Raw genomic sequence first — 56001 nt, forward strand, 5'->3', positions numbered from 1 at the left:
GCCCAGCAGCTTGAGAAGCGTGTGGCCTTCCGCCGCACCATCCGCATGGCTGTGCAGCGCGCTCAGCGTGCCGGTGTTCTGGGTCTGAAGATCCAGGTGTCCGGTCGCCTGAACGGTGCTGAGATCGCTCGGACGGAATGGACCCGTGAGGGTCGGGTGCCCCTGCACACCCTGCGTGCCGACATCGACTACGCCACCAAGGTGGCCAGCACGACCTACGGCGTGCTCGGCATCAAGGTGTGGGTGTTCAAGGGCGAGGTGCTGAGCGAACAAGCTCAGCCCATGCCGGTGGGGGCCGCCCCCCGGCGCCGGGCCAGCCGTCGGCCCCAACAGTTCGAAGACCGCTCCAACGAGGGTTGAACAGGAGGCCTGAACCATGCTGAGTCCAAAACGCGTCAAATTCCGTAAGCAGCAGCGAGGCCGCATGCGCGGCGTCGCCACCCGGGGCAACACCATTGCCTTCGGACAGTTCGCGCTGCAGGCACAGGAATGTGGCTGGATCACCTCGCGCCAGATCGAGGCCAGCCGTCGTGCCATGACCCGCTACGTCAAGCGTGGCGGAAAAATCTGGATCCGGATCTTCCCCGACAAGCCGGTCACCATGCGCGCTGCCGAAACCCGGATGGGTTCCGGTAAGGGCAACCCAGAATTCTGGGTGGCGGTGATCAAGCCCGGCCGGATCCTGTTCGAGATGGGCGGTGACGAAATCACCCCCGAAATCGCCAAGGAAGCCATGCGCCTCGCGCAATACAAGCTTCCCGTGAAGACCAAGTTCATCCAGCTGGATGAGCAGGAGAAGTCAGCTGGTGCCAAGGCTCCGGCAGCTTCTGAAGCCGTCACCGTGGAGTCCTGACCATGGCCCGTCCTAACGCCGCCGATGTGCGCAGCCTGTCCGATTCGGACATCAACGAACAGATCGACGGCCTGCGCCGCGAACTGTTCCAACTCCGTTTCGAGCAGGCCACGCGCCAGCTCGCCAACACGCACCGTTTCAAAGAGGTCCGCATCAAGCTGGCCCAGCTGCTGACGGTGCAGTCGGAGCGCCAGCGCTCCACCGCCTCCTGATCCCCCACTCCGTAACCATGGCAGTCAAGGAAAGGATCGGCACCGTCGTCAGCGACAAGATGGAAAAAACGGTGGTGGTCGCGGTGGAAAGCCGCTTCCCACACCCCATCTATCAAAAGACGGTCAGCCGTACCACCCGTTACAAGGCTCACGACGAAGACAACACCTGTCGCGTCGGTGACCGCGTTCGCATCACTGAAACCCGTCCGATGAGCCGCCAGAAGCGGTGGGCCATCGCCGAGGTTCTCAGCCACAGCCCCAAGGCTGCAGCTGAAGAAGCCAACAAGGCTGAAGCTCAGGAGGTGAAGCAGTGATCCAGCAGGAGTCCTATCTCACCGTTGCCGACAACAGCGGCGCCAAGCGCATCCAGTGCATTCGCGTCCTCGGCACCAACCGTCGCTACGCCCACGTTGGCGACGTGATCGTTGCCGCCGTCAAGGATGCCGCCCCCAACATGGGTGTCAAAAAGTCCGACGTGGTGAAGGCCGTTGTGGTGCGCACCAAAGCCACCATGCGTCGTGAGACCGGAAACTCAATCCGGTTCGACGACAACGCCGCAGTCATCATCAACGACGACAAAAACCCGAAAGGCACTCGCGTCTTCGGACCGGTGGCCCGTGAGCTGCGTGAGCGCAGCTTCACCAAAATCGTGTCCCTCGCTCCGGAGGTGATCTGACCATGGCGACTGCAACCACCAAGGCGAAGGCCACCGAGCGCATCAAAATGCGCATCCGTAAGGGCGACACCGTTCAGGTAATCGCCGGCAAAGACAAGGGCAAGACCGGTGCCGTTCTGCGCACTCTGCCCAACGAGAACCGTGTCGTCGTGGAGGGCGTAAACATGCGCACCCGCCATGAAAAGCCCACCCAAGAGGGCGAGACCGGCCGCATCGTGACGGAGGAAGCTTCCCTGCATGCCTCCAACGTGATGCTGTATTCCACCGACAAAAAGGTGGCAAGCCGCGTTGAAATCGTCGTCGACAAGGACGGCACCAAGAAGCGCCGGCTCAAGAAAACCGGTGAAGTCCTCGACTGATCCCGACTTCTGACCACGCCCAGAAGCACCCCAACCCGTTATGTCACTCAAGAAGCGCTACCGGGAGACCATCCAGCCCAAGCTGCAGAAGGATCTCTCCCTCACCAACATCCACGAAGTCCCCAAGGTGCTGAAAGTCACCGTTAACCGGGGTCTCGGCGAAGCCGCCGCCAATGCCAAGTCCCTCGAGGCTTCGGTGAATGAGCTGGCGCAGATCACCGGCCAAAAGGTCGTTGTGACCCGTGCCAAAAAAGCCATCGCCGGCTTCAAGATTCGGCAGGGCATGCCGATCGGCTGTGCCGTCACCCTCCGTGGTGATCGGATGTATGCCTTCCTCGAGCGCCTGATCAACCTGGCGCTGCCCCGCATCCGCGACTTCCGCGGGGTCAGCCCCAAGAGTTTCGATGGCCGCGGCAATTACACCCTTGGGGTGCGCGAACAGATCATCTTCCCTGAGATCTCCTTCGACAAGATCGATGCGATCCGGGGCATGGACATCACCATCGTGACCACTGCCCGTTCGGACGAAGAGGGCCGGGCCCTCCTCCGCGAGATGGGAATGCCGTTCCAGAGCAACTGAGCCCTCCCCGTCGACACCTATGGCCAACCACGACCCCATTTCCGACATGCTCACCCGCATTCGCAATGCGAGTGAGAAACGTCACGAAACCACCAAGATCCCCGCTTCGCGGATGACCCGCAGCATCGCCAAGGTGCTGCAACAGGAGGGCTTCATCTCCGAGATCAGCGAGCAGGGTGAAGGCGTTCGCACCGAACTGGTGCTCGCCCTCAAGTACAGCGGCAAGCACAGGCTGCCCACTATCCGCTCCATGCAGCGGGTCAGCAAGCCCGGTCTCCGCATCTACAAAAACACTCGCGGCCTGCCCAAAGTCCTCGGAGGACTGGGCGTGGCGATCATCTCCACCTCCAAGGGTGTGATGAGCGACCGCGACGCCCGCCGTGAGGGCGTCGGTGGCGAAGTGCTCTGTTACGTCTACTGATCCGGAGCTGAACCATGTCACGAATCGGCAAAAACCCCGTTCCCGTCCCTGAAAAGGTCACCGTTTCCCTCGACGGGCTCACCGTCAAGGTGAAAGGGCCCAAAGGCGAACTGGAGCGCACCCTTCCTGATGGCGTCAGCGTCAGCCAGGACAACAACACCATCGTGGTCTCACCCACAAGCACCAAGCGCATCTCCCGTGAGCGCCACGGCCTGAGCCGCACCCTCGTCGCCAACATGATCGAGGGTGTCAACAACGGCTATAGCAAGGCCCTGGAGATCGTCGGTGTGGGCTCCCGTGCCCAGGTCAAAGGCAAAACCCTCGTGGTGAGTGCTGGCTACAGCCACCCCGTCGAGATGGAAGCGCCTGAGGGCATCACCTTCAAGGTGGAGAACAACACCAGGGTGATTGTCTCCGGAATCGATAAGGAGCTGGTGGGCAACGAAGCCGCCAAGGTCCGCGCCATCCGCCCCCCCGAGCCCTACAAGGGCAAGGGAATCAAGTACGAGGGCGAGCGCATCCTGCGCAAGGCAGGCAAGTCCGGCAAGAAATAAGCCTTGTCCTGACGTTCCTACCCTTCCCCCACCATGTCCCAACTGTCCCGCAAACAGCAGACGCAGAAACGCCACCGGCGTCTGCGTCGTCACATCACCGGAACCTCAGACCGTCCGCGGCTGGCCGTGTTCCGCTCCAACAACCACATCTACGCCCAGGTCATCGACGACGCGGCCCAGAGCACACTCTGCTCCGCCTCCACCGTTGACAAGGAACTGCGTGCCGGCCTCAAGGCTCCGGCTGGCAGCTGCGACGCCTCTGTCGCCGTCGGCGAACTGGTCGCCAAGCGCGCCATTGCCAAAGGCATCCAGCAGGTAGTGTTCGACCGCGGCGGAAATCTGTACCACGGCCGGATTAAAGCCCTTGCCGATGCCGCCCGGGAAGCGGGCCTTCAGTTCTGATTCCTGCTTAACCCATGACAGATTCCTCCCCCCAATCCAATCCCAACGCCGTACCGGGTGCGGCCGACGTTCCAGCGGCAGCCGAAGGGCAGCAGCAGCAACAGGAACAGCGCCGCGGCCGTGGCGACCGTGACGGTCGTCGTGGCGACCGGCGTGGTGGTCGTCGCGGCCAAGAGCGCGACTCCGAATGGCAAGAGCGCGTGGTTCAAATCCGCCGCGTCTCCAAAACCGTCAAAGGCGGTAAAAAGATGAGCTTCCGGGCCATCGTGGTTGTCGGCAACGAGAAGGGTCAGGTCGGCGTTGGCGTCGGCAAGGCCGGTGATGTGATCGGTGCTGTCCGCAAGGGCGTTGCCGATGGCAAGAAGCACCTCGTCAAGGTGCCGCTGACCCGTCACAACTCCATCCCGACCCTCTCCAATGGTCGGGATGGTGCTGCGAGCGTGCTCATCCGCCCGGCAGCCCCTGGTACCGGTGTGATCGCTGGCGGTTCCATCCGCACAGTGCTCGAACTTGCCGGCATCAAGAATGTCCTGGCCAAGCGCCTGGGCAGCAAGACCCCCCTGAACAATGCACGGGCTGCCATGGTGGCCCTGTCGCTTCTCCGCACCCACAAGGAGACGGCCAAGGAACGGGGAATCTCCCTCGAACAGATCTATTCCTGATTCGCGATGACTCTCCGACTCGATTCCCTCAAATCCAACAAAGGCGCTCGTCGCCGCAAACTGCGCAAGGGCCGCGGCATCGCCGCCGGCCAGGGCGCCAGTTGCGGCTTCGGTATGCGTGGCCAGAAATCCCGCTCGGGTCGCCCCACGCGCCCCGGCTTCGAGGGTGGCCAAATGCCTCTCTACCGCCGGGTGCCGAAGCTGAAGCACTTCCCCCTGGTCAATCCCAAGCACTTCACCGTGCTCAACGTCTCGGCGTTGAACGACCTGAAGGACGGCAGCACCGTCAACTTGGATTCCCTGGTCAAGGACGGCATCGTGACCAGCCCCAAGCATCCGCTGAAGATGCTCGGCAACGGCGAACTGAAAGCCAAAACGCTGACAGTGCAAGCCGCGGCGTTCACAGCCTCCGCCCGCACCAAGATCGAAGCCGCAGGTGGCACCTGCGAAATCCTCGACTAATCAAGGGCTCGCCCCCAAGTCAGCCCTAGGGTCTGAGCCGTCCGCTGGATTTCGATCCACGGGCGGCTTCTTGGCTTTTCGCCCAACTTCACTTTCTTCCGGACATGCTCGTCAGTCGGGGTCGCAACCCCAACGCCTCCGAAGTGATCGGCCAGCTGATCACCAACCCTGGCCTCCGCAGTCGTGTGCTCACCACACTTGGTCTGCTGTTGTTGGTGCGTCTTGGGATCTACATCCCGATGCCAGGAATCGATCGAGAAGCGTTCAAGCAGTTCATCGATCAGGGTGGACAGCTGATCGGTTTCCTCGACATTTTCACCGGCGGTGGCATCTCCACCCTGGGCATCTTTGCCCTTGGGATCCTGCCGTTCATCAATGCCTCGATCATTCTCCAGCTGCTGACCGCAGCGCTGCCGCAGCTGGAAGACCTCCAGAAGAATGAGGGCGAGGCCGGCCGACGCAAGATCGCCCAGATCACCCGCTATGTGGCGCTGGGATGGGGTCTCGTCCAGAGCGTGGTCTTCGCAATGATCCTGCGCCAATACGCCATAGAAGGCCTCAGCGAAGTGACCTTTGTGGTGCAGACGGCACTGGCCCTGGTCACCGGATCGATGGTGGTGATGTGGCTGAGTGAAGTGATCACGGAGCGGGGCATCGGCCAGGGAGCCTCACTGGTGATTTTTCTGAACATCGTCGCCACCCTGCCGCGCACCCTTGGCGCCACGATCGAAGCCGCTCAAACCGGTGACCGCGACACCGTGCTGGGCATCATTGTTCTTGTGCTGGTGTTCCTGGCCACGATCGTTGGAATCATCTTCGTGCAGGAGGGTGCTCGCCGTATCCCCATCGTCAGTGCCAAGCGCCAGGTGGGTGGAGCAGGCGTTCTCCCAACCCGTCAGAGCTATCTGCCGCTCAAGCTGAATGCCGGCGGTGTGATGCCGATCATCTTTGCCTCAGCCCTGATTTTCCTGCCGGTCACCATCGCCAACCTCACCAAGAGCGAGTGGTTGATCCGTGCTGCCAGTGCCCTGAATCCCGGAGCAGCGAACCCCTGGCCGTACGCGCTCACCTTTTTTGGGTTGATCCTGGGCTTCTCCTACTTCTACGCCTCACTCACGGTGAATCCCGCTGACATCGCCACCAACCTGAAACGGGGTGGTGTGGCGATTCCAGGCGTCCGCCCCGGCAGCGCCACGGCCAACTATCTCTCGGGAGTCCAGAACCGCCTCACCTTGCTGGGTGGTCTGTTCCTGGGCGCCGTCGCCATCATTCCTGCGGCCGTGGAACGCGCCACAAATGTGCAGACCTTCCAAGGTCTTGGCGCCACTTCACTGCTGATCCTGGTCGGTGTGGCCATCGACACGGCCAAGCAGGTTCAGACCTATGTGATCTCACAACGCTACGAAGGCCTCGTTCGCCAGTGAGCGCTGCTGGGCAGTGCACCTTCCGTTCACTTCACCTCATGATTACGCAACCATGAAAAATCGCTTGCTCTTTCTTGGCCCTCCCGGAGCCGGCAAAGGCACCCAGGCCGCCCGACTGTGCGATGCCATCAGCATGAAGCATCTATCCACGGGCGATCTGCTGCGCTCTGAAGTAGCAGCCGGCAGCGAACTAGGCAAAGAAGCTGAAGCGGTGATGAACCGCGGCGAACTGGTAAGCGACGCCCTCGTGCTGGCGATTGTGGAAAGCCAGATGAAGGCACTAACCACAGATGGCTGGCTGCTGGATGGGTTTCCCCGCACAGTGCCCCAAGCGGAAGCCCTCGAACCCCTGCTGGCCGAATTACAGCAACCCATTCAGGCCGTGGTTCTGCTGGAGCTGGATGACGCCGTTTTAATTGAACGGCTGCTGGCCCGCGGTCGCGCCGATGACAACGAAGCGGTGATCCGCAATCGCCTTGAGGTCTACCGCGAGAAAACGGCACCTCTGATTCGCTTTTACAGCGATAAAGGTCTCCTGGTTTCCGTCCCTGCCCAGGGCTCTGTCGAGGAGATCACCAAGCGGATCGAGTCAGTGCTTGGTTGACCCCGCATGGTAACGTTGCCGTTTGGAAATTTGGAGAGCCACGCCTCATGAAGGTGCGCAGCTCAGTGAAAAAAATGTGTGACAAGTGCCGGGTGATCCGTCGCCACGGCAAGGTCATGGTCATTTGCACTAACCCCAAGCACAAACAGCGTCAGGGCTGATCCCCAGCTGTTCTGAAACATTCCTCGCCTCCAGGACCTCGGAGGTATCTGTCCTTTTCAACTAAACGAACGTGGCACGGATCGCCGGCGTTGACATTCCCCGCGACAAGCGGATTGAAGTGTCCCTCACCTACATCTACGGAGTTGGTCTCACCCGCTCACAGGCCATCCTGGCCAAAACCGGCGTGAACCCCGACATCCGGGTGAAAGATTTAGAGGACGGAGATCTTCAGAAACTCCGCGGTGCTCTAGAGGAGTACACCGTCGAAGGAGATCTACGCCGACAGGAGGGCATGGCCCTCAAGCGCCTGCAGGACATCGGCTGCCTCCGTGGACGTCGCCACCGCATGAGCCTTCCGGTTCGTGGCCAACGCACCCGCACCAACGCCCGTACCCGCCGCGGTGCGCGGAAAACTGTGGCTGGCAAGAAGAAGTAAGTCCTCTACATCCTTATCCCTGACTGCATACGGCCATGGCTAAAACCGTCAAAAAATCCGGGCCCAAAAAGGCCAAGCGCAACGTTCCCAACGGTGTTGCTCACATCCAGAGCACCTTCAACAACACCATCGTGTCCATCACCGATACGGCTGGTGAGGTGATTTCCTGGTCGTCCGCAGGCGCCAGTGGCTTCAAGGGTGCTCGCAAAGGCACCCCCTTCGCCGCTCAAACTGCTGCAGAGGCAGCCGCACGTCGTGCCCTCGACCAAGGCATGCGTCAGATTGAAGTGCTTGTGAGAGGTCCTGGCTCAGGCCGTGAGACCGCCATCCGCGCCCTCCAAGTTGCTGGCCTCGAAATCACCCTGATTCGCGACGTCACCCCCCTGCCCCATAACGGTTGCCGCCGGCCCAAGCGCCGCCGCGTCTGAACCGAGCTGATTTCCACCGGTTTCTCCATTTACCCCGATTCAGATCGTGTTGCAGTACCAGATTGATCGCATTGAGCATCAGGTGGCCGAGGATCGCGCCCAGTCCGGCGTCTTCCTGATCGGTCCCCTCGAGCGTGGCCAGGCCACGACCCTGGGCAACGCGTTGCGTCGCGTGCTGATGGGTGGTCTCGAAGGCAGTGCCGTCACCGCCATCCGCATTGCCGGTGTCAATCACGAATACGCCACGGTTCCTGGGGTCCGTGAAGACGTTCTCGACATCCTGCTGAACTGCAAGGAACTCACAGTCAGCAGCCGTTCAGCCGAACTCGAGATCGGCCGTCTTGTGGTGGCTGGTCCCGCTGAAGTTAAGGCCGGAGATCTGCAGTTCTCCTCTCAGGTTCAAGTTGTGGATGCCGATCGTCCGATCGCCACCGTGGCCGATGGTCACAGCCTCGAGCTGGAAGTTCACGTTGAGCGTGGCGTCGGCTATCGCCCGGTGGATCGCTACAACGAAGAAACCAGTGCCATCGATCTGCTCCAGATCGATGCGGTGTTCATGCCTGTGACCCGGGTCAATTTCACCATTGACGAAACCGCCGTTGCCGAAGGCGGTTCGGCCCGCGAGCGCCTTCGGATGGAGATCATCACTGACGGCTCCATTACTCCCGACGACGCCCTGGCTCAGTCGGCCAATCAATTGATTGAGCTGTTCCAGCCACTGGCCACGGTCACTCTCGTGGAGGAAGTTCCTGCTGAACCCGAGCCCTCGGCGGAAGCACAGATTCCTCTAGAGGAATTGAACCTTTCGGTTCGGGCCTACAACTGCCTCAAGCGCGCTCAGGTCAACTCCGTGTCTGACCTGATGGGCTTCAGCTACGAGGATCTACTCGAGATCAAGAACTTCGGTTCCAAATCCGCTGATGAAGTGATCGAAGCCTTCGAGCGCATCGGCATCTCCATCCCCCAGAGCCGCACTTCTGCATAACCGCAGAACGGCCTGAACGTCCTTTTTCGTCTTCGTCACCGACAGAACCATGCGTCATCAATGCCGAGTTCCTCAGCTGGGACGTCCAGCTGACCAGCGCAAGGCAATGCTGCGCGCCCTGACCACCCAGCTGATTCGCGAAGGTCGGGTCACCACCACCAAGGCAAGGGCCAAGGCGCTTCGCGACGAAGCCGAGCGCATGATCACCCTGGCCAAGGACGGCAGCCTCGCCTCCCGTCGCCGGGCCATGGGCTACATCTACGACAAGCAGCTGGTGCATGCCTTGTTCGACAAGGCCCCCAACCGCTACAGCGATCGCAAGGGCGGCTATACCCGCATCACGCGTACCGTTCCCCGTCGTGGCGACAATGCCGAGATGGCCATCATTGAACTGGTCTGATCAGACCTCACGTCAGTGCTGACGTTTGAATACCGAACCCTCGTCTGCAGGTCCTGAGCCAGCGTCCCTTCAGCGGATCGCACTCAGCCTTCAGTACGAGGGTTCTTCATTTTGTGGCTGGCAGCGCCAACGCAACGGTCGCAGTGTTCAGGCCGTGCTAGAGGAAGCCATCGCCCAGCTCGATCCGCACCGGCCGGTACAGACCTTTGCCGCCGGTCGCACCGATGCCGGGGTTCATGCCGCCGGTCAGGTGGTGCACTTCGACTGCAGTGGCCCGATCCCGGCTCGCAAATGGGCACCGGCCTTGAACGGACGCCTGCCGAGCACCATTCGTGTGCGCGAATCCGTCGCCCGTCCCCTCGATTGGCATGCCTGTTACTCCGCCATCTACCGGCGGTACCGGTACACGATTCACAACGGCCGGCGTCCCAATCTGTTTCTCAGCCCTTGGAGCTGGCACCGCTACCAACACAGGCTGGATGCGTCCCGCATGCGGGACGCTTTGAACACCATGCGTGGTCTGCACGACTTCAGCGCCTTCATGAAGGCAGGCAGCCGTCGCGCCCATGCCAGAACCACCGTGCAGGAGGTGCTCGTAGAGCGCCAAGGTGATCTTCTGCGGGTTGAGATCCAGGCCAGTGGTTTTCTGTACGGCATGGTTCGCTTGCTGATGGCCCAGTTGGTGGCCGTTGGCGAGCACCGTCTCAGTGTTGCCGCCTTTGAACATCGCTGGCGGGAACGACGACGCCACGAGGTGAAGGAGGCAGCGCCAGCCACAGGCCTCTGCCTGCTTCGGGCTGGCTATGCGGAGCCCATCTTCACTAAAGCCGGCTGGTACGATTGTCAGCCGTGGTTTTTTCTGGCCGAGAGCGATCCTCCTCCGGATCCACCCTCAACGCCGGAATAAACGGGCCTCTACTTGGAATGCTGCCCAACTCACAGGAGCTGGAGGGCTGAAGAGTAAGCTCGATCTTTAGCCCCGTCAGGTCCAGCTCTGGACCGACCCCCTTTGCCCAGTTCCGCTGCATTAGGCGGGACATACCCGAACCGGCATGCCGGCGCGATGAACAAGACCTCTCTCCCCCCGATTGATTCGATCGACCGCCAGTGGTACGTGGTGGACGCTGAGAATCAAACCCTCGGCCGTTTGGCCACTGAAGTGGCAGCCGTGCTCCGCGGCAAGAACAACCCCAGCTTCACCCCCCATCTGGACACCGGTGATTTTGTCGTCGTTGTGAACGCCGAGAAGATCAAGGTCTCCGGACGTAAGCCCCAGCAGAAGCTGTACCGCCGTCACTCCGGTCGTCCCGGGGGAATGAAGGTGGAAACCTTCGAGGCTCTGCAGGAACGGATTCCCGAGCGGATCGTGGAGAAGGCCATTAAAGGCATGCTTCCCCACAACGCCCTGGGCCGCCAGATGTTCCGCAAGCTCAAGGTCTACAAGGGCACCGAGCATCCCCACGCCGCTCAGAAGCCCCAGCCTCTTCAGCTCAACCCCTCCGCATCCGCCAAATGAGCAACAATTCCGTCGTCTACTGGGGTACCGGTCGTCGCAAGACTTCTGTCGCCCGTGTTCGCCTCGTCCCCGGCAATGGAACGATCACCATCAACGGTCGTCCCGGTGACAACTATCTGAACTACAACCCCTCGTACATCGCAGCGGTGAAGGCTCCCCTGGAGACCCTCGGCCTTACCAGCGAGTACGACATCCTTGTCAACGTTCACGGTGGTGGACTCACCGGTCAGTCCGGCGCCATCAAGCAAGGTGCTGCCCGCGCCCTGTGTGAACTGTCTGCCGACAACCGCAAGCCGCTGAAGACGGAAGGTCACCTGAGCCGGGACCCCCGTGCCAAGGAACGCCGCAAGTACGGCCTCAAGAAAGCCCGTAAGGCTCCTCAGTTCTCCAAGCGCTGATTTTTTTTACCGATGCCAAAGCCCGACATTCATCCCACCTGGTATCCCGACGCCAAGGTGATCTGCAACGGCGAAGTGGTCATGACCACAGGCGCCACCCAGCCGGAGATCCACGTCGACGTCTGGAGCGGCAACCATCCCTTCTTCACTGGCACCCAAAAGATCCTCGACACCGAGGGGCGTGTGGACCGCTTCATGAAGAAGTACGGCATGGGCACCAAGAAAAAAGGTGCCGACTCCGCCAAGGCCGAGTCCAAAGCCTGAGGGTGAGAACGGGGCATGGACGCCTCGACCTTGTTCACACGGCTGGAAACAGCCACAGCCAGCTTCCGCAACCTCGAGCGGCAGCTGGCTGACCCTGATGTGGCCGCTGATCCGAAGCGGCTTGAATTGATCGCGCGGGAGCGATCAAGGCTTGAGCCTCTCGTGCTCGACTTCGAGGAACTCCAGAAGCTCGAATCCGAGCGAGACTCCGCACGTCAACTGCTCAAAGACAGTCGCGGTGACGCTGCGATGGAGGAACTCGCGCAGGATGAGTTAATCAGCCTCCAGGAACAGCATTCAACGCTGACGGAACGGCTCACCTTGGCGCTGCTGCCGAGAGATCCCCGCGATGAGCGCAGCGTGATGCTGGAAATTCGCGCCGGCGCAGGGGGCGACGAGGCCTGTCTCTGGGCCGGTGATCTGGCACGGATGTATGAGCGCTACAGCCAGAAAGTGGGCTGGGCCGTGCAATCCATCAGCTGCACCGAGGCCGACCTGGGAGGGTTTCGGGAGCTGATCCTTTCGGTGCGTGGCGACAGCGTCTACAGCCAACTGAAATTTGAAGCTGGAGTGCATCGGGTGCAACGCGTCCCGGCCACAGAATCCCAGGGTCGGGTCCACACCTCTACAGCCACGGTGGCCGTGATGCCGGAAGCCGATGCCGTGGAAGTTCAGCTCGATCCGAAGGATCTCGACATCAGCACCGCACGTTCAGGCGGTGCGGGGGGCCAGAACGTCAACAAGGTGGAAACAGCCGTGGACCTCCTCCACAAACCCACGGGCATCCGTGTGTTCTGCACCCAGGAACGCTCCCAGCTGCAGAACCGTGAACGGGCCCTGGAGATCCTGCGCGCCAAATTGTTGGAGCGGGAGCAGGCTGCTGCTGCGGAACGGGAAAGCAGCGACCGACGCGCCCAGGTGGGCAGTGGTGACCGCTCCGAAAAAATCCGCACCTACAACTACAAAGACAACCGAACCACCGATCACCGGCTGGGCCGAAACTTCACCCTGGAGCCTGTGCTGGAGGGCCAATTGGAGGACATGATCGGTGCCTGCATTGCCGAAGAGCAACGTCAGAAACTCGAAGCACTGAGCGATCAGGCCGAGACCTGATGGTCAAGCACCGATGACATATTTCGCCCATTCCTGATGATGCCCAGAATGGATCTGGCGCCGGGCCTCAAAACTGAGGCTGCTGGCTGGCCGCCGCGGGGCATGACGCAGAGGCATGGAGGCTTCCCTCGGAGTTCGATTGGCCTTTCGCACATTGCAGCTGAGGCAGGCCGTGGTCACGTTCTCCCAGGTGTCACCACCTCCCCGACTGCGGGGCATCACATGGTCGATTGACAACTGATTTTCACGACTGCCGCAGTACTGGCAGGTGTGGTTGTCCCGCTGGAAGAGGTTGCGACGCGTCAGGGGCAGCTGACGGAAGGGAACGCGGACGTACTGCCGCAGGCGAATCACCGTCGGCAGGTTGGTGCCCTGACGCAGTTGCCGACAGGGGTCGTGTTCCAGGCTCTCGGCCTTGCCCTTCAGCATCATCACCACAGCCCTTCTCCAGGTGGTGATATTGAGCGGCTCGTAGGACGCATTGAGAACGAGAACCTGGCCCATGCCAGCTCACTCAATAAGCTTCATGCTATCGGCGATGTGAAGCCGTCTCGGTAGCGCCGAGCACTGCCTGTGATTCCGGAGCTGAATCCACGTCAGCGCGCCTGGGTGGAAGTTTCACCTGCAGCGATTCGGGCCAACGCCAGGGCTCTCTGCCAGCACCTCGGCCCTCGCACCCAACTGATGGCGGTGGTGAAGGCCGATGGTTACGGCCACGGCGCCGAGACAGTGGCACGGGCTGCTCTAAAGGGAGGAGCCACCAGCCTTGGCGTGGCCACGCTGCAGGAGGGTCTTGAACTGAGGCGGGCCGGCCTGGAGGCACCGGTGCTGTTGCTCAGCAACCTCTGTGAACCAGACGACCTGCGCACCTGCCTGCACTGGCGGTTGATGCCCACCCTGAGCAGCCTCAGGGATGCCCAGCTCTGCAATGAGCTCGCTGCCGACAGCGGTCGATGTTTCGACGTGCAGCTGAAGATCGACACCGGCATGGCACGGCTGGGCTGCCCCCTCAGCGACGGCTATCAGACCGCAGCGGAGCTGCAGAGCTTGGGAAACCTCAATCTGGAGGGCATCTACAGCCATCTGGCCTGTGCTGATGAGCCGGACGATGCCTTGACCAGCCTCCAGCAGGATCGCTTCGTGAGCATGCTCTCGGCCCTGCCCCAAGTGGGCGGCAGCATCACCCGCCATCTAGCCAACTCCGCGGGGACCCTGCTCAACCGAGAGCTGCACCACGACCTCGTGCGCGTTGGGTTAGCCCTGTACGGCCATGCCCCCGCTGCACATCTGAGCAATGTCATTCCCTTGCAACCCGCGCTGGCGGTTCGCGCCCGGGTCAGCCTGATCCGCGAGGTGCCCGCAGGAACAGGAGTCAGCTACGGCCACCGCTTCATCACCCAGCGCCCCACTCGGCTGGCGGTAGTGGGCATCGGCTATGCCGATGGTGTTCTGCGGTCCCTCAGCGGGCACATTCATGCCCTGCATCGCAATCGCCAGCTGCCTCAGGTGGGATCCATCACCATGGACCAGCTCCTGCTGGATGCCACCGATGCAGGAGAACTGGAGGAAGGCGACATCGTCACCCTGCTGGGCCAGGACGGTGACCTGGAGTTAAGCCCGCAGAGCTGGAGCGACCACTGCGATTCAATTCCCTGGGAGATCCTCTGCGGTTTCAAACGACGCCTGCCCCGCGTTGAAGTCTGACCAACTGCCCAGCACTTGGTACTCTGGGTGCGCCGCTGGAGAGGTGGCTGAGTGGTTGAAAGCGGCTCCCTGCTAAGGAGTTACAGGAGGCAACTTCTGTCGAGGGTTCGAATCCCTCCCTCTCCGTTCCAAGTTCACTGACTCAATTCGCCGGCTCCTCGGAACTGGTGAACAGATTGAGTTGCCGTGCCAGCTCCGGCAAAAGGGATGCGTCCCTGGCGCGATCAGGCCCCGTAGTGAAGACCACCAGCAAGCTGGGTGGTTGCTGTGCGGAGGTCTGAAACCACGCTGCGTCATGACGGGCCTGACTCATCCAACCGGCCTTGCTCCAGAGGAGCGCATCCTCAGGTAGGCCCTCACCGAGAAACCCATCCACCTGGTTTTCAGGATCGGCACGACGCTGCTGCTGATCGAGCGAGCGCCGCAACAGACCCTGCAGCCGACGACAGGCCGGCGGTGAAACCACCGCACCGGTCATCACAGCCTCCAACATCCGGGCTGTCGCAGCGGTGGACAAGCCATTGCGGTTGCTGTTGTCGGCCCCGTAGAACCTTTTCTCCCGGCCATAGGGACCATCACCCCAGGTCTTCTGGCAGCAATTCACCGCCTCGAGTTCCGGCCAGGCCAAGGTCTGCAACCAACCATTGATCAAGCGACGCTGCTCCGTCCAAAGCTCCCAGCGTTCACCATGAAGTGCAGGGCCACTGGTGGTGCCTGTGAGCAAATCAACCACAAGCCCAGTGGCATCGTTGCTGGAATCGACGATCATGTCGCCCACCGCGCGCTGCAGTTCGTCGCTTTCAGGGATCAGATCACGTTGCAGCCACTGCTCAACGGCGACGGCATAGAACAGCTTCACCACGCTGGCCGGATAGAGGATCCGGTCTTGATTCCAGGAAGCACCACTGCCCTGACCAGCCTCCGGTGCAGCTTCGTCGTACCGCACCCAGGTGATCGCCAGACTATTGCGCAGCCCTGGGCGGCCGTCGGCATCGAGCCCATCTAGGGCCGCCTCAAGCCGAGCCGCCATCGCGGGATCGGGACGGTAGAACGCCATAGCGATTCGATTGGGCCATGGCGACGTTAGGCACCCTGCTGGCCCCAGACCTGATTCAGACAGGCTCCTGTTGGCAGCTGTGCGCTGACGTCAATGGCTATTCGAGATCTGACGGCGAGAGTCTGACCACCCAGGCCTGTTCTGGACGCCGCTTTCGCATCCTGGAGAGGCAGCGCACGAGGATCGCTGTTCAGCTGCTGGAGGATGGTTACCGCTGCTGGCTCGCACTCGAGGCAGTTCTGGGGCGAGCTGAGCAATGCGCACCCTGGCGACCGTCGCCGCTGAGCGCAGCGGACATTGAACGACGTCTACCCGGCGTGCTCGCCTGGAGCGAAACCGCCCAGAAACGTCCCAACGTCTATCTCTGGGGGGGAACCACTGAACCAGACATGGATTGTTCCGGTCTAATGCAGATGGCCTTCGCCAGCCAGGGCATTTGGATTCCGCGAGATGCCTATCAGCAGGAGCGGTTCTGCCAACCGGTTGCCGCTCTCCCCGACGATCACAGCCTGCTGCTCCCAGGAGATCTGCTGTTTTTTGGCACACGCAGGCGTTGCACCCATGTGGGGCTCCATCTCGGCGATGGCCGCTACCGCCATAGCTCAGGCAAGGACCATGGGCGCAATGGAATCGGCATTGACAACCTCCACAGCAGCGATCAACACCCGGTGGCTTGCCACTACAGGGCTGAATTCCGCGGCGCAGGTCGTGTGGTGCGTTGCCATGACGGATCGCATCTCTCCTGACGTTGTCAGACGGATCAACCGGGCCCCTGCTTAAGTTGAGCGACTCGCAGCGCGACCGGCATGAGTGCACCCCTGAATCTCTCGGTGGTGGTGCCGCTGTACAACGAAGAGGAAAGCCTGCCCCACCTGGTTGAGCAGCTCCTTTCAGCACTGCGTCCAACCGACGAGACATTTGAGCTGGTCCTGGTCGACGACGGGTCCAGCGACCGCACCGCCAATGTGCTGGCCGAGATCAGCGCAGAGGTGCCCGAAGTGGTGGCCGTGCTGCTGCGCAAGAACTATGGCCAGACCGCAGCCATGGCGGCTGGTTTTGATGTGGCTGGCGGAGAGGTCATCGTCAGCCTGGATGGGGATCTTCAAAACGATCCAGCCGACATCCCCATGCTGCTGGTCAAATTGCGGGAGGGGTATGACCTCGTGAGCGGCTGGCGCCATCAGCGCCAGGATGCTGCCCTCCAGCGCAAACTTCCCTCCCGGATCGCCAACCGCTTGATCGGCCGGGTGACCGGGGTGCGGCTGCATGACTACGGCTGCTCCCTCAAGGCCTATCGACGGGAGGTACTGGCAGACATGCGGCTCTATGGAGAGCTGCATCGCTTTCTTCCCGCCCTGGCCTTCATCGAAGGTGCACGGATCACCGAAGTGAAAGTGAACCACCGGGCGCGTCAGTTCGGCAGCAGCAAGTACGGGATCGATCGCACCTTCCGTGTGCTGATGGATCTGCTCACCGTCTGGTTCATGAAGCGTTTTCTGACCCGACCGATGTACGTGTTCGGCTTCGGGGGACTGCTGGCCATCGCCGCCAGCCTTGTCACCAGCACCTATCTCTTCGTGATCAAGGTGATGGGAGGCGACATTGCCAATCGCCCACTGCTCACCCTGGCGGTGGTGCTTGGTTTGGCGGGGATTCAACTGTTCTGCTTCGGGCTTCTCGGCGAACTGCTCATCCGTACGTACCACGAAAGCCAGGATCGACCGATTTATCGCATCCGAGAAACGTTGCGCGGCGGCCGAGCCGGCTGAGGGTTCTGGGCAGCGGCTGACGCACCGCGAAACGGTTCGATCGCAGCTGCTGCTTCTTCCACCACACGCGCATCGCTGTCCCTCAGCGCTTGGCGCAGCAGGGGTAAAACCGAGCGGTGCCCCCATCGGGCGGCCACACGAACGGCGCGCAAACGCTCCTCGGGGCCAGCCTCCATGTCGGCCTTGAGGCGACGCTCCAGGGCAAGACGCTCGAGGGGAGTGTTCGGTGACGTCCAGGACGCCAGGGAAGCATCGGCGGATTCCCCATCAGCGGCAGACTCAATCACCAGCTCCAACTGGGCACGGTTGATCTGTGCGACACGGCTGGCATCCGTGCTGGAGAGCATCGGCTTCACCGGCTTCCTGCGCAACCAGAGCACCACCGTGAGCAGCACGACGGCACCAGGGAGGAGAACGTTCTGCATGCGGATTGAACTTTTATGTCGCCGTCGGGGCCTAAAGCAGGCCGTCAGAACGGTCCTACTTACAGTAGCTGCGAAGCTTTTGGCCTCGACATGACTGGAGATTTCGCTGCTGCCTGGCTGCCTGCGATTTTTGTGCCCATCACCGGAATCGTTTTCCCCGCAGTGTTCATCGTCCTTGTTGGTCGAGTGATCACCGCTGCCGAGTGACCGCGACCTGCGGACCGTTTCAACCCCTCAGCACTCGTAATTCATGACCGTCACTCCTGCTGCTGATCCCTGCGTCGGCAACCTTGCGACACCCGTCAACAGCGGCTATTTCATCAAGGGCCTGATCAACAACCTGCCCCTATACCGCCCCGGGATTTCCCCGAACTTCCGTGGTCTGGAAACCGGTGCAGCCTTCGGTTATCTGCTTTACGGCCCCTTCACCATCTGCGGCCCCCTGCGTGCCACGGAGTACCAGCAAACCGCTGGACTGCTGGCAGCCATTGGCGCCGTGCACATCCTCAGCCTGCTGTTCCTGCTCTACAACCAGCCCGGCAAGCAACCCAACATCCCCCCTGCAGATGTGACGGTTGAGAATCCCCCCGCCGACCTGTTCACCCGAACCGGTTGGGCTGACTTCACCAGTGGGTTCTGGCTCGGTGGTTGCGGCGGTGCCGTTTTCGCCTGGTTCCTCTGCAACACCGTTCACGTTCAGGACCTGTTCAAGATCGCTGCTGGTGTCTGGAGCGTCGGCTGAAGACGTTCACCGAAACTTCTAAACCAAAATCACTAAACCCCCGGTTGCCTGGGATCAGTCAGCCGGGGGTTTTTTCCTGGCAGGATTCATTCACGTTTGAGACGTCCCGGTGCGGTCGATCTCCCAGCCGTTTCTTCGGCGGCCGGTTCTTACGGTCGTCTGCAGCCTGCTGATCCTTTTGGCCGGCTGCACGGCGCTGTTCGGCCTGGGGCTGGAGGATCTACCGCCCCTCGCTCCCACCCGCGTGAGTGTGAGCGCCAGCTTCCCGGCGGCTTCACCGGAGGTGGTGGAGCAAAGCGTGACCCGGGTGTTGGAACAACAGCTGAATGGCCTTGAAGGAGTCGAAAGCATCAGCTCAACCAGCAGGCAAGGCGGCGCCAGCATCTCGTTGCGCTTCAACGCGGGTGATCCCGAGCTGAATGCGATCAAGGTTCAGAACGAAGTGAACCTGGCCAGCCGCCGGCTGCCCCAGGCCGTGACGCGCCAGGGGCTCCAAGTGCGGCGCTCCTCGGAAGACCTGTTGATGATCTTGGGGTTCAGCCACCCACCGGATCAGTACGTCCCCACCTTTCTCACGGGCTGGCTGGACCAGACCCTGCGGGACGCACTGCTCACCACACCAGGCATCGGCGATGTGCAGGTATTCGGCAGCAGTGAACTCTCCTTTCGCCTTTGGTTGGATCAGCAACGCCTCGAACAGACCAACCTCACTCTTGGCGACGTCAGCCGTGCCCTGGCTGAACAGAACGTTTTGGCTGCAGTTGGCAGCATCGGAGCTGCCCCAGTTCCATCGGGCCAATTGATGAGCCTTCCGGTGGAGGCGGAAGGGCGACTCCGCAGCCAATCGGATTTCGAGAATCTCGTCTTGCGCCGGCTGGACAACGGCGGACTGCTGCGCCTGAAGGATGTGGGACGTGTTGCACTCGGACAGCGCAATTACGGACGCGAGGCCATGAATTTGGCCGGCGAGCGTTCCGTGGCCGTGGGTGTCTACCAGCGCGATGGGGCCAACGCCCTGGAGGCGAGCAGGGCGATTCAGCGCAAGCTGCAGCAGTTGGAAGCGAGCTTTCCCCCGGGCATCGAGCTCTCCATGATCGTGGATGTGGCCGACACGGTTCAGGCCAACCTTGATCGCACCTTCATCACCTTGCGCGATGCCGTGCTTCTGGTGCTGGTGGTGCTGGTGCTGTTTCTGGGCCGATGGCGCCTCGCCCTGATCCCTGGGCTTGCCGTTCCGGTGGCGCTGGTGGGAAGCCTCAGCCTGGTGAAATTAAGCGGTTCCAATCTCAACAGCCTGATCCTGTTTGGGCTGGTGATGGCCACCGGGATCGTTGTGGATGACGCCATCGTCGTGAGCGAAGACATCGCAGGACGCATCGAACGGGGCACACCCCCCGAACAGGCGGCCGAAGACGCCATGGCTGAGCTGGCGACCGCCGTTGTGGCCACCTCATTGGTGCTGGCAGCCGTGTTCCTGCCCGTGCTGCTCATTCCTGGATCGATCGGACGCCTCTATCAACCGATCGCCCTGGCCATCAGCGGAGCGATTCTGTTCTCCACCTTGAATGCGCTCAGCTTCACCCCAATGGCCTGCGCCCGGGTGTTGGGCCCAGGTGGCGGCCGTCTTCCTGGGGCCATTGGGAAGCTCAGCCGCTGGCTTCGGCAGGGAATGCAAACCCTGGAAGGCCTATACGCGAAACAGCTCGAGCACTGGCTGCAGCGCAAGCGACTCATCGCCCTTCTGCTGCTGAGCGGCCTTGTCATTACGGCCTCCGGATTGGCGGTGATGCCGACAGCGTTCATCCCCAATGACGACCAAGGCCAGATCCGCGGCTACTTCACCCTTCCCGACGGCGCCAGCCTCGAGCGCAGCGTGGCCGTGATGGACGACATCCGACGCGTCGTCAGCGAAGAGCCGCTGGTGCGCACCGGCAACTTTTATGCCGGCAGCTCCTTCGGCCAGAGCGGAGAAGACCGTGGATCGTTTTACCTGCGCCTTCAGCCACTCAAGGATCGACCTGGCAAAGAGCAGAGCAGCAATGCCATCAAACGCCGTCTTAGCCGAGAGGTTCAACAACGGGTTGGTGATGCCAGGGTCGTGCTGATCACCCCGCCAGCCGTGCGGGGCTTCAGCAGTGAATCAGGACTCTCGCTGGAACTGCTTGACCGCAGCGGAGGGCAACTCAGCCTTGAGCAATTCGGCCAAGTCGCCCAGGACTTCATCCAGACGGCCAAGGCGACAGACCGATTTGAACGGGTAAGCACCCGCTTTGATGCCAGTTTTCCCCGCTGGCGGCTTGAGCTCGACCGCGACCAACTGGCCGCTCTCGACCTCGACTACGGCGCAACGCTGCGAGAAATCGGCACTGCCTTCGGCGGCCGCTACATCGATGACACCTACGACGACGGTCGAATCCGCTCCATTGTTCTGCAGCTGGATGGCAGCGAGCGACGTCGGCCGGAAGATCTCACGGGTCTGATGGTGCGCAACCGCAGCGGTGAGCTGGTGTCCGTAGCAAGCGTGGCCAGCTTGACCCGCGAGGAGGGCGTCAACAATATTCGCCACTTCGGACTCAACCGGGCGATTCGGATCACAGCCATCCCCGCGCCAACGGTCAGCAGCGGTGAAGCCATCGAAGCCCTGACCCAGGCCGGTGATCGCATCGGAGGCAGCAACATCAGCCTGGCCTTCACGGGCCTGGCGTTGGAAGAACAACGGGCTGGGCAGGTGACCTGGGTGCTGTTCGCTCTCGGAGTGACGGTGGTCTATCTGCTGCTGGCCGCTCTCTACGAGAGTTTCGTTGACCCGTTGATCATCCTGCTCACGGTGCCGATGGCCCTGCTCGGAGCTCTGATTGGCTTGAAATTGCGGGGCCTTCCACTGGATGTTTACGGCCAGATGGGACTTCTGGTGCTGGTGAGCCTGGCGGCCAAGAACGGAATTTTGATCGTGGAATTCGCCAACCAACGGATTGCGGCAGGCCTGGCCCTGCGCGAAGCCGTTGTGGACGCGGCCGTGAACCGGATGCGCCCGATCCTGCTGACAGCTGTCACATCCTTGGCGGGTTTCCTGCCCCTTCTGTTCGCCCAGGGCACGGGAGCCGCCAGCAGGATCAGCATTGGCACCGTGGTCTTCAGCGGACTGTTGGTGGCCTCGTTGCTGTCCCTGTTTGCCGTCCCTGCCGTTTATTTGATGCTGAAACGCGATCGCATGCCCACCGCGTAGGGTGCGATCTCGATCCAATGGTTCTGCTGCTGGAGGGAACGATGACCATCACCCCACGAGCGACGACGGCAACCAGTTCCCAGGCGCAGTTCTTCGACTACGCCTCAGCGGCCAATCCTCTGCAGCAGGGGCTGATCAGCACAATCCCCTACCGCAGTTTTTCGGCCAATTTTTTTGATGAAGCCGGAACGGCCCTGCAAACTCTCGATTTGAGTGCCGACTTGCATTGCGAAGGCCCGGCAACGGGCCCATCCCTCTGCGGCAATTTCATTCGGCTTGATCAGGGGTCCCTACGCACCCATGCGGATGCGACCAGTCAGCTGTTCTTCGTGGCCCGAGGCCATGGGCAAACCGAAGCCTGTGGTCAGGTTTTTCACTGGAGCGAAGGAGATACGTTCGTGCTTCCGGCTGGCGGGGAAGCCATCCACAGCAGCGAGGCCTGCGCCGGCCTCTACTGGGTGCACGATGCCCCCCTGCTTCGTTATCTGGGCGTGAGCACCGTGAAACCGGTGTTCGAACCCTGCTTCTACAGCCATCAGGATGCTCGCGCGCAGCTGGATGCCATCGCCAGCAATCCGCGCGGAGCCAACGCCAACCGCGTGAGTGTGCTGTTGGGAAACAACGCGTTCCCTCAGACGCGCACCGTCACCCACACTCTCTGGGCCATGTTGGGCATTCTCCCCGCAGGCCAGGTGCAGCGCCCCCACCGACACCAGTCGATCGCCCTTGATTTTGCGGTGGCCTGCCAACCGGGTTGCTACACGATGATCGGCACCGAGCTGGACGAGAACGGGATGATCCGCAATGGGCACCGGGAAGACTGGGTGGCCGGTGCAGCCTTCGTGACCCCACCGGGCTACTGGCACTCGCACCACAACGAATCCGGCGCCGACGCCTACGTGCTGCCGATTCAGGATGCCGGACTGCACACCTACCTGCGCACGCTCGACATTGCTTTCAGCAACAGGGGCCGGGCTGACTTGAGCAACACCCCGTAGCCCGCAAAGCCTCAACGGGTCAGCAGTTGATGGTCTACCGACGTCAGGGCGCCGTGTTCTGAATAACGACGTGAAATGCGCTCAAGGCGCGTCGAACTCGACAACCAAAGCGCTTCGATGTTGAAGGGCTGGTGAGGATCAATCTGCACAGGCGCCAGGAAGGCTCCTCCATCCGGCAAAAAAATCCAGCGATCAAGATCGCCTGCTGCGAAACGCATGTTCTCTCCAAGCGAAGGGAGGTCGCAACGCCAGTCGCCGATCAGCTGATCCGCCTCCAAGGGTGGACATTCCACTGCAGAGGTTCCGGCAAGGAACTCACGGATCAACACGATCCGATCCAATTGCCCCGCACCATCCCAGAGCAGAACCAGGCGGTGACGGCGTTCGCCGTGCAGGAACCCGAACTCGGCATAAAGCTTGGTCCAATTGGAGCGATAAAGCGTTCCCCTCGAAAAGCTGCCGGTGCCGAAGACCCCCATATCGGGATCCAGGCGCATGAAACTTTGAACGATGCGTTTTACAGGCTCGCCGGCGGGCGGCTGGTGGGAAGCGCTCGATTCCTCTCCTTCAGGCCAGAGCAGCAGCGTCAGATGAAGGGGAATGCCGGAAGGAGCAGGCTGGAGCGTCAACAGAGAGGGCTGACGTTTGGTGCGTTGCAGCGTCGAATCCATGCTGTCGAACCAGCCGCGCCATTCACCAACGTTGCGCAGCAGAAGCTCCCACTCATCCACGACAGCTCGATCCAATCCAGCGGCTGAGGCTAAACAGCACGAAGGCCGAGGAGACGTGAATGACTCAACACAAGTTCGCGTGAGCGTTCAATGGGAAGCCAACAAAGTGGTGCGCGGTGCCTCACCAAACAGCTCTCGATAGGCACTGGCGAAGTGATTTCGACTCACAAAGCCAAAATGAACGGCTACCTGCTGAACGGTATGACACCCCAGTTGTTGCCTCAGGTCAGGGTTAGCCAGAACGTCGCGCACTTGCTGCAAACGAATACGACGCATCAAGGCAATCGGTCCACAACCAAACATTTCACGACAACTCACTGTGAGTGTTGTCTTGGTGGTGAACAGCGTCTGACACACCGAACTCAAAGAGATGGGCGTCGTACTCGATCGAAAGGAATAACGAACCAACTCCTGCACGAGATCACTGTGATGGGTTTTCACCACAGGCCGCAGAAGAGTCGAATTCTTCGACGAAAGAGACTCGATGAGCTGCGCCTCCAATAGATCAGCCTGGAAAGGATGTGGCACATCCATACCCTGCCAAGGGGGAAGCACCATCAACTGCCGCAACTTGCGATGAGCCGCAGGGGAAAGAATGGCCGTGTTGTTGCGCTCCATTCGATCAAAGATCTCAGCCGCACCCATCAGCTCAGACCAGACATCAATGCGACTGCGATCGACAAGGACAGCTCCAATGCGATTGCCACCTGCAGATGTTTTAAGCAAGGACTCCTTCATTTTGATGTTAAAACCCGACAAAGCATTCGGAGCCAATGCCTCACCGAAATGACGGTGATCGCTGTAGTTATCAGTATGTTCAATCGTGAATGACAACCAGCGAGGGTGACGTGTTCCCTCAATCAATAACGCTTGGTTGGCCTGCATCGAAACAAGCAAGATTCCATTCTGATGATCAACCCTCAGACGCCCATGAAGGGGCCCCTCAGAGGCCTGAACAACGTTGTAATCCCAGCCAAGCCGTCTCCACAAATGCGCACACTCTTCGGCACTGTTGAACAAACGGTCGCAACAGGGCAACAAAGCAGGTGAGGGCGCTTTTTGAAGAGTCAGCTTCAAGCAAAAAACGATTTGGCACAACTTAGCCAACAACAACTAAGCAGACTTAATAAATAACCAGATCCCAACCGAATGACATCCACACAACAAAAATCCCCACCCGGCGAACCGAGTGAGGACATTTGGAACGAGGAACGACTCGTCGCGGATTAATTCAGGAAGGAATTAACCGAATTTCCCTGAAGTCGAGGCAATCAGGAAGGCGGCGTATGTCAAGACATAGCCAACCGTGAAGTGAGCCAAGCCGACGACACGGGCCTGAACGATGGACAGCGCCACAGGCTTGTCGCGGTAACCCATCATGTTGGCGATGGGGCTGCGCTGGTGAGCCCAGACAATGGTCTCGATCAGTTCCTGCCAGTAACCCCGCCAGGAGATCAGGAACATGAAGCCGGTGGCCCAAACCAGGTGTCCGAAGAGGAACATCCAAGCCCAGACGGCAAGGTTGTTGCTGCCGAACGGGTTATAGCCGTTGATCAACTGGGAGGAGTTGAGCCACAGGTAGTCGCGGAACCAGCCCATCAGGTAGGTGCTGGATTCGTTGAACTGGGCCACGTTGCCGGACCAAATGGCCAGGTGCTTCCAGTGCCAGTAGAAGGTCAGCCAACCCACGGTGTTCAAAGCCCAGAAGACAGCCAGATAGAAGGCGTCCCAGGCTGAGATGTCGCAGGTGCCGCCACGGCCGGGGCCGTCGCAGGGGAAGGAGTAACCGAAATCCTTCTTGTCTGGCATCAGCTTGGAGCCGCGGGCATCCAGAGCACCCTTCACAAGGATCAAGGTGGTGGTGTGCAGACCCAGAGCAATGGCGTGGTGAACCAGGAAGTCACCAGGTCCGATGGGCAGGAACACATCGGTGTTGCCATTGATGGCATCCAGCCAGTAGTGGTCGCCAGGAATGTTCTGGGACGCAAGGCTGGCGGAGCTGGAAGCGTTGGAAAGCAGCACGTCCATTCCGTACATGGCCTTACCAGAGGCGGCCTGAACGAACTGGGCGAACACGGGCTCAACCAGGATCTGCTTCTCGGGGGTACCGAAGGCAACGACCACATCGTTGTGGACGTAGAGGCCGAGGGTGTGGAAACCGAGGAACAGGGAGACCCAACTCAGGTGGCTGATGATCGCTTCCTTGTGCTCGAGCATCCGAGCCAGGACGTTGTCCTTATTGGCTTCGGGGTCGTAGTCACGGATGAAGAAGATCGCACCGTGGGCAAAGGCACCACACATCAGCGCGATGGCGATGTACTGGTGGTGGGTGTACAGGGCTGCCTGGGTTGTGTAGTCCTTCGCGATGAAGGCATACGACGGCATCGAGTACATGTGCTGCGCCACGAGGCTGGTGACCACGCCGAGGGAGGCGAGAGCCAGACCAAGCTGGAAGTGCAGGCTGTTGTTGATGGTGTCGTAGAGACCCTTGTGGCCAGCGCCGAGGTCACCAGGGGTGCCCTTCGGGGGGTTGTGGGTTTCGAGGATCTCCTTGATGGAGTGACCGATACCGAAGTTGGTCCGGTACATGTGGCCGGCGATCACGAAGAGGCAACCGATGGCCAGGTGGTGGTGGGCGATGTCCGTCAGCCAGAGAGCTTCTGTCTGAGGGTGGAAGCCACCAAGGAAGGTGAGGATGGCGGTGCCTGCACCTTCAGAGCTACCGAAGACCTGATTCAGAGAATCGGGGTTTTCGGCATACACACCCCAGTTGCCGGTGAAGAAGGGTCCAAGACCGGCGGGGTGAGGCAGAACGTTGAGGAAGTTGTCCCAACCAACGTGCTGACCGCGAGCTTCGGGGATCGCAACGTGAACCAGGTGACCGGTCCAAGCGATGGAGCTGAAGCCGAAGAGGACAGCGAGGTGGTGGTTCAGACGCGATTCAGCGTTTTTGAACCAGGCCAGGGAAGGACGGAACTTGGGCTGCAAGTGCAACCAGCCGGCGAAGAGGGCCCAAGCCGACAGGATCATCATGAAGATGGAACCCTGGTACAGCTCGGCATTCGTCGTCATGCCGATTGTGTAGAACCAGTGATACAGGCCTGAGTAGGCGATGTTCACCGGGGAGGAAGCACCCGCTTGGGTGAAGGCGTCAATGGCGCCTTGACCGAAGTGGGGATCCCAAATTGCGTGAGCGATGGGGCGCACGTGCAGGGGGTCGGCGACCCACTGCTCGAAGTTGCCCTGCCAGGCGATGTGGAACAGGTTTCCCGAAACCCACAGGCCGATGATCGCAAGGTGACCGAAATGGGTGGAGAAGAGCTTCTGATAGAGGCGCTCCTCCGTCATTCCGTCATGGCTCTCGAAGTCGTGAGCCGTGGCGATCCCGTACCAAATACGGCGGGTTGTCGGGTCCTGGGCCAGACCCTGGCTGAACGAAGGGAATTTCGTTGCCATTAGAGGGAGAGGTCAGGTGAGGTCAGCCGACCACAAGAATGTGGGCGTGGAAGAAGGCCCACGTGGTCGCAATTCCGCCCAAGAGGTAATGGGCAACACCCACGGCACGGCCTTGGATGATGGAAAGGGCACGGGGCTGGATGGCGGGAGCCACCTTCAGCTTGTTGTGAGCCCAAACGATGGACTCGATCAGCTCCTGCCAGTAGCCGCGGCCACTGAAGAGGAACATCAGACTGAAGGCGAACACGAAGTGAGCGCCGAGGAACATGATTCCGTAGGCAGCTGTATTCGAGCCATAGCTGTTGATCACCTGAACGGCCTGAGCCCACAGGAAGTCACGCAGCCAGCCATTGATGGTGATGGCACTTTGGGCAAAGTTGCCATTGGTGATGTGCGCGACGGAACCGTCTGCATTCACCGTTCCCCAGATGTCGCTCTGCATCTTCCAGGAGAAGTGGAAGATCACGATTGACAGGGAGTTGTACATCCAGAACAAGCCCAGGAACACGTGGTCCCAAGCGGAGACCTGGCAGGTGCCACCACGACCAGGACCGTCGCAGGAGAAGCGGAAGCCCAGGTTGGCCTTATCAGGGATGAGGCGGGAGCTACGGGCGTACAAGACACCTTTCAGCAGGATCAGCACCGTCACGTGAATCGTGAAAGCGTGAATGTGGTGAACCATGAAGTCGGCGGTGCCGAGCGGCATGGGAGCAGCGGCAACCTTGCCGCCAACGGCGACAACGGAACCGTTGAACACTTCACTCACACCCGCGAGGGCGTTTGGAGCCGTGCTGCCTGCAGCTGCGGCGTGCACGTTCTGAATCCACTGAGCAAAGATCGGCTGAATGGAAATCGCCGAATCGCTGAACATGTCCTGGGGACGACCCAGGGCACGCATGGTGTCGTTGTGGACGTAGAGGCCGAAGCTGTGGGCTCCGAGCCAGATGCAGACCCAGTTGAGGTGGCTGATGATTGCGTCGCGAGCCTTGAGCACCCGATCCAGCACGTTGTCGATGTGCTTGGCGGGGTCGTAATCGCGAACCATGGCGATGGCGGCGTGAGCACCTGCACCAACAATCAGGAAACCACCGATCCAGATGTGATGGGTGAAGAGCCCGATCTGGGTGGGGTAGTCGATCGCTTGGTACGGATACGGAGGCATCGCGTACATGTGCTGAGCAACGATGATGCTCACCGAACCGCCGATAGCCAGGTTGACCGCCAGCTGCGCATGCCAGGAGGTGGTCATGAAGTCATAGAGACCGTCGTGACCATTGGTGGCAGGGAACAGCAGGGGATCGCCCTTCTGACCTTCGTGGATCTCCTTGATGGAGTGGCCGATGCCCCAGTTGGTCCGGTACATGTGACCGGCAACGATGAACATCACGGCGATCGCCACATGGTGGTGGGCGATGTCGGTCATCCAGAGGCTTCCTGTCACAGGATTCAAGCCACCTTTAAAGGTGAGGAAATCGCTGTAAGCAGCCCAGTTGCCGGAGAAAAAGGCACCGACACCAGCGCTGAAGCCGGGATACAGCTGAGCCAGCAGGTCCTGATTGAAGAACTCGTGGGGCAGCGGAATGTCTGCAGCCGAAGCGATGGTCTTGCCATTCAGAACCAGCGGTTGGCCGGCATCGATGGCATCCATCAACTTGGTGACGGGAGCCGACACATGGATGACGTGACCAGCCCATGACAGTGAACCGAGACCCAGCAGGCCTGCCAGGTGGTGGTTCAGCATCGACTCAACGTTCTGGAACCACTCCAGCTTCGGCGCAGCCTTGTGGTAGTGGAAAACACCGGCGTTGAGCATGAGGCCGGCCATCACCAGGGCACCGATGGCCAGAGCCATGAGCTGGGTTTCACTGGTGATGCCCCAGGCCCGCCACATCTGGAAGAGGCCTGAAGTGATTTGGATGCCTTGGAAACCGGCACCCATGTCTCCGTTGAGGATTTCTTGGCCAAAGATGGCCCAGACCTGCTGGGCGCTTGGCTTCACATGGGTGGGGTCAGCAAGCCAACCGGAATAGTTGGAGAAGCGGGCGCCATGAAAGAAGGCACCGCTGAGCCAGATGAAGATGACGGCCAAGTGGCCGAAGTGTGCGGAAAAGATCCGCCGAGAGACCTCTTGAAGGTCGCTCGTGTGAGCGTCGAAGTCGTGAGCGTTGGCGTGAAGGTTCCAAACCCAAGTGGTGGTTTTGGGACCTTTCGCGAGGGCGCGGTCGAAATGTCCGGGTTTGCCGAACAGCTCGAAGGTTGCTGGATTGTCAACCTTCTCGACCTGGCTCTTCGCGTCACTCCCACGCTCAGGTGGGCTGATGGTCATCGAGTCGTTCCTCGAGGGACGGGTTTCGAGGTGGTGGGCCACCCCTCCGACGGGCCGAAGCCAATCGGGGCCCCGAATACGGATCCACAGGGAATCAGAGTTCGGGCGTCAGTACGGCAAAGGAGTCGAAACCCCTTGTCTGCACTGAAGCTGGGGCCCCAAAGAGGGGACCGCTGGCGGAAGCATAGGGGCGGAGCAGGGGGTTAAAGGGCCCTGAGTTACAAAGGTTCAATCCCGTGGCGAGCCAGTCAGCGACAGGCGTCTGCAGAAGGCTGAGAATCAGCAAAACAACAAAGATCTCAAGCAGTAAACAACACAATTTCACACATATTTCCTTCCTAAATAACTAAAACTCTGACAGTGAAGGTCGGATTGTTCAGAATGATCAGATCTGTTGATGCCCGATGCGTCGCCCTGGCTTGAAGTCGATATGGGCTGTTCTGCTGGCAGCAGTGCTGCTTCTCGGTGCCGGCTTACCTGTTCATGCGCGCCCTGGATTCTTCAATCGCGACACAGGGTCCGCCGCCAAACCGCTGCCGAGTTCAGCCCCCAGCGGGAAGCTCCAGGAAGTGGCTCCTCCAGGGGCAGTGCAACAGCTGCGCCAGAACCTGCAAAGGCACCATCCCTCTCTACGGCTGAGCGATCCAAGCAATGACAGCATCGTTTCCTCTGACGCTCTTGAGCTCCGTTTCGAAATCGAGGACTGGCCCCTCAGCAACGACCCCGAATTGGGTCTGGGGCCCCATGTCGTGCTCAAAATCGACAACCGCGCTCCTCTACGGCTGAGCGAAAGCAATGGAAACCTCCTGAAGGTCCGCATCGACGGCCTGGAAGCGGGCAGCCACCGGTTCAGCGCCTGGGCCGCTTACCCCTGGGGAGAAGCCGTGCAATCACCAGGAGCCTCAATCCAGGGGCGCCTGCACCTTTGGCAAAAACTGCAGGGCACGCAACCCGAACGCGATGCCCCCTGGCTGGTTCCTGTCTCACCAGCCGGAGAACAGGGCCTGCAACCCCTTTTGGTGGATTGGCTGATTTGGAATGCTCCGCTCCAAAACCTGCGGGAGGGAGATGGACGCTGGCGACTCCGCATCAGCATTGATGGAGACAGCTTTTTGGTCGATCACCAGGAAGCCCTGTGGCTCAAAGGATCGAATGGCTCCAACAGGCACGACATTCAGATGGAACTGCTGAATGGACTGGGCGAGCCGATCACACCGGTCTTCAACAATCAGCTGATTCATTTGAAAGCCCCAGCCGGTCCCAAGCCGGGCTGGATGCGCCCACACCTCACTGAAAGCCAGCTCGCGCGCCTGAGCGGCTCCCCTGAGCCTGAAGCTCTGGAGGTGGTCGAATCCCCGCCAGAGCCCCCTCAAAAAGCAGAGGAGAAACAACAGGAGAAGACAGAACAGCCCCGAGAGCTTCCCCAGGTCGAGATCAAAATCGAGAAAGAGGTCGAGGACGAGGTCAAAACCCAACCCGAGGCAGACCCCAAGCCCACGGCACCAGAGGAAAGCGAAGAACAGGAGGCTGAGCCGCCCCTTGCTGAAGAGCCATCCAAAGCAGAAGTTGCTCTGCCCACTCCTCCCACTCCCGCCCAGGAGAAGCCTGCGGAGCCTCAGCAGCCAGCCGAGCAGGAACCCAAGTTGATGCCGAGCAGCAGCCTGGGAGGATCAGCCCGTGAGTTGCTCAACAGCGATGGGCGCTTGCGCAAGCCCTGATCCGGATTCCCTGCTCTGAACCCCACATCTGCCGTTCCCGCTCTGGGCCTAGGACTCAGCCCCAGCGCCATGCCGCTGTTGGAGCGGTTGCTGATACGCGGCCACATCGACCGGATCAAGGCAGATGATCAAGACATCAATACCGCCCTTGATGGGCACTGGACGGCAGAGAACGTCGTGTTGTTCGTGGGCGCCGTGGGAGCGGTGACACGTCTGATTGCAACTCGGATCCAAGGCAAGGGGAAGGATCCAGCCGTTCTGGTGCTCGACCCCAAAGGAGAGTTCGTCATCCCGTTACTGGGAGGCCATTCCGCAGGCGCCGAACAACGCGCCCTGGAGATCGCGATGGATCTCGGCGGGCAGGCGGTGATCACGGGCGCCTGCGCCCATGAAGGACGTCTCCCCCTGGATGCCTTTGGGGACGGCTGGGGCTGGAGACGCAGGGGGACGGTGGCCAGTTGGCGCGATCTGATGGTGCGGCAGTCCCAGGGATCCCGCATCAGCGTTCACCAGAGCAGTGGATCCACCGCCTGGCAATGCCCTGAAGGCCATCCCTTGCTGCACAACGTTGAAGCCAACGTTGTGTCTGAGCCCGCTGATCTTGTGATTGGAGCGCGCGTCCAAGGCGATTGCCAGTGGCATCCAGCAACGGTCTGGATCGGCATCGGCTGTGAACGCAACACCAGTCTTTCTCTGGTGGAGAAGGCCATTGCCGAGGCCTTGGCAACAGCAGGTCTGGCGGAAGAGGCTGTCGCCGGAATGGCCAGCGCAGCGCGGAAATCCGACGAACCGGCCCTACAGCATCTGAGCCAAACCCGGGCATGGGCGTTCCGAACCTTTGCGGAGCACGCTCTTGCGTCCATCGAGGTGCCGAACCCCTCCGAAGTGGTGCGCAAGGAAATGGGGACCGCTTCGGTGGCGGAAGCAGCGGCATTGCTGGCTGCGGGCGACAAAGGTCATCTGATCCAGCACAAGCAAATCAGCCGTCCGGCAACAGGGGAACAGGGTGCCGTGACAGTGGCCATTGCCGAGGCTGCCATCCCCTACGCGCCGGAACGGGGCGAACTGCACTTGGTGGGGAGTGGCCCAGGGGATCTGTCCCTGCTCAGCGGAGACGCCAAAGCGGCCCTCTCCCGTTGTTCCGCCTGGGTTGGCTACAGCCTCTACCTCGACCTTCTGGAGCCTTTGCGCCGCCCGGATCAGGTTCGATTCGATGGCCAGCTCACCCGGGAATGGGACCGCTGTGCCGAAGCACTGCGCTTGGCCCAACAAGGGGCAAAAGTTGCTCTGATCTCCTCCGGCGACAGCGGGATCTACGGCATGGCGGGATTGGCCCTGGAGCTGCTTCTCCAGCAACCCGAGCAGGACCGACCCAGCTTCTCGGTGCATCCCGGAATTTCAGCCTTCCAGCTGGCCGCCGCCCGGGCCGGAGCGCCACTAATGCATGACTTCTGCTGCATCAGCCTCAGCGATCGCCTCACGCCGTGGACCGTGATCGAAAAGCGACTGGAGGCCGCTGCAACTGGAGATTTTGTCCTCGCCCTCTACAACCCAAGGTCCAAGGGTCGTGATTGGCAGCTGGGGCAAGCCAAGGAGATCCTGCTGAATCACCGCCCCCCCACAACCCCGGTGATGCTGGCGCGTCAGCTGGGCCGCGCGGAGGAATCCCATCAGCTCACGTGTCTTGAGCGCTTGGAGCCAGAAGCAGTGGACATGCTCACGCTGGTTCTGATCGGGAACAGCAGCAGCCGTGCCGAGGATGACTGGATGGTGACGCCGCGGGGATATCCCGGGGCGAGTCTCCAATGAGGACTGAGTTTTTGCTGGTCTAGCTCAGGTCTCCATCAAGACCAGGCAGTGCAACGAAACAATCAATCGGGATGACAGGATTCGAACCTGCGGCCCCTTCGTCCCGAACGAAGTGCGCTACCAAACTGCGCCACATCCCGGCTTATCAATCCTAAAAGATCGATGCTTCCGAGATTGAAGCAAGAGCACTAGGGCACGGATTAGGGTCATGGATTGAAGAAGCTTCGCCGTGCTCAAGCCGGAGTGGTTGCGCGTAAAGGCTCCGCAGCGCGAACGGATCGGCGCCGTGGCCGACCTGCTGCTGGACTTGAACCTGAACACGGTCTGCCAGGAGGCGAGCTGCCCCAACATCGGCGAATGCTTTGCAGGCGGCACGGCAACGTTTTTGATCATGGGTCCCGGCTGCACCCGCGCCTGCCCCTACTGCGACATCGACTTCGACAAGAGCGTGCGCGAGCTCGATCCCACCGAGCCCCAACGGCTTGGGGAAGCGGTGGCCCGTCTGGGCCTGAAGCACGTGGTGATCACCTCGGTAAACCGCGACGATCTCGCCGATGGTGGAGCCTCCCAGTTCGTGGCCTGCATTGAACAGGTGAAGCAACGCTCACCGCTCACCACGATCGAGCTGCTGATTCCCGACTTCTGCGGCAACTGGGATGCCCTGGCAACGGTGATGGCCGCCGCCCCCCACGTGCTGAACCACAACATTGAAACGGTGCCGCGGATGTACCGCCTGGCACGGCCCCAGGGCATCTATGAACGCTCCCTCGAGCTGCTGCAGCGGGTGCGGAACCAATGGCCCAAGGCCTACAGCAAGTCGGGGCTGATGGTGGGGCTCGGAGAAACCGATGAAGAGGTGATCGAGACGCTCCGGGATCTGCGCAAACAAAGGGTCGACATCGTCACCATCGGTCAGTACCTCTCACCTGGCCCCAAACACCTGGCCGTTGACCGCTTTGTGACCCCGGCTCAATTCGAGACCTACAGGACTGTGGGCGAAGAGGAGCTGGGCTTCCTCCAAGTGGTCAGCACACCACTCACCCGCAGCAGCTATCACGCCGGTGAGGTGCAACGGCTCATGGCCAGCCATCCCCGCTGACGGGGATCCATTCCTGCACCTGCCAGTCCACCAGGCCGGCGCGGATCATTGGGTCGTTCTCCACCCATGCCAGCGCATCGGCGTAGGACGACGCCTCAAAAATCAACAAACCCCCGCCGCCAGGCTGCCGGTCACCATCCACCAAGTAACCGCTGCGTAGACGGCGGCCCGCTGCTGCTTCCCCTACAACCCAATGGCGGTGAGCTGCCAAGGTGAGTCGCCGCTGCTCCACGGGCAGAGAGGCTGCGACGGCCGTGAAAGTTTCAGTCTTGACGAACCAGGCCACGGGCTAGCGACGGCGCTAAGCAGCCACAGCCTGCTTGTCGGCCAATCCCATCGCCACCCTCTCACTGGGGGGGACCAACACCTTGAAGCGATTCTTCGCCGCAGACCAGTCGGCCAAGAGAGCAGCAGCCTTCTCGCTTCCCGTGAGCGCCACATGCTGTTCCAGCAGCCCCTTCAGCAGCGACTCCTGCTCATCGGTGGTGATGGCGCAGACCTCAACAATCTCCGGATTCACCCGAGGAGCGACACGCCCCTCCTCATCCAGCAGGAAGGTCACACCACCGGTCATGCCAGCGCCGACATTGCGGCCGGTGCTGCCGAGAACGACAACGACACCGCCGGTCATGTACTCACAGCAATGGTCACCAGCTCCCTCCACAACCGTGCGGGCACCGCTGTTGCGAACACCGAAACGCTCGCCAGCCCGTCCATGGGCAAACAACTCACCGCCGGTGGCCCCGTAGAGGCAGGTGTTGCCGAGGATCACCTGTTCTCCTGGAGATGCACATCCGTCTGATGGGACGAGGGTGATGGAACCACTGTTCATTCCCTTGCCCACGTAATCGTTGGCCTCACCTTCAAGACGAACCTGCATGCCCTGCACCAGGAAGGCCCCGAAGCTCTGGCCTGCTGCACCCAGGAAGGTGAGATCGAGCTGTCCTTTGAAGCCGCGGTTGCCGTGGCGCTGGGCAATTTCACCAGCCAAACGAGCACAGACACTGCGGTCGGTGTTGATGATCTCGATGCTGCGGCTCACGGAACCATGGTTTTCCAGAGCAACCATTAGGTCAGCGTCGGCAAGGAGCTGATCTTCAAGGATCAGTCCATTGCCGTGGGCCTGGTCGCTGTGGCGAAGCCAGGAGCGTTCTTCGGCACCGCTGATCGGAGCCAGCAGGCTGGAGAGATCCACGCCCTTGGTCTTGGCCAGATCAACCGAGCGGGCCTTGAGCAAATCGGTGCGGCCAATCAGCTCTTCAAGGCGGGTAACACCGAGCAGACTCATCAGCTGACGAACTTCCTCGGCGACGTACCAGAAGAAGTTGACGACATGTTCGGGAATGCCGGTGAAACGCTTGCGCAGGTTCTCCTTCTGCGTGGCCACACCCACAGGGCAATTGTTGGTGTGGCAAACGCGTGCCATGACGCAGCCCTCGGCGATCATCGCGATCGAGCCGAACCCGTACTCCTCGGCACCTAAAAGGGCAGCGATCACCACGTCCCAGCCGGTTTTCAGACCTCCATCAGCACGCAACAGAACCCGATCGCGCAGTCCGTTCTCCACCAGAGAGCGATGCACCTCAGTGAGACCCAGTTCCCAGGGACTGCCGGCGTGCTTGATCGAACTCAGGGGAGATGCGCCCGTGCCACCGTCGTGACCGGAGATCTGAATCACATCAGCGTTGGCCTTGGCCACACCCGCAGCGATGGTGCCAATGCCAATCTCAGCCACCAGCTTCACGCTCACGGGAGCAGCGGGGTGCACCTGGTGCAGGTCATGGATCAACTGCGCCAGGTCTTCGATCGAATAGATGTCGTGGTGTGGCGGCGGTGAAATCAAGGCCACACCTGGCTTGCTATTGCGTAACCAGGCGATGTACTTGTCGACCTTGGGCCCTGGCAGCTGACCGCCTTCACCAGGCTTAGCGCCCTGGGCCACCTTGATCTCCAGCTGCTTGCCGCTGCGCAGGTATTCCGCAGTCACGCCGAAACGGCCTGAAGCCACCTGTTTGATGGCCGAGCAGGCGGTATCGCCATTGCGCAGGCCACCAATGCTCGGGAATGAGGCTGAACGGCCCTCCCCATCCACATCCTTGAGAAGCTGGAAGCGCGCAGGGTCTTCACCGCCTTCACCACTGTTGCTCTTGCCACCGATGCGATTCATCGCCACGGCCAACACTTCATGGGCTTCGCGAGACAACGCACCGAGGCTCATTCCGCCTGTGCAGAAGCGGGTGCAGATGCTCTCGACGCTCTCCACCTGATCGAGAGGCACTGGGGTGGGAGCCAACTTGAACTCCAACAGGTCCCGCAGGGCCATCACCGGACGGTTCTCCAGCAAAGCCTGATAGGTGGAAAAGTGGTCGTAACCAGGGCCTTGGGCCACCGCCTTGTGCAGTGCCTTCGAAAGCTCGGGATTGTTGCGGTGGTACTCAGCACCACTGCGGTACTGAACGAACCCCATGAATTCGAGCTTGCTGCGGTTGAGCTCAGGGAACGCCTTGGCATGCATCGAGAGCGTTTCGTTCGCCAGCTCAGCCAGCGTCATGCCGGCAACACGGCTGGTCGTTCCGGTAAAGGCGGTCTCCACCACATCCGCACCCAGACCGATCGCTTCAAAGATCTGAGCGCCGTGATAGCTGGCCAGCAATGAAATTCCGATCTTGGAGAGGATCTTGCGCAGACCGTTCTCCAGCGACTCGCGAACGTTGGCCTGGGCCTGATCGGCATCGAGAGCGGGCAACTTGCCCTGCTCAATCCGCTTCTTGGTCTTGGGGTGATCCAGCCAGTGGCGGGTTGTCTCCCAAGTGAGCCAAGGACACACAGCACTGGCGCCGTAACCAATCAGGCACGCCATGTGGTGGGTGCTCCAGCACTGGGCGGTGTCCACCACCAGAGAGCACTGCAGCCGCAGCTTCTGGCGCAGCAGATGGTGATGAACAGCACCAACAGCCAGCAAAGCCGGCATGGCCACAGTCGTGGGGGTCAGCTGTACCGCCGCCCCAGCGCCGTCGACCCGATCGGACAGCACCAGCACCTGCGCACCGTCGCGCACCGCCTGTTCCGCAACGCTGCAGAGCGCGGCAATGGCCTGTTGCAGGCCTCCCGCACACGACTCCACAGCCACCTGAGTGGACACGGTCTTGACGGGCAATCCCTGCTCACTGATCGCCGCCAGTTCCGCCTCGTTCAAAACGGGCGTGTCCAGATGAATAACGGAGGCAGCTTCCGGCTGGGGCTTCAGGGCGGGACGGCGTTCACCCAGATGCATCTCCAGGCTCATCACCAGCTTTTCCCTCAGGGGATCGATCGGAGGGTTGGTGACCTGAGCGAAGCGCTGTTTGAAGTAGTCGTAAAGCAGGTGGGGCTTATCGGAGAGCACCGCCAGGGGGATGTCATCTCCCATGCAGTAGGTGGGCTCCTTCCCGAGGGCCGCCATGTCTTCGATAATCAGATCGAAGTCTTCAGCGGTGAAGCCCATGGCGGTTTGCAACCGCAGCAGGTCGAGTTCACCCACCTTTCGATCTTGGGTCCAGGGCTGTGGCGCCACGCAGCGACGATGCTGCTTCAGCCAATCGGCATAAGGGAAGCGCTGTGCCGCGTCTTCCTTCACCGACCAGTTGTCGAGCAACTCCCCGCGTTCCAGATCGACAGCCACCATCTGGCCGGGGCCAAGACGCCCCTTCTGAACAATCGTCTTGTCGCTGAGATCCACCACGCCGGTCTCCGATCCCATGATCACGAAACCGTCTGCCGTGGTGCACCAACGTGCCGGGCGCAGCCCGTTGCGATCGAGCGTGGCACCCACCCGCTTGCCGTCGGCAAAGACCAACAGGGCTGGGCCATCCCAGGGTTCCTGAATTCCCGCGTTGAATTCGTACATCGCCGTCACATCAGGACGGCTATCGAGATCGGGCTGATTGCGAAACGCTTCGGGCACCAGCGTGATCAGGCTGTCGGTGATCGACCGCCCGCTGCGCACCATCAATTCCAAGGTGGCATCCAGGTTGGCGGAATCGCTGAAGGCAGGGTTCACCACCGGGATCAGGTCATTAGCCGCCTCACCCCAGACGTTCTCGAGGCTGGCTTCTGAAGCCTTGGCCCAGTTGAGGTTGCCCAGCAGAGTATTGATTTCACCGTTGTGACCCAGCAGCCGCATCGGCTGCGCCAGGGGCCAACGCGGCAGGGTGTTGGTGCTGAAGCGACGGTGATAAACGGCAAAGCTCACCTCAAATCGAGGGTCCTGGAGGTCGCCATAGAACTGCGCCAGCACCTCGGATCGCACCATCCCCTTGTAGACAACCGTCCGGCTGCTCAGGGAAGCGACATAAACGTCATGGGCCACCTCAGCACCCAGAGCTGCTCGCACACGGGCACCGATGCGCCGCCGCAACCGCAGCAGCTGACCATCAAACGTTGCGTTGTCCGCATCACCATTCAGCACCCACTGCTCAATCACAGGAGCTGTGGCACGGGCCAAGGGGCCGAGAACGGCAGGGTCGACAGGCACCGTTCGCCACCCCAGAGGCTGCATGCCGAGGGCTTTGGCCTCTTCATCACACAGGTCTCGCACCTCAGCACGACGGCTGGCATCCGTTGGCATGAACATCATTCCGAGGCCCCGTGCTGCAGCCGCCTCGGGCCAGACCGCTTTCAGATACGACCAGGGGATCTCACACAACACCCCTGCGCCGTCGCCGGAGTCGCCATCCCCCCCGCAACCACCACGGTGCTCCATGCATCCCAGACCACGCAGGGCCTGCTCCAAAACCCAATGGCTGGCCTGCCCCTGGAGCTGCGCCAGGAAACCAACGCCACACGCATCCTTCTCGCCCGCTACAACCTCAGGTGCAGGGCTGTCGCAGTAAGGCCAGACAGCGGAACGGATGGCGTCAGACATAGAGAACTCAATCGGACGATCGCATGGGTCTGCAGCTTCGAGCTCTGCAGAAACCATCTCGAGGGAGGATCCTAGGCAGGCGCCTCTCCGCCAAGGCATTTCATGCTGGCCTTTGCTCCACTTCCAGCGCCACCACCTGAGCTTCGGCCTGTACCGAACCAGAGCGGGGAGGAGGTACTGATCGGGCGAGAGCGCAGCAAAGCGGTTTGGCTCTGGAGGGGCAGCGACGCAGCCCCAGAGGAGCTGTGGCTGCCCCTGGAGGTTCTGGAATCCCGACTGGGTTTCAGGCGAGTGTCCCGCCTTGATGGAGAGGCACTGGAATGGTTTGGTCGAACGGTTCCCTTGACCTCAATGAAGACCCGATCGCTCGGGGACGAAGTCGGCCTTGAAGTGAGCGACTGGTTGGCCGCAACAGGCGTCCGCTCCCAAGTGAGAGGAAACACCTTGGAGCTTCGACTGCCCCCTCCAACGGTGAACAACCTGCGCCGCGGCAAGGGTTCTACAGCTGATCGCTTGGTGCTGGACCTGAACGGGCCTGCCCTGGTGCAGCGGTTGAACGGCGACCTGTTGCTGGAGCTCAAGCTGTCGCGGACCCAGCGACGTCAACTCAAGGCGTGGGGGCTCACCCCAGAGCAGCATCGCCACGGCGGCCTCGTGCTGAAGGGACAAGCCACCAAGCTGAGGAGCTTGAGCCTGGCGTCCCCCTGGCGGGTGGTGCTGGATGGGGTACAGGTCGGCGGTCGCCGCCCAGCCCAGAGCGCACGTCTGCCCCTTAGCGATCCAGCTGTGGCCGAAATGCTGAGGAGGGGCTTCGTCTTGGAGCGACGCACCATCAAGGTGGGGGTGAAACCCATTCAGGTATTCCGTGCCGGCGGCGACCTGAGCCGTCTCGGCATCACCCTCCAGCCCCTGGTCAAGACCGAGCAGCAACAGGGCCTACGTTTTCTGCCTCAGCTCTCCCAACCAGCAGGAGCGCTGGTCGCAGTCAACGGAGGCTTTTTCAACCGGATCAATCAACTCCCCCTGGGGGCCTTGCGGCATCAGGGGGTCTGGCTTTCAGGTCCGATCCTGAACCGCGGCGTGATCGCTTGGGGGGCCTCAGGAGATCTGCAGTTCGGCCGGCTGCGGCTGAACCAGACCCTGCAGGTGAACAACGGTCGCCGTTGGAGCCTCATGGCACTCAACAGTGGTTACGTGCAGAAGGGGCTGAGCCTCTACACATCTGCATGGGGGCCCCGCTACCGGGCCCTGAGCGGCGAGGAGGAAGCTCTGTTGATTCGCGGCGGCCGCGTCGAGACAACATTCGACCAGCGCAGCCTGCAACGTGGCATCGCCATTCCCAAAAACGCTGCGTTGGTGATCGCCCGCGGGCGCACGCCACTGCCCGCTCGGCCTGGTGATCGGATCCAGGTGACAGCGCGATCCAGCTCTCCCCTGGCCCAACATCCCAATGTTCTGGGCGGCGGTCCGCTGCTGATGCAAAACGGCCAAGTGGTGCTCAATGGACGCCGGGAAGGATTTAGTCCGGCCTTCATGAGCTTGGCGGCACCAAGAACGGTGGTAGCTCAGGGGCCGAGCGGCCAATGGCTGATGACCTTGCGTGGTGCCGCTGGCGGTGATCCCACCCTTGTGGAAACAGCCCTGGCAGCCCAGCAACTGGGCCTGAGCGATGCCTTGAACATGGATGGTGGCAGTTCCACCACCCTCGTGGTGGCCGGACGAACCGTGATGAACGGCCGAGGCAGCACCCCGAGAGTCCATAACGGTCTGGGGCTCATCCCCCTCTGAGACCTGCAAAACTGGGGGCCCCGAGGAACTGAGCATGGCTGCCAATCTGCGGCTGACCGCTGCCGCTGCTGCCGAGCTAGGGCGACAGGCGGCCGTGGCGGGAACACCGGGGCAGATGCATCTCGATCTCACTCCCGGGGAGTGCGCACAACATGTGCTGCGCATCCGGGCAGGACATTTGGCCGGCGTCGCAATCGCAAGGGCCGATGGCGTGACTCTGCACGCCCCTGCAGAACAACTCAAAATGCTTGAAGGCCTTTGCCTGGACTACCGCGGCGACCTCAGTGGTGGTGGTTTTCTGATCCGCAACAGTGATGGTGTTGAGCCCTGTGCCTGCGGCAGTGCCTTCAGCCGCGTTTGAGGGGGGACCGTCACCCGGTATCGTGGTCGATTGTCGAATCAGGTCGGGAGTCCGACCGCTCACCGACCATCGATGCCAACCATCCAACAGCTGATCCGCACTGAGCGCTCACGCCTCAAGGCCAAGACCAAGTCCCCCGCCCTGAAGTCGTGTCCTGAGCGTCGCGGTGTTTGCACCCGCGTTTACACCTCAACGCCCAAAAAGCCCAACTCGGCTCTGCGCAAGGTGGCTCGTGTGCGCCTGACCTCCGGCTTTGAAGTCACGGCTTATATCGGCGGTGTCGGTCACAACCTGCAGGAACACTCGGTGGTGTTGATCCGCGGCGGTCGTGTCAAAGACCTCCCTGGCGTCCGCTACCACATCATCCGCGGAACCCTGGATACCGCTGGCGTGAAAGACCGGCGTCAGTCCCGCTCCAAGTACGGCGCCAAGGCTCCGAAGGAGTGATCACCGGTTTTCTTTCCATCCCCATAACGTTCTGATCTCTAATGTCACGCCGCAACGCCGCTGAGAAGCGCCCGATTCTTCCCGACCCGCAGTTCAACAGCCGTCTCGCCACGATGATGGTTGTGCGTCTGATGCAGCACGGCAAGAAGTCGACAGCGCAACGGATCCTGTCCGACGCGTTCGGCCTGATCAACGAGCGCACCGGCGGAGATCCACTCGAACTCTTCGAGACTGCCGTCAAGAACGCCACGCCCCTGGTGGAAGTACGCGCTCGCCGCGTTGGTGGTGCCACTTATCAGGTGCCTATGGAAGTGCGCCAGGAGCGCGGCACCGCCATGGCCCTGCGCTGGCTCGTGAGCTTCTCTCGCTCCCGGAATGGCCGGAGCATGGCCCAGAAGCTGGCTGGAGAACTGATGGATGCCGCCAATGAGGCTGGCAACGCCGTTCGCAAGCGCGAAGAAACCCACAAGATGGCCGAAGCCAACAAGGCTTTCGCCCACTACCGCTACTGAGCCTCGCCGGCCAGCCATTAACACAGATGTTCATGGCTGGCCTGTAGAGTCTCTCCGCCTTTTCACGCCCCACCCCCGGAGAATTTCCTGTGGCCCGCGACTTCCCCCTGGAACGCGTCAGAAATATTGGTATCGCTGCTCACATCGATGCCGGCAAAACCACCACGACTGAACGGATCCTGTTCTATTCCGGTGTGGTTCACAAAATCGGCGAGGTGCACGACGGCGCCGCCGTGACCGACTGGATGGCCCAGGAACGTGAGCGTGGCATCACGATCACCGCAGCTGCCATTTCGACGTCCTGGCAGGACCATCGCGTCAACATCATTGACACGCCTGGCCACGTGGACTTCACCATTGAGGTGGAGCGCTCCATGCGCGTGCTGGATGGTGTGATCGCCGTCTTCTGCGCCGTTGGTGGTGTGCAGCCCCAATCCGAAACCGTCTGGCGTCAGGCCGATCGCTATTCCGTTCCCCGGATGGTGTTCGTGAACAAGATGGACCGCACCGGTGCGGACTTCCTCAAGGTTCACGGCCAGATCAGGGATCGCCTCAAAGCCAACGCGGTTCCGATTCAGCTTCCGATTGGTGCTGAGGGTGAGCTCAGCGGCATCATCGACCTTGTTGCCAACAAGGCATACATCTATAAAAACGACCTCGGCACCGATATCGAAGAAGCCGATGTGCCGGCTGACATGGCCGACGAGGTGGCCGAATGGCGGAACACCCTGATGGAAACCGTCGCCGAAACCGACGAAGCGCTGATCGAGAAGTTCCTCGAAACCGGTGAACTCAGCGTTGACGAGCTCAAGAAGGGCATTCGTGAGGGCGTGCTGAAGCACGGTCTGGTGCCCATGCTCTGCGGCTCAGCCTTCAAAAACAAAGGTGTTCAGCTGGTTCTGGACGCAGTAATCGACTACCTGCCTGCTCCAGTCGACGTTCCCCCCATCCAGGGTGTGCTTCCCGACGGCAGCGAAGCGGTGCGTCCGTCCGACGACAACGCCCCCTTCAGTGCCCTCGCCTTCAAGGTGATGGCCGATCCATACGGCAAACTCACTTTCGTCCGGATGTACTCCGGCATCCTCGAGAAAGGCAGCTACGTTCTCAACTCCACCAAAGGAGAGAAGGAGCGCATCTCCCGTCTTGTGGTGCTCAAGGCTGATGACCGTGAGGAAGTTGACGCACTGCGTGCCGGCGACCTCGGTGCGGTGCTCGGACTGAAGAACACCACAACAGGTGACACCCTTTGCACCCAAGACGATCCGATCGTCCTCGAGACCCTGTTCATCCCCGAACCGGTGATCTCAGTGGCTGTTGAGCCGAAGACCAAAGGCGACATGGAGAAGCTCTCCAAGGCTTTGGTTTCTCTGGCTGAGGAGGATCCCACCTTCCGCGTCAACACCGACTCTGAGACAGGTCAGACCGTGATTGCCGGCATGGGCGAACTCCACCTGGAAATTCTGGTGGACCGCATGCTGCGCGAGTTCAAGGTGGAAGCCAACATCGGCGCACCTCAGGTGTCCTATCGCGAAACCATCCGTGGTTCTGCAGGTGGCGAAGGCAAGTTCTCCCGTCAGACCGGTGGTAAGGGTCAGTACGGCCACGTTGTGATCGAAATGGAACCGGGTGAGCCCGGCTCCGGTTTCGAATTCGTCAACAAAATCGTGGGCGGTGTCGTTCCGAAGGAATACATCAAGCCCGCCGAGCAGGGCATGAAGGAGACCTGCGAATCCGGTGTGATTGCCGGATACCCCCTCATCGATGTGAGATGCACCTTGGTGCATGGCTCTTATCACGACGTCGACTCTTCGGAGATGGCGTTCAAGATCGCCGGATCCATGGCCTTCAAGGACGGCGTCAAGAAGTGCAATCCTGTGCTGCTTGAGCCGATGATGAAGGTCGAGGTCGAAGTCCCCGAGGATTTCCTCGGTTCGATCATCGGCGACCTGTCCTCCCGTCGAGGTCAGGTTGAGGGCCAATCCGTCGATGACGGCACGTCCAAAATCTCGGCCAAGGTGCCCCTTGCCGAGATGTTCGGTTACGCCACCCAGCTCCGCTCCATGACCCAGGGCCGGGGCATTTTCTCGATGGAATTCGACAATTACGCCGAAGTTCCTCGCAATGTGGCTGAGGCCATCATTTCCAAGAATCAGGGCAATTCCTGATCTCTAAACTCCTCCAAATCCAACCCTCGATTCTTTAAACACCCATGGCACGCGAGAAGTTCGAAAGGAACAAGCCCCACGTCAACATCGGCACCATCGGCCACGTTGACCACGGCAAGACCACCCTCACCGCTGCGATCACCAACGTGCTCGCCAAGAAGGGGCAGGCGGAAGTTCAGAACTATGCCGACATCGACGGCGCCCCCGAAGAGCGTGAGCGCGGCATCACCATCAACACCGCTCACGTTGAGTACGAAACCGAGACACGTCACTACGCTCACGTGGACTGCCCTGGCCACGCGGACTATGTGAAGAACATGATCACCGGTGCCGCTCAGATGGACGGCGCCATCCTGGTGTGCGCTGCCACCGACGGCCCCATGGCCCAGACCAAGGAGCACATCCTTCTGGCAAAGCAGGTGGGCGTTCCCGCTCTGGTGGTTGCACTGAACAAGTGCGACATGGTCGATGACGAGGAGATCATCGAACTGGTGGAAATGGAGATCCGTGAACTGCTCTCCAGCTACGACTTCCCCGGCGATGACATCCCTGTCGTTCAGGTGTCTGGCCTGAAGGCCATCGAAGGAGAGGCTGAGTGGGAAGCCAAGATCGAGGAACTGATGGCGGCTGTTGACGCCAGCATTCCTGAGCCTGAGCGGGAAGTGGACAAGCCCTTCCTGATGGCTGTGGAAGACGTCTTCTCCATCACTGGTCGTGGCACTGTGGCCACCGGCCGTATTGAGCGCGGCATCGTCAAAGTCGGCGAAGAAATCGAGATCGTCGGCATTCGCGAGCCTCGCAAGACAACCGTCACCGGTGTTGAGATGTTCCGCAAGCTGCTCGACGAGGGCATGGCTGGCGACAACGTTGGTCTGCTGCTGCGCGGCATCCAGAAGGAAGACATCGAACGCGGCATGGTGCTGGTGAAGCCTGGCTCCATCACCCCTCACACCAAGTTCGAGGGTCAGGTGTACGTGCTGAAGAAGGAAGAAGGCGGCCGCCACACTCCTTTCTTCGCTGGCTACCGCCCGCAGTTCTACATCCGTACAACGGACGTGACCGGCCAGATCACCGCCTTCACCGCTGAAGACGGCAGCAATGTCGAAATGGTGATGCCTGGTGACAACATCCAGATGACTGGTGAGCTGATCTGTCCTGTTGCGATGGAAACCGGCATGCGTTTCGCTATCCGCGAAGGCGGGCGCACAATCGGTGCTGGCGTGGTCTCCAAGATCATCGAGTGATCAGCGCAAGCTGAACCACACGGCAGGAGATGGAGGGGCCCAGCCCCCCATCTCCTACATTTCTAAGAACCTCGACAACTGAAGTCCTGCTTCGACCTCGAAGCTTTTTCGCCCCCCTCTTATGTCCACTGCCATCGCTCAGCAGAAGATCCGCATCCGCCTGAAGGCGTTTGACCGCCGCATGCTGGATCTCTCATGCGAGAAAATCATTGAAACGGCCGATAACACCGCTGCGACCGCGATCGGTCCGATCCCCCTGCCCACGAAACGCAAGATCTACTGCGTTCTGCGCTCTCCCCATGTGGACAAGGACTCCCGCGAGCACTTCGAAACCCGCACCCACCGTCGGATCATTGACATTTACAGCCCGTCTGCCAAGACCATCGACGCGCTAATGAAGCTTGATCTCCCCAGTGGTGTGGACATCGAAGTGAAGCTCTGATCCGTTCGATCAGAACTTCATTTTCCTAGGATTCAGTTGCCTACAACACGGCGTTCGTGTCCGATTTTTCTGTGAGGGAGCTTCCCCTGTTCCCCCTGCCGGACGTCGTGTTGTTCCCGCAGCAGCTCCTGCCGCTACACATTTTTGAATCGCGTTATCGGATGCTTCTCCAGACGGTTCTGGAGACCGACAAGCGGTTCGGCATTGTTCGCATCAACCCTGAGAACGGCGAAATGGCCGAGATCGGTTGCTGCGCTGAGGTGCTTCAGCATCAAACAACCGAAGACGGTCGCAGCTACATCGTTTCGTTGGGCCAACAGCGGTTCCGGCTGCTGAACATCACGCGGGAAACGCCCTACCGAACAGCGATGGTGAGCTGGCTTGAGGATGAGCCCGTGGCCGACACCGACCAGCTCAACAGCCTGCGGGACGAGGTCAGCGAAGCCTTGAAAGACGTCGTTCAGCTGACCAGCAAACTGCAGAACCGAGAGGTGGAACTGCCTGATGATCTGCCTGATCTACCGCGGGAACTCTCCTTCTGGATCAGTGCCCATCTGGATCAGGCCGCCTCGGAACAACAGAGTCTTCTGGAACTGACCGACACCCACGAACGGTTAAGTCAGCAGTTTGAAATGTTGGATCACACCCGACGACAGTTGGCGGCCCGCACTGTGTTGATGGATCTGAAGTGATGTTGGGATCTCTGCTGGTAGTGGCCGGAGCCGTTGGAGCCACCGGAGTTGCGCTGTGGCTTCGCCGCGACCGGCGCTACGAATCTTCGGAGAGTGTCGCCTCCGCCTACGACGCCTGGACGGAAGACCGTTTGTTGGAGCAGCTCTGGGGAGAGCATGTCCATCTCGGCCATTACGGGACCCCGCCGGGATCCTGTGACTTCCGTGAAGCCAAGGAGGCCTTCGTCCACGAGCTGGTGCGATGGAGCGGTCTGGACCAACTTCCTGCCGGCAGCCGGGTGCTGGATGTGGGATGCGGCATCGGTGGCAGTGCCCGAATCCTGGCGCGGGATTACGGGTTGGACGTTCTCGGCATCAGCATCAGCCCAGCCCAGGTGAAACGAGCAACACAACTCACCCCATCAGGCCTGACCTGCCGCTTCCAGGTGATGGACGCCTTGGATCTTCAAGTGCCCGATCAGAGCTTTGATGCGGTCTGGAGTGTGGAGGCCGGTCCACACATGCCTAATAAACAGCGCTATGCCGATGAACTGCTGCGGGTACTACGCCCTGGGGGTCTGCTTGCTGTCGCCGACTGGAACCGCCGCGACCCATCCGATGGCGGCATGACGCGAACCGAACGCTGGGTGATGCGTCAGCTGCTCAACCAGTGGGCCCACCCTGAATTCGCCAGCATCAAGGGGTTCTGCCAGAACCTCGACAACAGCGTCCACAACCGTGGCGAGATCGTCACCGGTGACTGGACCCAGGCCACGCTTCCCTCATGGATTGACTCCATCGTCGAGGGCATCCGACGTCCCTGGGCTGTGCTCAACCTGGGACCGAAAGCGGTACTGCAGGGCCTGAGAGAAACACCGACGTTGTTGCTGATGCACTGGGCCTTCGCCACTGGGCTGATGCAATTCGGTGTCTTTCGAATCAGAAAAGACTGATCTTTAACAACCGTTGATGTTCAACAGCCACTGAGATCGCTGCTGGGGTAGGCACCGAAATGGGCGAGATGCTCGCAAAGAGGCTGCAACTGAGCAATCAAATCCGCCAGAGCCGTGGATGGATCCGGAGGAAGATCCACATCCACAAAAAAGACGTATTCCCCCAACTCCCGTTTGGACGGTCGTGATTCAATCCGACTCATGTTCAGGCCCCGCTCAGCCAAACAGGCCAGAGCCTCCAGCAAGGCCCCCGGCGCATTGCGATGCAGCGAAAACGCCAGGCTGGCCACATCGCCATGCTCACTGCGCTGCCCACGACGCAACAGGAGAAAACGGGTGCGATTGCCCGCAACATCATTCACAGGGAATGCCAGCTCATCCAACCCGTGTTCCCGGGCAGCGGCCTGCGAGGCAATCGCAGCACGGAATGAACTGCCCGCCACCATGCGAGCTGCTTCAGCCGTGGAGGAGGTGGGAAGTTGCAATGCATCGGGCAGATGCTGGGCCAGCCAGCCACTGCACTGGGCCAGAGCCTGCGGGTGGGAGAGCACTTCCGTGACTCTGCTGAGCGGCCCACTCCCCAGCAGAGCGTGCTGAATCGGAAGCACCAAAGCCCTGCGAATACAAAGCTCGGGATGAGACCACAGCGCATCGAGGGTCGCCGTCACCCCCCCCTCCACCGAGTTCTCAATCGGGACAACGGCTCCATCACACTCCCCCCCCGCCAGCTGTTCCACAACCGATCGAAGACCCACGCAGGGCACCAGCTGGACATCCTCGAGGGCGTCCTGTTCGATCAACACCCGGGCGGCCTGCTCGCCATAGGTCCCGGCTGGGCCAAGGAATGCGAGACGTGTAGGCATCGAAGCCGCACTGCATGGACTCGATAAGATCATGCCGCGTCAGGTGAAGTCCATGCCCCTGGCCTTCGAAGCCAGTCAAAAGCTTGATCTGCCTGTCAAAACAGGAGCAGAGCGGCTGCCCACTTACCTACTGGAGGAGGAGCGCGTCCTTGGGGCGTTGCTTGACGCCAAACAGCTCAACTGCCTGCAGCCAGGACGTTACCGGTATGTGGTGACCAGCCTGCAGGTCTTTCAGCTCCATGTAAAACCCGTGGTGTCCCTCCAGATCCAAATGGAAGGCGACACACTGGTGATGCAGGCCCTCGACTGCGAACTGGAGGGTCTGGGGATCGTTGACCACTTCGCCCTGAACCTGGAAGCACGGCTGACTTCCACACCCGGCGGGCTTCAGGGGCATGCCCATCTGTCGGTGAGCGTGAGCCAGCCGTCGCTACTCAAGCTGATCCCCAAACGGGTGTTGGAATCAACGGGTGAATCAATTTTGAGTGGCATCCTCATTGGCATCAAAGCCCGAGTTGGCCAGCAGCTGATCGACGACTACCGCAGCTGGTGCCGGGAAACCGACGAGCAAGGCTCAACCGAGCAAACGCTTCAAGAACGTGTGCCGATGCAAGGGCGTGGGACCTGAGGCCATCAGGCTCTGACGATGCTGCGCCGTGCCATAGCCCGCATGGCGCTCGAGCCCGTAACCAGGGAAGCGAGCCGACAAGCGCCGGATGAGTGCATCCCTCGCCTCCTTGGCCAGAACACTGGCCGCAGCAATGGCGGCTGATCGGCTGTCTCCCGCGATCACAGTGTGCTGCGGTCCCTGCCACAGGCGAAGGGGAAGATTGCCATCCACCAGCACAAGCCCAGGGCTCTGGGGCAGTCGCTGCAGAGCCCGCAACATGGCGCGTTCAGTGGCAACGCGGATGCCGCAAGCGTCAATTTCTCGCGCTGATGCCTGGCCCAAACCTGACGCTACACACAGCGACTGAATCAAGGGAACCAGAGCCGCCCGACGCTTGGCCGACAGTTTTTTGCTGTCGGTCAGCCCCGCCTTCAACAGGCATTCGGCTGCTGAGCCCTCGAGCACCACAGCGGCCGCAAAAACAGGCCCAAACAAACAACCACGACCGACTTCGTCCACACCAGCCACGTCCCTCCCGAGAGGGAGGGACTCCTGCGCGATCATCCGGCTCAGACCGTGGCGACTGCAGAGGAGCGACGACGGCGACGACGGGGCTCCTCAGGCTCAGCTGTTTCAGCCACCGCCACAGGCTCGGGCTCAGCCGGTTCGCTGCTGGGGGCCGGTTCTGGTTCGGGGATCGTCAGATTGGTCACCGCCTCCAAGGGGGTGATCTCCACCATCAGGGGAACCGACTCATCCGGAACAGACGAGGTAACGACAACGGGCGTCTCAGCGGCTGGGGCTTCAGTGGGCTGACTCGCCCCATTGCGTAACCCGGAACGACCACCCCGTCCGCCGCGACGACGGCGCCGTCCGGAACTGGCCGCCAATTGCTGACGCGCCGCCTCCAGCACCTCCTGCTCGTCCTCGCCAGGACGCACAACCCTGACCACGACGTTGTCGGATTCAGGGGGCTCCTCCAACAACAGGGCTGGGTTCAACCCCAGCCAACCAAACAACTGCTGTTGCTCGTCCGTCATCGGGACGGCAACCAATTCAGGGTCCTGACGACGGGCGATCGCGGGCTCCTGAGCCTCTTGAGTCGACACCTCAGGGGCAGTGGTATCGGACGTCTCAACTGGAAGGACAACATCCTGACTGCCGCGCCCTCGACCACCGCGCCGCCGCCGACCATTGCCACCGTTCTCTCCAGGCGAAACAACTTCGGCGCGGGCTGAGGCCGCTGATCGCACCAATCCCGTGGCCGTCGCCAGAGGTTGAAGCAAGTCTTTGCCAGGGAGAACTGCCACATGGCCGAGACCACCACAGCTGGGGCATGCCCGTCCGAACAGTTCATAGATGTTCTGCCCTTGACGCTTGCGGGTGAGCTCCAACAGTCCCAGTTCACTGAGCTGCGCGATCTGAGGACGAGCTGAGTCGTCACGGACGGCTGTCGTGAAATGCTCCAGCAGCTGGAGCTGATCACGACGGGAATCCATATCGATGAAGTCGATGATGATCACCCCACCGATGTTGCGCAGCTTGAGCTGTCGAGCGATTTCAATCGCCGCCTCACAGTTGGTCCACAGAACGGTTTCGCGGGCATTGGCCGACCGTGTGAACGAGCCCGAGTTCACGTCAATCACCGTGAGCGCTTCGGTGGGCTCGATGATCACGTAGCCACCGGACGGCAGATCAACCCGCGGCTTCAGCGCATCGCGGATGGCGGCATTGACCTTGTAGTGCTCCAGCAACTCGCTGGATTCACTGTGCGCTTCCACCAGCACATTGCTGGCATCAGCGCCAAGGAAGCTGATCACACGGCTCACAGCGGCGGCATCGTCCACCACAACCCGGGCCAAATCGGGACCCATGTGGTCCCGCAGAATCCGATGGATGAAGTCTTCATCGCGATTGAGCAGCACAGGGGGTGCAGCTGTCTCAGCTGCTTGCTGAATCGCCTCCCACTGGCGCAACAAGGATTCCAGATCCTCAATCAGCAGGTCTTCACTAATACCGTCGGCTTCCGTGCGGATCAGCAGACCAGCTCCAGGTGGCTTGATCAGAACACCCAGGGCACGGAGTCGGTTCCGTTCTGCATCGGAACTGATGCGCCGGGAGATGTTGACCCCCTGGCCATGGGGCTGAAGCACCAGGTAGCGACCTGGCAAAGCAAGGTTCCCCGTCAATCGTGGGCCCTTGGTGCCGGTCGGTTCTTTCATCACCTGAACCAGAACCTTTTGGCGGGGCTCGAGCAGTTCAGTGATCCCAGCCGAACCTTTCTTCAGACGCAGCGGGCCAAGATCGGTGACATGAATGAACCCGTTTTTCTCACTCTCACCGATATTGACGAAGGCAGCATCAATGCCTGGGAGAACATTTTCAACTGTTCCTAAATAGACATCTCCGATCTGATAACGACCCTGCGCGACGATCAGTTCATCAACACGTTCATCGGTTAGCACTGCTGCGATACGCAGCTGCTCCGCGATGACAATTTGCTGGGGCATAAGAGGACTGGTTGAGCCCGATTGAGGGCCAAAATCCGTTGAGGAACCTGCCGGTTCTCGCTCACGGGGTGATTAAAAGATCTGAGCTGGTCAGCAAGACCAAAAGGTTGCGGAGCACGAACTCCTATGAATCAGGCTTGGGGGTTCCAAAAAAGACCGCCATGCAAGCCGTGATGTGGACCTCGATATCCGTGTGGGATCAGACAAGACCGAAACAAGGTTGGTCCCGACGGACGAAACACCTGCTCTGTAACCAAATTAGCACTGCGCACTAAGGAGCAGGGCTTCTCTCACCAAGCGTTGCACCTGCAAGGGCTGGCCGACGGTGTCAGCAAGCCAGTGCTGAATCTGAGCAGGGCGCAGGCTTCGACCCATCTCATCCACCGCTGCTTCCAAGCGAAGCCGGACGGACCCATTGGTGTTCTTATCCGTCACGTGCAGCGCCTTCAACCCGGGGCGGCAATCCCGCTCCCGGGGGCGGCCCTTCTTATCGGTGTCGTGCCATACCAAGGTTGCGGCTTGCAGGAGCTGATCCACCGCCGCATTCCAATCCAATGGCATCGGGGCTTGCTCCTCCGGCACGAGATCAAAACACCAAACGGCGCCGGTCAGTTCTTGAGAGAGGCTTTTGCCACTGACGGGAACCTCGGCTGCCGCCAGCAGCTGAATGCCCTCAGGCAGCAACGGCTGGAGCGTTTTGCAGAAGTGATTGGGATCCAGGGCCTCGGTGAATTCCAGGTCCATCCACTCGCTCTGGGCCTCAGCGCCGAGGGGCAGGGCCAAAGCAATCTGAACCCTCGGCAGGGGATGAAACCCACCGGTGAAGCTGATCGGAAGAGCACTGCGACGCAGGGCACGTTCCAGCATGCGCATCAGATCAAGATGGCTGAGCAGCGCCATCGATCCCGTTTTGGCGAATTGCACCCGGATCCGGCACACCCGTTCACTGGGCGGCGCCTGGGTCGGCACCTGGGTTGGCACCTCTGGAGCAGGAACAACCACGTTGTGGCCGAGATCCGGGCCGCAGACCCCGCAACTGCTGCAGCCATCAAAGGAGCAGTCGGGCACAACCGCCGCTGCTAGAGCCCGTTGTAGATCGTCCGCCAGCCAGGCCTTGTCGATGCCGGTGTCGATGTGATCCCAAGGAAGCGGCTGAGCGCAGAACGCCTCAAGGTCCTCACGATCCAGGGCAGCCACGGCACTCCAGCCCCCCACCTCCATCTCCCGGTAACGCCCCTCCAGGCCAGCATCCGCGATGGCTCCGGTCCAGGCGGCGTACGTGCGATCCAGCGACTCGAACCAGGCATCCATGCCCGCACCAGCCCGCCAGGCTGCCTCGATCACCGGAGCAAGGCGCCGATCGCTGCGGCCCACAAAATCCTCCATTGCCGACAGCCGCACATCGGTGAAGTTCACCTTCACGCCGCGCAAACGCCTGAAGGCCTCCTTAAGCAGGGCCTGACGCCGCTCAAACTCGGCCGTGGAGACGCTGTGCCACTGGAACGGGGTGTGCGGCTTGGGCGTGAAATTGCTGATCGTGATGTTCAGGTTCAGCCGCCCTAGCTCACGGCAGCGCTGCTGGAGCATCACGCAGGTCTCGGCAATGCCGAGAACATCGGCGTCCGTCTCACCAGGGAGGCCGATCATGAAGTACAGCTTCACCTTGCGGTAGCCGTTCTGCATGGCCGTGCGGATGCCATGGAGCAGGTCGTCATCGGTTAGGCCCTTGTTGACGATGTCGCGAAGGCGCTGCGTTCCGGCCTCGGGGGCGAAGGTGAGACCCGCTTTCCTTGTGCCGCCCAGAATGTGGGCAATGTCTTCATCAAAGCGATCCACCCGCTGACTGGGCAGCTGAAGCGTGACGTTCTGATCCGCAAGGCGGTTGCGCAACTCAACTCCCACCGCCGGCAGCGCCAGATAGTCGCTGCAGCTCAGGGAGAGCAGCGAGAAATCGCTGTAACCGGTTTGTTTCATGCCGGTCTCCACGGCTTCGATCACGGCCTCCGGTTCCACATCACGAGCCGGACGCGTCAACATTCCGGGCTGGCAGAAGCGACAACCCCGGGTGCAACCGCGACGAATCTCCACTGTGAGACGGTCATGGACTGTTTCCACATGGGGCACAAGACCCATGGAGTAGTGGGGCATTGGCGTCGCCACACGGCGAAGAACCCGCGCTGGAACATCAGGGTGAAGCGGCTCAAGGGTCACCCCATCGGCGCCGGTTCCATAGAGCGCAGGCACGTAAACGCCGGGAACCTGGGCCAGATCGCGCAGCAATTGCGATCGAGTCAATCGATCCGCTTTGGCTTGTGCCACCACCAGACCGATTTCGGGCAACAGCTCTTCACCGTCACCCAGGGCGATGAAGTCGAAGAACGGGGCATAGGGCTCTGGATTGCTGGTGGCGGTGGGACCGCCAGCGAAGATCAGAGGAGGTGCTGCAGGATCACTCAGCGGCAAATCGCCCCGCTCAGCGGCGCGAATGGGCACCTGCGCCAGGTTCAGCATCTCAAGGATGTTGGTGGCGCCGAGTTCGTAACTGAGGCTGAAGCCCAGGATGTCGAAGGCTGGCAAGGGGCGACGGCTTTCCACCGCAAACAACGCCTGTGAGCGCTCCCGCAAGCGGCCAGCCAGATCGGCCGCCGGGAGATAGGCGCGATCACACAACTGCCCGGGAACGGCATTGAGGATCGAATAAAGAATGATGTGCCCAAGGTTGCTGGAGCCGACCTCATAGATCTCGGGGTAGGTGAGCGCCCAGCGAACCGACGCTGCCTGCCAATCCCGTGGTTCAACCCCTAACTCGTGCCCCATGTAGCGGGCCGGTTTGTTGATGCCGCTGTCCACCAGGGCATGGAAATCAACCGGGCAATCCAGGGATGAGACGACCACGTCGGATGTCCAGACTCCTGAGCTCATCGTATGGAGCTGCCGACACGGCAGGATGCCCCTCAGACATAGGTTCCGGTTCCGTGGTTCAGGTCAACGGCAATTACCTCAAGCTCAAGGCGGGCTACCTGTTCCCTGAGATCGGTCGGCGCGTCAAAGCGTTCAGCACTGCCAATCCCGACGCAGCGCTGATTCGCCTGGGCATCGGTGATGTCACGGAGCCCCTGCCGCTGGCCTGCCGTGAAGCGATGAAAACCGCCATCGATGCGATGGGAACCGCCGAAGGCTTCCACGGCTATGGCCCCGAACAGGGCTACGGCTGGCTGCGGGAGGCCATCGCCAAAAACGACTTCCAATCCCGAGGCTGCGACATCAGTGCCGAGGAAATTTTTGTTTCCGACGGCTCCAAGTGCGACAGCAGCAACATCCTCGACATCCTCGGCGAGGGCAACAAGGTGGCCGTCACGGACCCCGTCTATCCGGTGTACGTGGATAGCAATGTGATGGCTGGTCGCACCGGTGAAGCCGGAGAGATTGGTCGATATGCGGGACTGACCTACCTGCCGATCAGCGCGGACAACGGTTTTGCAGCGCAGATTCCCAGTGAACCGGTCGACCTGATCTACCTCTGCTTCCCCAACAACCCCACCGGTGCCGTCGCCACCCGGGAACAACTTCAAGCCTGGGTGAACTACGCCCGTGCCAATGGCGCGCTGATCCTCTTCGATGCTGCCTATGAGGCCTTCATCCAGGACCAGGAACTCCCCCACTCCATCTTCGAGATCGAAGGAGCCCGGGACTGCGCCATCGAATTCCGTTCCTTCTCAAAAAACGCTGGGTTCACCGGCACGCGCTGTGCGTTCACCGTGGTTCCCAAGGGGCTGAAAGGCAAAGCAGCCAACGGCGAAGCGGTGGAACTCTGGGGGCTCTGGAACCGACGTCAGAGCACCAAGTTCAACGGTGTCAGCTACATCATTCAGCGCGGAGCCGAGGCTGTTTACTCCGAAGCCGGTCAGGCCGAGGTGAAGGCCCTGGTGAACTTCTACATGGAGAACGCCGCGATCATTCGCCGCGAACTCAGTGCGGCAGGCCTCACCATCTATGGAGGCGAACATGCTCCCTACGTCTGGATCAAGACCCCTGAGGGCATGGACTCCTGGGGCTTCTTCGACCATCTGCTCAACAAAGCCAACGTGGTGGGTACACCCGGGAGCGGTTTCGGAGCCGCTGGCGAGGGGTATTTCCGCTTGTCCGCCTTCAACAGCCGCGCCAATGTGGACGAAGCCATGGCTCGCATCAAGGCACTGTGAGCCGCTACTTCTCCCTATTCGCTTTAGATTTCAAAGGCTTCGAATCAATGGTCATGGCGGTGGACTCTCCCAGCCAAAAACCAGGAGGTGCAGCTGTTCTGGACAAAGCGCCAGAGCGGGTTCGCAAGCGATCACCTCGCTACAAGGTGCTGCTGCACAACGATCCGGTGAATTCCATGGAATACGTGGTGGCCACCCTGCAGCAAGTTGTGCCTCAACTCAGTGAGCAGGACTGCATGGCCGTGATGCTGGAGGCCCACAACACCGGAGTGGGCTTGGTGATTGTGTGTGACATCGAGCCAGCTGAGTTCTATTGCGAGACGCTGAAGTCCAAAGGGCTGACCAGCTCCATCGAGCCT

The 56001-nt window shown here is 60.9% G+C and carries 59 protein-coding genes and 2 tRNA genes (2 of these 61 only partly in view); 47 read left to right on the plus strand and 14 right to left on the minus strand.

All coding sequences use genetic code 11. The features are described 5' to 3' along the window. From rpsC to prfA, 24 genes are all read left to right on the plus strand, one after another. Window positions 1–360, plus strand: partial view of a 30S ribosomal protein S3 gene (gene rpsC, locus Q3Y53_RS11220; protein ID WP_226402143.1) — the end only. It extends 369 nt beyond the left edge of the window; only the last 360 of its 729 coding nucleotides appear in the window; its start codon lies off the left edge, out of view; the stop codon is at window positions 358–360. 16 nt (window positions 361–376) lie between these two features. Beyond that, entirely contained in the window at window positions 377–853 is a 477-nt protein-coding gene (gene rplP / locus Q3Y53_RS11225) for a 50S ribosomal protein L16 (protein ID WP_006851743.1), read from the plus strand. A gap of 2 nt (window positions 854–855) precedes the next feature. Then, window positions 856–1065: a 50S ribosomal protein L29 gene (gene rpmC, locus Q3Y53_RS11230; RefSeq protein WP_006850073.1), complete on the plus strand. Its 210-nt coding sequence runs from the start codon at window positions 856–858 to the stop codon at window positions 1063–1065. A gap of 17 nt (window positions 1066–1082) precedes the next feature. After that, the gene (gene rpsQ / locus Q3Y53_RS11235; RefSeq protein ID WP_006850241.1) at window positions 1083–1379 is read left to right on the plus strand and encodes a 30S ribosomal protein S17; all 297 of its coding nucleotides are present in this window, start codon (window positions 1083–1085) and stop codon (window positions 1377–1379) included. Further along, window positions 1376–1741, plus strand: a complete 366-nt coding sequence (rplN, locus tag Q3Y53_RS11240) for a 50S ribosomal protein L14 (protein ID WP_006851211.1) — start codon at window positions 1376–1378, stop codon at window positions 1739–1741. Before rpsQ ends, rplN begins: the two co-directional genes overlap by 4 nt. A gap of 2 nt (window positions 1742–1743) precedes the next feature. Then, window positions 1744–2100, plus strand: a complete 357-nt coding sequence (rplX, locus tag Q3Y53_RS11245) for a 50S ribosomal protein L24 (protein WP_226425760.1) — start codon at window positions 1744–1746, stop codon at window positions 2098–2100. 40 nt (window positions 2101–2140) lie between these two features. Then, complete coding sequence (rplE, locus tag Q3Y53_RS11250; RefSeq protein WP_011363383.1) at window positions 2141–2680, plus strand: 50S ribosomal protein L5; 540 nt, start codon at window positions 2141–2143, stop codon at window positions 2678–2680. Between the two features lie 19 nt (window positions 2681–2699). Then, complete coding sequence (rpsH, locus tag Q3Y53_RS11255; RefSeq protein ID WP_006850769.1) at window positions 2700–3101, plus strand: 30S ribosomal protein S8; 402 nt, start codon at window positions 2700–2702, stop codon at window positions 3099–3101. 14 nt (window positions 3102–3115) lie between these two features. After that, the gene (gene rplF / locus Q3Y53_RS11260) at window positions 3116–3655 is read left to right on the plus strand and encodes a 50S ribosomal protein L6 (protein WP_226425759.1); all 540 of its coding nucleotides are present in this window, start codon (window positions 3116–3118) and stop codon (window positions 3653–3655) included. Window positions 3656–3688: 33 nt separating this feature from the next. Then, window positions 3689–4057, plus strand: a complete 369-nt coding sequence (rplR, locus tag Q3Y53_RS11265; protein WP_114987264.1) for a 50S ribosomal protein L18 — start codon at window positions 3689–3691, stop codon at window positions 4055–4057. Window positions 4058–4071: 14 nt separating this feature from the next. Continuing rightward, entirely contained in the window at window positions 4072–4719 is a 648-nt protein-coding gene (gene rpsE, locus Q3Y53_RS11270; protein ID WP_226425757.1) for a 30S ribosomal protein S5, read from the plus strand. Between the two features lie 6 nt (window positions 4720–4725). Next, window positions 4726–5181, plus strand: coding sequence for a 50S ribosomal protein L15 (rplO, locus tag Q3Y53_RS11275; RefSeq protein WP_226425756.1), 456 nt, complete (start codon window positions 4726–4728; stop codon window positions 5179–5181). Between the two features lie 104 nt (window positions 5182–5285). Further along, entirely contained in the window at window positions 5286–6605 is a 1320-nt protein-coding gene (gene secY / locus Q3Y53_RS11280) for a preprotein translocase subunit SecY (protein ID WP_226425755.1), read from the plus strand. 52 nt (window positions 6606–6657) lie between these two features. Continuing rightward, entirely contained in the window at window positions 6658–7209 is a 552-nt protein-coding gene (locus tag Q3Y53_RS11285; protein WP_226425754.1) for an adenylate kinase, read from the plus strand. 47 nt (window positions 7210–7256) lie between these two features. Continuing rightward, window positions 7257–7370 carry a 50S ribosomal protein L36 gene (rpmJ, locus tag Q3Y53_RS11290; RefSeq protein WP_071840122.1) on the plus strand — a complete coding sequence of 38 codons (114 nt, stop codon included), beginning with the start codon at window positions 7257–7259 and terminating at the stop codon, window positions 7368–7370. Between the two features lie 71 nt (window positions 7371–7441). Further along, window positions 7442–7807, plus strand: a complete 366-nt coding sequence (gene rpsM / locus Q3Y53_RS11295) for a 30S ribosomal protein S13 (RefSeq protein ID WP_226425752.1) — start codon at window positions 7442–7444, stop codon at window positions 7805–7807. Between the two features lie 35 nt (window positions 7808–7842). Then, window positions 7843–8235, plus strand: coding sequence for a 30S ribosomal protein S11 (rpsK, locus tag Q3Y53_RS11300; protein ID WP_006850182.1), 393 nt, complete (start codon window positions 7843–7845; stop codon window positions 8233–8235). A 46-nt stretch (window positions 8236–8281) separates the two neighbouring features. Beyond that, a complete protein-coding gene (locus Q3Y53_RS11305) occupies window positions 8282–9220 on the plus strand; it encodes a DNA-directed RNA polymerase subunit alpha (RefSeq protein ID WP_303536070.1) in 939 nt (312 codons plus the stop codon). A 49-nt stretch (window positions 9221–9269) separates the two neighbouring features. Then, on the plus strand, window positions 9270–9620 hold the full coding sequence (gene rplQ / locus Q3Y53_RS11310; protein ID WP_006851925.1) for a 50S ribosomal protein L17: 351 nt from the start codon (window positions 9270–9272) through the stop codon (window positions 9618–9620). Between the two features lie 25 nt (window positions 9621–9645). Further along, window positions 9646–10527, plus strand: a complete 882-nt coding sequence (truA, locus tag Q3Y53_RS11315) for a tRNA pseudouridine(38-40) synthase TruA (RefSeq protein ID WP_303536074.1) — start codon at window positions 9646–9648, stop codon at window positions 10525–10527. A gap of 156 nt (window positions 10528–10683) precedes the next feature. Next, on the plus strand, window positions 10684–11136 hold the full coding sequence (gene rplM / locus Q3Y53_RS11320; protein ID WP_038551234.1) for a 50S ribosomal protein L13: 453 nt from the start codon (window positions 10684–10686) through the stop codon (window positions 11134–11136). Beyond that, window positions 11133–11534: a 30S ribosomal protein S9 gene (gene rpsI / locus Q3Y53_RS11325; RefSeq protein WP_226425749.1), complete on the plus strand. Its 402-nt coding sequence runs from the start codon at window positions 11133–11135 to the stop codon at window positions 11532–11534. The genes rplM and rpsI overlap by 4 nt, the downstream gene beginning before the upstream one ends. 12 nt (window positions 11535–11546) lie before the next feature. Beyond that, entirely contained in the window at window positions 11547–11798 is a 252-nt protein-coding gene (gene rpmE / locus Q3Y53_RS11330) for a 50S ribosomal protein L31 (protein WP_006851595.1), read from the plus strand. A 15-nt stretch (window positions 11799–11813) separates the two neighbouring features. Beyond that, window positions 11814–12911, plus strand: coding sequence for a peptide chain release factor 1 (gene prfA / locus Q3Y53_RS11335; RefSeq protein ID WP_226425747.1), 1098 nt, complete (start codon window positions 11814–11816; stop codon window positions 12909–12911). Window positions 12912–12914: 3 nt separating this feature from the next. On the opposite strand, the gene Q3Y53_RS11340 is transcribed toward prfA, so the two are convergent. Next, window positions 12915–13415 carry an HNH endonuclease gene (locus tag Q3Y53_RS11340; protein WP_226425746.1) on the minus strand — a complete coding sequence of 167 codons (501 nt, stop codon included), beginning with the start codon at window positions 13413–13415 and terminating at the stop codon, window positions 12915–12917. Window positions 13416–13484: 69 nt separating this feature from the next. Here Q3Y53_RS11340 and alr point away from each other — a divergent pair, with 69 nt between their 5' ends. Together alr and Q3Y53_RS11350 are read left to right on the plus strand one after the other, a co-directional pair. After that, entirely contained in the window at window positions 13485–14615 is a 1131-nt protein-coding gene (gene alr, locus Q3Y53_RS11345) for an alanine racemase (RefSeq protein ID WP_303536084.1), read from the plus strand. 37 nt (window positions 14616–14652) lie between these two features. Further along, a tRNA-Ser gene (locus Q3Y53_RS11350) sits at window positions 14653–14741 on the plus strand. 16 nt (window positions 14742–14757) lie between these two features. Here Q3Y53_RS11350 and Q3Y53_RS11355 read toward each other — a convergent pair. Then, complete coding sequence (locus Q3Y53_RS11355) at window positions 14758–15672, minus strand: serine hydrolase (RefSeq protein WP_303536087.1); 915 nt, start codon at window positions 15670–15672, stop codon at window positions 14758–14760. A gap of 17 nt (window positions 15673–15689) precedes the next feature. Between Q3Y53_RS11355 and Q3Y53_RS11360 the strand changes: the two genes are divergently transcribed. Together Q3Y53_RS11360 and Q3Y53_RS11365 are read left to right on the plus strand one after the other, a co-directional pair. Beyond that, window positions 15690–16418 carry a C40 family peptidase gene (locus tag Q3Y53_RS11360; protein WP_226425743.1) on the plus strand — a complete coding sequence of 243 codons (729 nt, stop codon included), beginning with the start codon at window positions 15690–15692 and terminating at the stop codon, window positions 16416–16418. A 60-nt stretch (window positions 16419–16478) separates the two neighbouring features. After that, window positions 16479–17441, plus strand: coding sequence for a glycosyltransferase family 2 protein (locus tag Q3Y53_RS11365; RefSeq protein WP_226425742.1), 963 nt, complete (start codon window positions 16479–16481; stop codon window positions 17439–17441). Here Q3Y53_RS11365 and Q3Y53_RS11370 read toward each other — a convergent pair. Continuing rightward, complete coding sequence (locus Q3Y53_RS11370) at window positions 17399–17866, minus strand: HEAT repeat domain-containing protein (RefSeq protein WP_303536092.1); 468 nt, start codon at window positions 17864–17866, stop codon at window positions 17399–17401. The two genes, Q3Y53_RS11365 and Q3Y53_RS11370, sit on opposite strands and share 43 nt — an antisense overlap. Before the next feature lie 90 nt (window positions 17867–17956). On the opposite strand from Q3Y53_RS11370, the gene Q3Y53_RS11375 reads away from it, so the two are divergent. The 4 genes from Q3Y53_RS11375 (at window position 17957) to Q3Y53_RS11390 (ending at window position 22832) form a co-directional block, all read left to right on the plus strand. Then, a complete protein-coding gene (locus Q3Y53_RS11375) occupies window positions 17957–18073 on the plus strand; it encodes a photosystem I reaction center subunit VIII (protein WP_006851672.1) in 117 nt (38 codons plus the stop codon). 43 nt (window positions 18074–18116) lie between these two features. Then, entirely contained in the window at window positions 18117–18608 is a 492-nt protein-coding gene (locus tag Q3Y53_RS11380) for a photosystem I reaction center protein subunit XI (protein ID WP_186514617.1), read from the plus strand. A 109-nt stretch (window positions 18609–18717) separates the two neighbouring features. Further along, the gene (locus tag Q3Y53_RS11385; protein ID WP_303536100.1) at window positions 18718–21834 is read left to right on the plus strand and encodes an efflux RND transporter permease subunit; all 3117 of its coding nucleotides are present in this window, start codon (window positions 18718–18720) and stop codon (window positions 21832–21834) included. A 41-nt stretch (window positions 21835–21875) separates the two neighbouring features. Next, window positions 21876–22832 carry a cupin gene (locus tag Q3Y53_RS11390; protein WP_303536103.1) on the plus strand — a complete coding sequence of 319 codons (957 nt, stop codon included), beginning with the start codon at window positions 21876–21878 and terminating at the stop codon, window positions 22830–22832. Between the two features lie 11 nt (window positions 22833–22843). Here Q3Y53_RS11390 and Q3Y53_RS11395 read toward each other — a convergent pair whose 3' ends face one another. The 4 genes from Q3Y53_RS11395 to psaA all read right to left on the minus strand — a co-directional run bounded on the left by Q3Y53_RS11395 (window position 22844) and on the right by psaA (window position 29345). Continuing rightward, window positions 22844–23578 carry a DUF3598 family protein gene (locus Q3Y53_RS11395; protein ID WP_303536106.1) on the minus strand — a complete coding sequence of 245 codons (735 nt, stop codon included), beginning with the start codon at window positions 23576–23578 and terminating at the stop codon, window positions 22844–22846. Between the two features lie 72 nt (window positions 23579–23650). Continuing rightward, window positions 23651–24676 carry a helix-turn-helix domain-containing protein gene (locus tag Q3Y53_RS11400; protein ID WP_303536109.1) on the minus strand — a complete coding sequence of 342 codons (1026 nt, stop codon included), beginning with the start codon at window positions 24674–24676 and terminating at the stop codon, window positions 23651–23653. A gap of 129 nt (window positions 24677–24805) precedes the next feature. Beyond that, on the minus strand, window positions 24806–27019 hold the full coding sequence (gene psaB / locus Q3Y53_RS11405; RefSeq protein ID WP_226425733.1) for a photosystem I core protein PsaB: 2214 nt from the start codon (window positions 27017–27019) through the stop codon (window positions 24806–24808). Between the two features lie 22 nt (window positions 27020–27041). Continuing rightward, window positions 27042–29345, minus strand: a complete 2304-nt coding sequence (gene psaA, locus Q3Y53_RS11410; RefSeq protein ID WP_226425732.1) for a photosystem I core protein PsaA — start codon at window positions 29343–29345, stop codon at window positions 27042–27044. A gap of 419 nt (window positions 29346–29764) precedes the next feature. On the opposite strand from psaA, the gene Q3Y53_RS11415 reads away from it, so the two are divergent. After that, complete coding sequence (locus Q3Y53_RS11415) at window positions 29765–31063, plus strand: hypothetical protein (RefSeq protein ID WP_303536114.1); 1299 nt, start codon at window positions 29765–29767, stop codon at window positions 31061–31063. Between the two features lie 69 nt (window positions 31064–31132). Continuing rightward, complete coding sequence (gene cobJ / locus Q3Y53_RS11420) at window positions 31133–32872, plus strand: precorrin-3B C(17)-methyltransferase (protein WP_303536116.1); 1740 nt, start codon at window positions 31133–31135, stop codon at window positions 32870–32872. 66 nt (window positions 32873–32938) lie between these two features. Here the strand turns inward: cobJ and Q3Y53_RS11425 are convergent. Then, window positions 32939–33012 (minus strand) — tRNA-Pro (locus tag Q3Y53_RS11425). Between the two features lie 89 nt (window positions 33013–33101). On the opposite strand from Q3Y53_RS11425, the gene lipA reads away from it, so the two are divergent. After that, window positions 33102–33971: a lipoyl synthase gene (gene lipA / locus Q3Y53_RS11430; RefSeq protein ID WP_303536119.1), complete on the plus strand. Its 870-nt coding sequence runs from the start codon at window positions 33102–33104 to the stop codon at window positions 33969–33971. Here the strand turns inward: lipA and Q3Y53_RS11435 are convergent. Together Q3Y53_RS11435 and gltB are read right to left on the minus strand one after the other, a co-directional pair. Further along, on the minus strand, window positions 33949–34257 hold the full coding sequence (locus Q3Y53_RS11435) for a YciI family protein (protein ID WP_303536121.1): 309 nt from the start codon (window positions 34255–34257) through the stop codon (window positions 33949–33951). The genes lipA and Q3Y53_RS11435 overlap by 23 nt on opposite strands. Window positions 34258–34272: 15 nt before the next feature. After that, a complete protein-coding gene (gene gltB / locus Q3Y53_RS11440) occupies window positions 34273–38874 on the minus strand; it encodes a glutamate synthase large subunit (RefSeq protein WP_303536123.1) in 4602 nt (1533 codons plus the stop codon). 102 nt (window positions 38875–38976) lie between these two features. Here gltB and Q3Y53_RS11445 point away from each other — a divergent pair, with 102 nt between their 5' ends. From Q3Y53_RS11445 to Q3Y53_RS11485, 9 genes are all read left to right on the plus strand, one after another. Continuing rightward, window positions 38977–40662 (plus strand): phosphodiester glycosidase family protein, encoded by a 1686-nt coding sequence (locus Q3Y53_RS11445; protein WP_303536125.1) that lies wholly within the window; start codon window positions 38977–38979, stop codon window positions 40660–40662. Between the two features lie 34 nt (window positions 40663–40696). Beyond that, complete coding sequence (locus Q3Y53_RS11450) at window positions 40697–41023, plus strand: AIR synthase (protein ID WP_226425724.1); 327 nt, start codon at window positions 40697–40699, stop codon at window positions 41021–41023. Between the two features lie 72 nt (window positions 41024–41095). Further along, a complete protein-coding gene (gene rpsL / locus Q3Y53_RS11455; protein WP_006850614.1) occupies window positions 41096–41470 on the plus strand; it encodes a 30S ribosomal protein S12 in 375 nt (124 codons plus the stop codon). Between the two features lie 41 nt (window positions 41471–41511). Further along, entirely contained in the window at window positions 41512–41982 is a 471-nt protein-coding gene (gene rpsG / locus Q3Y53_RS11460; protein ID WP_226402173.1) for a 30S ribosomal protein S7, read from the plus strand. 89 nt (window positions 41983–42071) lie between these two features. Continuing rightward, the gene (gene fusA, locus Q3Y53_RS11465) at window positions 42072–44147 is read left to right on the plus strand and encodes an elongation factor G (protein WP_226425723.1); all 2076 of its coding nucleotides are present in this window, start codon (window positions 42072–42074) and stop codon (window positions 44145–44147) included. 44 nt (window positions 44148–44191) lie between these two features. Beyond that, entirely contained in the window at window positions 44192–45391 is a 1200-nt protein-coding gene (gene tuf / locus Q3Y53_RS11470) for an elongation factor Tu (protein WP_226415366.1), read from the plus strand. 121 nt (window positions 45392–45512) lie between these two features. Further along, window positions 45513–45833, plus strand: a complete 321-nt coding sequence (gene rpsJ / locus Q3Y53_RS11475; RefSeq protein WP_011363346.1) for a 30S ribosomal protein S10 — start codon at window positions 45513–45515, stop codon at window positions 45831–45833. Between the two features lie 56 nt (window positions 45834–45889). Beyond that, window positions 45890–46525 (plus strand): LON peptidase substrate-binding domain-containing protein, encoded by a 636-nt coding sequence (locus Q3Y53_RS11480; protein WP_226425722.1) that lies wholly within the window; start codon window positions 45890–45892, stop codon window positions 46523–46525. After that, window positions 46525–47457, plus strand: coding sequence for a methyltransferase domain-containing protein (locus tag Q3Y53_RS11485; protein WP_303536146.1), 933 nt, complete (start codon window positions 46525–46527; stop codon window positions 47455–47457). Before Q3Y53_RS11480 ends, Q3Y53_RS11485 begins: the two co-directional genes overlap by 1 nt. Window positions 47458–47477: 20 nt before the next feature. Here Q3Y53_RS11485 and pheA read toward each other — a convergent pair whose 3' ends face one another. Next, window positions 47478–48320, minus strand: a complete 843-nt coding sequence (gene pheA / locus Q3Y53_RS11490) for a prephenate dehydratase (RefSeq protein ID WP_226425720.1) — start codon at window positions 48318–48320, stop codon at window positions 47478–47480. 31 nt (window positions 48321–48351) lie between these two features. Here pheA and Q3Y53_RS11495 point away from each other — a divergent pair, with 31 nt between their 5' ends. Next, on the plus strand, window positions 48352–48948 hold the full coding sequence (locus Q3Y53_RS11495; protein WP_303536151.1) for a DUF1997 domain-containing protein: 597 nt from the start codon (window positions 48352–48354) through the stop codon (window positions 48946–48948). Here the strand turns inward: Q3Y53_RS11495 and Q3Y53_RS11500 are convergent. The 3 genes from Q3Y53_RS11500 to Q3Y53_RS11510 all read right to left on the minus strand — a co-directional run bounded on the left by Q3Y53_RS11500 (window position 48895) and on the right by Q3Y53_RS11510 (window position 54362). After that, window positions 48895–49494: a ribonuclease HII gene (locus Q3Y53_RS11500; protein ID WP_226425718.1), complete on the minus strand. Its 600-nt coding sequence runs from the start codon at window positions 49492–49494 to the stop codon at window positions 48895–48897. The two genes, Q3Y53_RS11495 and Q3Y53_RS11500, sit on opposite strands and share 54 nt — an antisense overlap. A 5-nt stretch (window positions 49495–49499) precedes the next feature. Continuing rightward, entirely contained in the window at window positions 49500–51440 is a 1941-nt protein-coding gene (locus Q3Y53_RS11505) for an Rne/Rng family ribonuclease (RefSeq protein ID WP_303536156.1), read from the minus strand. A gap of 258 nt (window positions 51441–51698) precedes the next feature. After that, on the minus strand, window positions 51699–54362 hold the full coding sequence (locus Q3Y53_RS11510) for a TIGR03960 family B12-binding radical SAM protein (protein ID WP_226425715.1): 2664 nt from the start codon (window positions 54360–54362) through the stop codon (window positions 51699–51701). A 53-nt stretch (window positions 54363–54415) separates the two neighbouring features. Here Q3Y53_RS11510 and Q3Y53_RS11515 point away from each other — a divergent pair, with 53 nt between their 5' ends. Further along, the gene (locus Q3Y53_RS11515; protein WP_226425713.1) at window positions 54416–55642 is read left to right on the plus strand and encodes an LL-diaminopimelate aminotransferase; all 1227 of its coding nucleotides are present in this window, start codon (window positions 54416–54418) and stop codon (window positions 55640–55642) included. Between the two features lie 47 nt (window positions 55643–55689). Next, on the plus strand, window positions 55690–56001 hold the 5' portion of the coding sequence (gene clpS / locus Q3Y53_RS11520) for an ATP-dependent Clp protease adapter ClpS (protein ID WP_186510477.1). 9 nt of this gene lie beyond the right edge of the window; 312 of the gene's 321 nt are visible here — the first part of the coding sequence; the start codon lies at window positions 55690–55692; its stop codon lies beyond the right edge, outside the window.

Source organism: Synechococcus sp. YX-04-1 (assembly GCF_030546365.1).
Classification (GTDB): Bacteria; Cyanobacteriota; Cyanobacteriia; order PCC-6307; family Cyanobiaceae; genus Parasynechococcus.

What these genes read in the sequence shown, in the direction of transcription:
- rpsJ (WP_011363346.1), top strand. Translation starts at nt 45,513, where the DNA reads ATGTCCACTGCCATCGCTCAGCAGAAGATCCGCATCCGCCTGAAGGCG.
- tuf (WP_226415366.1), top strand. Translation starts at nt 44,192, where the DNA reads ATGGCACGCGAGAAGTTCGAAAGGAACAAGCCCCACGTCAACATCGGC.
- Q3Y53_RS11445 (WP_303536125.1), top strand. Translation starts at nt 38,977, where the DNA reads ATGCTGGCCTTTGCTCCACTTCCAGCGCCACCACCTGAGCTTCGGCCT.
- rpmJ (WP_071840122.1), top strand. Translation starts at nt 7,257, where the DNA reads ATGAAGGTGCGCAGCTCAGTGAAAAAAATGTGTGACAAGTGCCGGGTG.
- pheA (WP_226425720.1), bottom strand. Translation starts at nt 48,320, where the DNA reads ATGCCTACACGTCTCGCATTCCTTGGCCCAGCCGGGACCTATGGCGAG.
- rplR (WP_114987264.1), top strand. Translation starts at nt 3,689, where the DNA reads ATGTCCCAACTGTCCCGCAAACAGCAGACGCAGAAACGCCACCGGCGT.
- Q3Y53_RS11365 (WP_226425742.1), top strand. Translation starts at nt 16,479, where the DNA reads ATGAGTGCACCCCTGAATCTCTCGGTGGTGGTGCCGCTGTACAACGAA.
- cobJ (WP_303536116.1), top strand. Translation starts at nt 31,133, where the DNA reads ATGCCGCTGTTGGAGCGGTTGCTGATACGCGGCCACATCGACCGGATC.
- rpsL (WP_006850614.1), top strand. Translation starts at nt 41,096, where the DNA reads ATGCCAACCATCCAACAGCTGATCCGCACTGAGCGCTCACGCCTCAAG.
- rplQ (WP_006851925.1), top strand. Translation starts at nt 9,270, where the DNA reads ATGCGTCATCAATGCCGAGTTCCTCAGCTGGGACGTCCAGCTGACCAG.
- Q3Y53_RS11380 (WP_186514617.1), top strand. Translation starts at nt 18,117, where the DNA reads ATGACCGTCACTCCTGCTGCTGATCCCTGCGTCGGCAACCTTGCGACA.
- Q3Y53_RS11505 (WP_303536156.1), bottom strand. Translation starts at nt 51,440, where the DNA reads ATGCCCCAGCAAATTGTCATCGCGGAGCAGCTGCGTATCGCAGCAGTG.
- Q3Y53_RS11450 (WP_226425724.1), top strand. Translation starts at nt 40,697, where the DNA reads ATGGCTGCCAATCTGCGGCTGACCGCTGCCGCTGCTGCCGAGCTAGGG.
- gltB (WP_303536123.1), bottom strand. Translation starts at nt 38,874, where the DNA reads ATGTCTGACGCCATCCGTTCCGCTGTCTGGCCTTACTGCGACAGCCCT.
- rplM (WP_038551234.1), top strand. Translation starts at nt 10,684, where the DNA reads ATGAACAAGACCTCTCTCCCCCCGATTGATTCGATCGACCGCCAGTGG.
- Q3Y53_RS11370 (WP_303536092.1), bottom strand. Translation starts at nt 17,866, where the DNA reads ATGCAGAACGTTCTCCTCCCTGGTGCCGTCGTGCTGCTCACGGTGGTG.
- rplX (WP_226425760.1), top strand. Translation starts at nt 1,744, where the DNA reads ATGGCGACTGCAACCACCAAGGCGAAGGCCACCGAGCGCATCAAAATG.
- rpsG (WP_226402173.1), top strand. Translation starts at nt 41,512, where the DNA reads ATGTCACGCCGCAACGCCGCTGAGAAGCGCCCGATTCTTCCCGACCCG.
- Q3Y53_RS11375 (WP_006851672.1), top strand. Translation starts at nt 17,957, where the DNA reads ATGACTGGAGATTTCGCTGCTGCCTGGCTGCCTGCGATTTTTGTGCCC.
- Q3Y53_RS11495 (WP_303536151.1), top strand. Translation starts at nt 48,352, where the DNA reads ATGCCGCGTCAGGTGAAGTCCATGCCCCTGGCCTTCGAAGCCAGTCAA.
- rplE (WP_011363383.1), top strand. Translation starts at nt 2,141, where the DNA reads ATGTCACTCAAGAAGCGCTACCGGGAGACCATCCAGCCCAAGCTGCAG.
- rpsI (WP_226425749.1), top strand. Translation starts at nt 11,133, where the DNA reads ATGAGCAACAATTCCGTCGTCTACTGGGGTACCGGTCGTCGCAAGACT.
- Q3Y53_RS11500 (WP_226425718.1), bottom strand. Translation starts at nt 49,494, where the DNA reads ATGATCGCGCAGGAGTCCCTCCCTCTCGGGAGGGACGTGGCTGGTGTG.
- Q3Y53_RS11355 (WP_303536087.1), bottom strand. Translation starts at nt 15,672, where the DNA reads ATGGCGTTCTACCGTCCCGATCCCGCGATGGCGGCTCGGCTTGAGGCG.
- rpmC (WP_006850073.1), top strand. Translation starts at nt 856, where the DNA reads ATGGCCCGTCCTAACGCCGCCGATGTGCGCAGCCTGTCCGATTCGGAC.
- rpsE (WP_226425757.1), top strand. Translation starts at nt 4,072, where the DNA reads ATGACAGATTCCTCCCCCCAATCCAATCCCAACGCCGTACCGGGTGCG.
- Q3Y53_RS11485 (WP_303536146.1), top strand. Translation starts at nt 46,525, where the DNA reads ATGTTGGGATCTCTGCTGGTAGTGGCCGGAGCCGTTGGAGCCACCGGA.
- psaB (WP_226425733.1), bottom strand. Translation starts at nt 27,019, where the DNA reads ATGGCAACGAAATTCCCTTCGTTCAGCCAGGGTCTGGCCCAGGACCCG.
- psaA (WP_226425732.1), bottom strand. Translation starts at nt 29,345, where the DNA reads ATGACCATCAGCCCACCTGAGCGTGGGAGTGACGCGAAGAGCCAGGTC.
- prfA (WP_226425747.1), top strand. Translation starts at nt 11,814, where the DNA reads ATGGACGCCTCGACCTTGTTCACACGGCTGGAAACAGCCACAGCCAGC.
- rpsH (WP_006850769.1), top strand. Translation starts at nt 2,700, where the DNA reads ATGGCCAACCACGACCCCATTTCCGACATGCTCACCCGCATTCGCAAT.
- secY (WP_226425755.1), top strand. Translation starts at nt 5,286, where the DNA reads ATGCTCGTCAGTCGGGGTCGCAACCCCAACGCCTCCGAAGTGATCGGC.
- rplP (WP_006851743.1), top strand. Translation starts at nt 377, where the DNA reads ATGCTGAGTCCAAAACGCGTCAAATTCCGTAAGCAGCAGCGAGGCCGC.
- Q3Y53_RS11340 (WP_226425746.1), bottom strand. Translation starts at nt 13,415, where the DNA reads ATGGGCCAGGTTCTCGTTCTCAATGCGTCCTACGAGCCGCTCAATATC.
- rpsK (WP_006850182.1), top strand. Translation starts at nt 7,843, where the DNA reads ATGGCTAAAACCGTCAAAAAATCCGGGCCCAAAAAGGCCAAGCGCAAC.
- Q3Y53_RS11390 (WP_303536103.1), top strand. Translation starts at nt 21,876, where the DNA reads ATGACCATCACCCCACGAGCGACGACGGCAACCAGTTCCCAGGCGCAG.
- rplF (WP_226425759.1), top strand. Translation starts at nt 3,116, where the DNA reads ATGTCACGAATCGGCAAAAACCCCGTTCCCGTCCCTGAAAAGGTCACC.
- Q3Y53_RS11360 (WP_226425743.1), top strand. Translation starts at nt 15,690, where the DNA reads ATGGCGACGTTAGGCACCCTGCTGGCCCCAGACCTGATTCAGACAGGC.
- Q3Y53_RS11510 (WP_226425715.1), bottom strand. Translation starts at nt 54,362, where the DNA reads ATGAGCTCAGGAGTCTGGACATCCGACGTGGTCGTCTCATCCCTGGAT.
- rpsQ (WP_006850241.1), top strand. Translation starts at nt 1,083, where the DNA reads ATGGCAGTCAAGGAAAGGATCGGCACCGTCGTCAGCGACAAGATGGAA.
- rplO (WP_226425756.1), top strand. Translation starts at nt 4,726, where the DNA reads ATGACTCTCCGACTCGATTCCCTCAAATCCAACAAAGGCGCTCGTCGC.
- Q3Y53_RS11285 (WP_226425754.1), top strand. Translation starts at nt 6,658, where the DNA reads ATGAAAAATCGCTTGCTCTTTCTTGGCCCTCCCGGAGCCGGCAAAGGC.
- rpmE (WP_006851595.1), top strand. Translation starts at nt 11,547, where the DNA reads ATGCCAAAGCCCGACATTCATCCCACCTGGTATCCCGACGCCAAGGTG.